Source organism: Rhodoferax sp., assembly GCF_028688795.1.
Classification (GTDB): domain Bacteria; phylum Pseudomonadota; class Gammaproteobacteria; order Burkholderiales; family Burkholderiaceae_C; genus Rhodoferax.
This window is the reverse complement of sequence record NZ_JAQTXM010000033.1, coordinates 1-46,976: the sequence shown is the minus strand read 5'-3', so window position 1 is coordinate 46,976 and position 46,976 is coordinate 1. Positions and strand designations below refer to the sequence as shown.

The 46,976-nt window shown below is 58.8% G+C and carries 44 protein-coding genes and 2 pseudogenes; 34 read left to right on the top strand and 12 right to left on the bottom strand.

Annotation, left to right across the window (positions count from 1 at the left end):
- Positions 1-112, top strand: a pseudogene (locus PHQ58_RS19570) (IS630 family transposase); the annotation flags it as partial.
- Positions 113-145: 33 nt separating this feature from the next.
- On the opposite strand, the pseudogene PHQ58_RS19565 reads toward PHQ58_RS19570, so the two are convergent.
- The 3 genes and pseudogenes from PHQ58_RS19565 to PHQ58_RS19555 all read right to left on the bottom strand — a co-directional run.
- Positions 146-694: pseudogene (locus tag PHQ58_RS19565) on the bottom strand (Cache 3/Cache 2 fusion domain-containing protein); the annotation flags it as partial.
- Positions 695-829: 135 nt separating this feature from the next.
- Complete coding sequence (locus PHQ58_RS19560) at positions 830-2,119, bottom strand: solute carrier family 23 protein (protein WP_300114573.1); 1,290 nt, start codon at positions 2,117-2,119, stop codon at positions 830-832.
- A 229-nt stretch (positions 2,120-2,348) separates the two neighbouring features.
- On the bottom strand, positions 2,349-2,843 hold the full coding sequence (locus PHQ58_RS19555; RefSeq protein WP_300114570.1) for a hemerythrin domain-containing protein: 495 nt from the start codon (positions 2,841-2,843) through the stop codon (positions 2,349-2,351).
- A 230-nt stretch (positions 2,844-3,073) separates the two neighbouring features.
- Between PHQ58_RS19555 and PHQ58_RS19550 the strand changes: the two genes are divergently transcribed.
- The 7 genes from PHQ58_RS19550 (at position 3,074) to PHQ58_RS19520 (ending at position 11,574) form a co-directional block, all read left to right on the top strand.
- Complete coding sequence (locus PHQ58_RS19550) at positions 3,074-4,915, top strand: FAD-dependent oxidoreductase (protein WP_300114567.1); 1,842 nt, start codon at positions 3,074-3,076, stop codon at positions 4,913-4,915.
- The gene (locus PHQ58_RS19545; RefSeq protein ID WP_300114564.1) at positions 4,912-6,732 is read left to right on the top strand and encodes a 2-oxoacid:acceptor oxidoreductase subunit alpha; all 1,821 of its coding nucleotides are present in this window, start codon (positions 4,912-4,914) and stop codon (positions 6,730-6,732) included. Before PHQ58_RS19550 ends, PHQ58_RS19545 begins: the two co-directional genes overlap by 4 nt.
- Positions 6,729-7,784, top strand: coding sequence for a 2-oxoacid:ferredoxin oxidoreductase subunit beta (locus tag PHQ58_RS19540; RefSeq protein ID WP_300114562.1), 1,056 nt, complete (start codon positions 6,729-6,731; stop codon positions 7,782-7,784). The genes PHQ58_RS19545 and PHQ58_RS19540 overlap by 4 nt, the downstream gene beginning before the upstream one ends.
- A gap of 81 nt (positions 7,785-7,865) precedes the next feature.
- Positions 7,866-8,306, top strand: coding sequence for a CBS domain-containing protein (locus PHQ58_RS19535; protein WP_300114559.1), 441 nt, complete (start codon positions 7,866-7,868; stop codon positions 8,304-8,306).
- A gap of 106 nt (positions 8,307-8,412) precedes the next feature.
- The gene (locus PHQ58_RS19530) at positions 8,413-10,164 is read left to right on the top strand and encodes an alpha/beta fold hydrolase (RefSeq protein ID WP_300114556.1); all 1,752 of its coding nucleotides are present in this window, start codon (positions 8,413-8,415) and stop codon (positions 10,162-10,164) included.
- 84 nt (positions 10,165-10,248) lie between these two features.
- Positions 10,249-10,962, top strand: coding sequence for a YebC/PmpR family DNA-binding transcriptional regulator (locus PHQ58_RS19525; RefSeq protein ID WP_300114554.1), 714 nt, complete (start codon positions 10,249-10,251; stop codon positions 10,960-10,962).
- A gap of 33 nt (positions 10,963-10,995) precedes the next feature.
- Entirely contained in the window at positions 10,996-11,574 is a 579-nt protein-coding gene (locus PHQ58_RS19520) for a restriction endonuclease (protein ID WP_300114551.1), read from the top strand.
- A 7-nt stretch (positions 11,575-11,581) separates the two neighbouring features.
- Here PHQ58_RS19520 and PHQ58_RS19515 read toward each other — a convergent pair whose 3' ends face one another.
- The 4 genes from PHQ58_RS19515 to PHQ58_RS19500 form a co-directional block, all read right to left on the bottom strand.
- Entirely contained in the window at positions 11,582-11,959 is a 378-nt protein-coding gene (locus PHQ58_RS19515; RefSeq protein WP_300114548.1) for a thioredoxin family protein, read from the bottom strand.
- Between the two features lie 9 nt (positions 11,960-11,968).
- Positions 11,969-13,078: an ATP-dependent 6-phosphofructokinase gene (locus PHQ58_RS19510; RefSeq protein WP_300114545.1), complete on the bottom strand. Its 1,110-nt coding sequence runs from the start codon at positions 13,076-13,078 to the stop codon at positions 11,969-11,971.
- 133 nt (positions 13,079-13,211) lie between these two features.
- The gene (locus tag PHQ58_RS19505; protein ID WP_300114543.1) at positions 13,212-13,835 is read right to left on the bottom strand and encodes a response regulator; all 624 of its coding nucleotides are present in this window, start codon (positions 13,833-13,835) and stop codon (positions 13,212-13,214) included.
- Positions 13,832-15,868: a nitrogen regulation protein NR(II) gene (locus PHQ58_RS19500; RefSeq protein WP_300114540.1), complete on the bottom strand. Its 2,037-nt coding sequence runs from the start codon at positions 15,866-15,868 to the stop codon at positions 13,832-13,834. The genes PHQ58_RS19505 and PHQ58_RS19500 overlap by 4 nt, the downstream gene beginning before the upstream one ends.
- A gap of 83 nt (positions 15,869-15,951) precedes the next feature.
- Between PHQ58_RS19500 and PHQ58_RS19495 the strand changes: the two genes are divergently transcribed.
- Both PHQ58_RS19495 and PHQ58_RS19490 read left to right on the top strand, forming a co-directional pair.
- A complete protein-coding gene (locus tag PHQ58_RS19495; RefSeq protein WP_300114538.1) occupies positions 15,952-16,446 on the top strand; it encodes a LapA family protein in 495 nt (164 codons plus the stop codon).
- A 45-nt stretch (positions 16,447-16,491) separates the two neighbouring features.
- Complete coding sequence (locus PHQ58_RS19490; RefSeq protein WP_300114535.1) at positions 16,492-17,493, top strand: zinc-binding dehydrogenase; 1,002 nt, start codon at positions 16,492-16,494, stop codon at positions 17,491-17,493.
- Between the two features lie 28 nt (positions 17,494-17,521).
- Here the strand turns inward: PHQ58_RS19490 and PHQ58_RS19485 are convergent, their stop codons facing one another.
- On the bottom strand, positions 17,522-18,781 hold the full coding sequence (locus PHQ58_RS19485; RefSeq protein WP_300114533.1) for an MFS transporter: 1,260 nt from the start codon (positions 18,779-18,781) through the stop codon (positions 17,522-17,524).
- A gap of 470 nt (positions 18,782-19,251) precedes the next feature.
- Here PHQ58_RS19485 and PHQ58_RS19480 point away from each other — a divergent pair, with 470 nt between their 5' ends.
- From PHQ58_RS19480 to PHQ58_RS19405, 16 genes are all read left to right on the top strand, one after another.
- Positions 19,252-20,295 (top strand): ABC transporter substrate-binding protein, encoded by a 1,044-nt coding sequence (locus PHQ58_RS19480; RefSeq protein WP_300114531.1) that lies wholly within the window; start codon positions 19,252-19,254, stop codon positions 20,293-20,295.
- A 5-nt stretch (positions 20,296-20,300) separates the two neighbouring features.
- A complete protein-coding gene (locus tag PHQ58_RS19475) occupies positions 20,301-21,188 on the top strand; it encodes a proline/glycine betaine ABC transporter permease (protein WP_300114528.1) in 888 nt (295 codons plus the stop codon).
- Entirely contained in the window at positions 21,181-22,284 is a 1,104-nt protein-coding gene (locus tag PHQ58_RS19470) for a glycine betaine/L-proline ABC transporter ATP-binding protein (RefSeq protein ID WP_300114524.1), read from the top strand. Before PHQ58_RS19475 ends, PHQ58_RS19470 begins: the two co-directional genes overlap by 8 nt.
- 111 nt (positions 22,285-22,395) lie before the next feature.
- Positions 22,396-23,298 (top strand): DUF3014 domain-containing protein, encoded by a 903-nt coding sequence (locus PHQ58_RS19465; RefSeq protein ID WP_300114522.1) that lies wholly within the window; start codon positions 22,396-22,398, stop codon positions 23,296-23,298.
- Positions 23,299-23,414: 116 nt separating this feature from the next.
- Positions 23,415-25,655, top strand: coding sequence for a glucosylglycerol-phosphate synthase (ggpS, locus tag PHQ58_RS19460; RefSeq protein ID WP_300114519.1), 2,241 nt, complete (start codon positions 23,415-23,417; stop codon positions 25,653-25,655).
- 46 nt (positions 25,656-25,701) lie between these two features.
- Positions 25,702-26,154, top strand: coding sequence for an SH3 domain-containing protein (locus tag PHQ58_RS19455; RefSeq protein ID WP_300114516.1), 453 nt, complete (start codon positions 25,702-25,704; stop codon positions 26,152-26,154).
- Between the two features lie 7 nt (positions 26,155-26,161).
- Entirely contained in the window at positions 26,162-27,040 is an 879-nt protein-coding gene (locus PHQ58_RS19450) for a carbohydrate kinase family protein (protein WP_300114513.1), read from the top strand.
- Positions 27,028-28,302 carry a hypothetical protein gene (locus PHQ58_RS19445; protein ID WP_300114510.1) on the top strand — a complete coding sequence of 425 codons (1,275 nt, stop codon included), beginning with the start codon at positions 27,028-27,030 and terminating at the stop codon, positions 28,300-28,302. Before PHQ58_RS19450 ends, PHQ58_RS19445 begins: the two co-directional genes overlap by 13 nt.
- Complete coding sequence (locus tag PHQ58_RS19440; protein ID WP_300114508.1) at positions 28,299-29,141, top strand: PIG-L deacetylase family protein; 843 nt, start codon at positions 28,299-28,301, stop codon at positions 29,139-29,141. The genes PHQ58_RS19445 and PHQ58_RS19440 overlap by 4 nt, the downstream gene beginning before the upstream one ends.
- 1 nt (position 29,142) lies before the next feature.
- Complete coding sequence (locus PHQ58_RS19435) at positions 29,143-30,156, top strand: SIS domain-containing protein (protein ID WP_300114505.1); 1,014 nt, start codon at positions 29,143-29,145, stop codon at positions 30,154-30,156.
- A 60-nt stretch (positions 30,157-30,216) separates the two neighbouring features.
- A complete protein-coding gene (locus tag PHQ58_RS19430) occupies positions 30,217-31,350 on the top strand; it encodes a mechanosensitive ion channel family protein (RefSeq protein WP_300114503.1) in 1,134 nt (377 codons plus the stop codon).
- 125 nt (positions 31,351-31,475) lie between these two features.
- Entirely contained in the window at positions 31,476-32,507 is a 1,032-nt protein-coding gene (locus PHQ58_RS19425; RefSeq protein ID WP_300114501.1) for a DctP family TRAP transporter solute-binding subunit, read from the top strand.
- A 97-nt stretch (positions 32,508-32,604) separates the two neighbouring features.
- On the top strand, positions 32,605-34,221 hold the full coding sequence (locus PHQ58_RS19420) for a methyl-accepting chemotaxis protein (RefSeq protein ID WP_300114498.1): 1,617 nt from the start codon (positions 32,605-32,607) through the stop codon (positions 34,219-34,221).
- A gap of 117 nt (positions 34,222-34,338) precedes the next feature.
- Entirely contained in the window at positions 34,339-35,322 is a 984-nt protein-coding gene (locus PHQ58_RS19415; RefSeq protein ID WP_300114495.1) for a TRAP transporter substrate-binding protein, read from the top strand.
- Positions 35,323-35,381: 59 nt separating this feature from the next.
- Positions 35,382-35,909, top strand: coding sequence for a TRAP transporter small permease (locus PHQ58_RS19410; protein ID WP_300114492.1), 528 nt, complete (start codon positions 35,382-35,384; stop codon positions 35,907-35,909).
- Positions 35,906-37,189 (top strand): TRAP transporter large permease, encoded by a 1,284-nt coding sequence (locus PHQ58_RS19405; protein ID WP_300114490.1) that lies wholly within the window; start codon positions 35,906-35,908, stop codon positions 37,187-37,189. Before PHQ58_RS19410 ends, PHQ58_RS19405 begins: the two co-directional genes overlap by 4 nt.
- Positions 37,190-37,307: 118 nt before the next feature.
- Here PHQ58_RS19405 and PHQ58_RS19400 read toward each other — a convergent pair whose 3' ends face one another.
- Positions 37,308-37,949, bottom strand: coding sequence for an MBL fold metallo-hydrolase (locus tag PHQ58_RS19400; RefSeq protein WP_300114489.1), 642 nt, complete (start codon positions 37,947-37,949; stop codon positions 37,308-37,310).
- Positions 37,950-38,111: 162 nt separating this feature from the next.
- Here PHQ58_RS19400 and PHQ58_RS19395 point away from each other — a divergent pair, with 162 nt between their 5' ends.
- The 5 genes from PHQ58_RS19395 (at position 38,112) to PHQ58_RS19375 (ending at position 41,755) form a co-directional block, all read left to right on the top strand.
- Complete coding sequence (locus tag PHQ58_RS19395) at positions 38,112-38,528, top strand: hypothetical protein (protein WP_300114487.1); 417 nt, start codon at positions 38,112-38,114, stop codon at positions 38,526-38,528.
- 26 nt (positions 38,529-38,554) lie between these two features.
- Positions 38,555-39,118: a universal stress protein gene (locus PHQ58_RS19390; protein WP_300114484.1), complete on the top strand. Its 564-nt coding sequence runs from the start codon at positions 38,555-38,557 to the stop codon at positions 39,116-39,118.
- A 109-nt stretch (positions 39,119-39,227) separates the two neighbouring features.
- On the top strand, positions 39,228-39,623 hold the full coding sequence (locus PHQ58_RS19385; RefSeq protein ID WP_300114482.1) for a DUF1924 domain-containing protein: 396 nt from the start codon (positions 39,228-39,230) through the stop codon (positions 39,621-39,623).
- A 134-nt stretch (positions 39,624-39,757) separates the two neighbouring features.
- Complete coding sequence (locus tag PHQ58_RS19380; protein ID WP_300114479.1) at positions 39,758-40,363, top strand: OmpA family protein; 606 nt, start codon at positions 39,758-39,760, stop codon at positions 40,361-40,363.
- Between the two features lie 159 nt (positions 40,364-40,522).
- Positions 40,523-41,755, top strand: coding sequence for a putative zinc-binding metallopeptidase (locus PHQ58_RS19375; RefSeq protein WP_300114476.1), 1,233 nt, complete (start codon positions 40,523-40,525; stop codon positions 41,753-41,755).
- 108 nt (positions 41,756-41,863) lie between these two features.
- Here the strand turns inward: PHQ58_RS19375 and PHQ58_RS19370 are convergent, their stop codons facing one another.
- Positions 41,864-42,166 (bottom strand): single-stranded DNA-binding protein, encoded by a 303-nt coding sequence (locus PHQ58_RS19370; RefSeq protein WP_300114473.1) that lies wholly within the window; start codon positions 42,164-42,166, stop codon positions 41,864-41,866.
- Between the two features lie 114 nt (positions 42,167-42,280).
- Between PHQ58_RS19370 and PHQ58_RS19365 the strand changes: the two genes are divergently transcribed.
- On the top strand, positions 42,281-42,703 hold the full coding sequence (locus PHQ58_RS19365) for a hotdog fold thioesterase (protein ID WP_300114470.1): 423 nt from the start codon (positions 42,281-42,283) through the stop codon (positions 42,701-42,703).
- Positions 42,704-42,867: 164 nt separating this feature from the next.
- Positions 42,868-43,086, top strand: coding sequence for a YdcH family protein (locus tag PHQ58_RS19360; protein WP_300114467.1), 219 nt, complete (start codon positions 42,868-42,870; stop codon positions 43,084-43,086).
- 45 nt (positions 43,087-43,131) lie between these two features.
- On the opposite strand, the gene PHQ58_RS19355 is transcribed toward PHQ58_RS19360, so the two are convergent.
- Together PHQ58_RS19355 and PHQ58_RS19350 are read right to left on the bottom strand one after the other, a co-directional pair.
- Positions 43,132-43,710 (bottom strand): cob(I)yrinic acid a,c-diamide adenosyltransferase, encoded by a 579-nt coding sequence (locus tag PHQ58_RS19355; protein WP_300114464.1) that lies wholly within the window; start codon positions 43,708-43,710, stop codon positions 43,132-43,134.
- 26 nt (positions 43,711-43,736) lie between these two features.
- Positions 43,737-45,323 carry a hybrid sensor histidine kinase/response regulator gene (locus PHQ58_RS19350; RefSeq protein ID WP_300114461.1) on the bottom strand — a complete coding sequence of 529 codons (1,587 nt, stop codon included), beginning with the start codon at positions 45,321-45,323 and terminating at the stop codon, positions 43,737-43,739.
- 50 nt (positions 45,324-45,373) lie between these two features.
- On the opposite strand from PHQ58_RS19350, the gene PHQ58_RS19345 reads away from it, so the two are divergent.
- Positions 45,374-46,801, top strand: a complete 1,428-nt coding sequence (locus PHQ58_RS19345; protein ID WP_300114458.1) for an FAD-linked oxidase C-terminal domain-containing protein — start codon at positions 45,374-45,376, stop codon at positions 46,799-46,801.
- Positions 46,802-46,976: the final 175 nt, after the last annotated feature.

Below are 46,976 nucleotides of genomic sequence, written 5' to 3'. Positions count from 1 at the left end.
AACGAAGGCAAAGTTACGCGAAGCGGCCACCGCGCATATGACTATGTTGGAGCAAACTCCTGAGCGCGTTCTTGGCTACTTTCAGGATCGGCGGGTTCGCTATGCCGCTTAATACTTCACTAGGCCGGAGCAATAGGTAGTCAGAAAAATCCAGCCCAATGAAGCTCAGGCCGACGATTTGGCCCTGCCCATTGCGAATCGGGTCGTACTGCGTCATGTATTGGCGACCAAACAAGGTCGCCAGGCCGGTGAAACTGCTGCCCGCCAACGCGGCTTTGTAGCCGGGGTGCTTGCGGTCCAACAGGGTGCCAATGGCGCGCTCGTCTTTGTCGGTCTTGAGCGATGTGGTCACCCGCACAAAATCGTCACCCGACTTGGCAAACACGGTGGCCACCGCGCCCGTCGTGGCGGTGAATCGGTCTACCGGCGCAAAGTCAAGGTTGAGCACCTTGCCGTCAAGCTTGAGGGTGGGCGTGGCGCGGCCTTTGATGTCAATGGTGACCGGCAGCAGCTCAAAATCGCCTTTGAGCGTGCCCTGAAACGCCTTGGCCAGTGCCCCGGTGCGCACGCGCAGGTCGCGGTCAGTGCCTTCAATCAGGTTGGTGAGCATTTTGGTTTTGTCAGTTACCTCGGCAATGGCCCGACTCTCAATGGTGTTGGACACCGAATAACCGATGGCCAACACACAGGCCATGAGCACCACCGCCACCAACACAAAATTACTCAGGGCCAGTTTGGCGCCCAAGCCCATTTGACGCAGATTGAAACCACTATGTTGCATTGCCAAACCTCAATAAATAAAACGAACCGTTCAAGTCAAACCAGCAAATCAGCGTGATTTACGATTCAGCAAAGCATACAAGCCAATTGCGCCAAAGGTGGCGGTACCGATACCGCCCAGGGCAAAATCTCCAAACTTCAAGGTGAAGTCGCCGGTGCCCAAAATCAGGGTGATGGCGGCCACGATCAGGTTTTTGTTGTCAGAAAAATCCACTTTGTTTTCAACCCAGATGCGCGCACCGGCGACGGCAATCAGGCCAAACACCACAATGCTCACACCGCCCATCACCGGCAGCGGAATGGTCTGAATCACCGCGCCAAACTTGGGGCTGAAACCCAGAACCACGGCCAGCAAGGCCGCCACCAGAAACATCGCGGTCGAGTAGATTTTGGTGGCGGCCATGACACCAATGTTCTCGGCATAAGTGGTGACACCCGTGCCGCCGGCGCTGCCGCTCACCATGGTGGCGATGCCATCACCAATGAAGGCACGGCCCATGTAACGGTCCAGGTTTTTGCCGGTCATGGCGGTCACGGCCTTGATGTGGCCCAGGTTTTCAGCCACCAGAATGATCGCAACTGGCGCCATCATCAACATGGCTTTGGAATCAAATACCGGTGCGGCAAAGCCGGGCATGCCGACCCAGGCCGCGTTAAACAGGCCACTCAGGTCCATCGGCTTGCCCAGTCCCAGCCCGTTGGTCAGCAGGGCATAAAGCAAACTGGCCACCAGCAGCCCCACCAGAATCAGCAAGCGCTGCACCATGCCGCGCGTGAACACCGCTACCAGCGCCACGCAAACAAAGGTGGCCGCCTGCATCCAGCTGTCGAAGTTGCTCGCTGCCATGTTCTTGATCGGCACGCTGGCCAGGTTCAGGCCAATCACGGCCACCACCGAGCCAGTCACCACCGGGGGCATCAGCCGCTCCACCCAGCCAGTGCCCACCATCTGCACCAGCAAACCAATGACGGTGTAAAGCGCGCCGCAGGCGATGATGCCACCCAGGGCCACACCAATGTTGGGATTCAGGCCCTTGCCGGCGTAGCCGGTGGCCGCGATCACCACACCGATGAAAGCAAAGCTCGAACCCAGATAGCTTGGCACCTTGCCGCCGGTGATGAAGAAGAAGATCAGCGTGCCAATGCCGCTCATCAAAATGGCCAGGTTGGGGTCGAACCCCATCAGAATCGGCGCCAGCACAGTGGCGCCAAACATGGCAATCACGTGCTGCAGGCCCATCACCGCGGTCTGCGGCCAGGGCAGGCGCTCATCCGGGGCGATCACGCCGCCTTGGCGCAACACATCAGGACTTTTTTCGGTCCAATCAAATAAGCTCATGAGAATCCTTGCAGTTGGTGAATGCGCTTGATTGTCGACGCCTTCAGACTGCAGTTAACGAGGGCTCAAGCGTCGCCCCCATCCCGGACAAAAGCTGCGCACGCCAAGGCCACGCCAGACAGATCAAGTCACGCCAAGTATGCGAATTTTTGCAAGGTTTTTTAGGCTTCAAGCGCTTATTTGAATTGCGCAAGCAGCTATTTATTAGATAGCATTTATTCTGCCAGAACTAATGCGCCAACCGCTTGGCTCGTCCCGCCATTTCTTCTGCCAGGCGCGCCTTGGCCTCCGGGTAAATCAGGGTTTCTTCCAGCACGATGTGGTCGCGGCACAGGTTCAGAAACACCTCGGCGTTGTGTTTAAGCTCCGCCATGTCCGCCCAATCTTCACCCTGCGCAATGGCGCGCAGCATGGGCGCCAGTTCAATCCAGTTTTGCTCGATCCAGCCGTGGTCCTGCTTGAGCATTTGCACGGCTTGGACCACCTCTGGTTTGTCACTCGCCAGCAGGCCAGGAAACACATCTTTTTCTTCTGCTGCATGGTGCGTGCGCGCGGTTTCTGAAAAGAACGCCTCGATGGTTTTGGCCTTTTGCCGGCAATGGGCACTGTCACTGTCGGCGTCGAGTCGGTCCATCAGGTCAGACAGCTCCGTCAGGTGCTCGTGAATTTGCTGGTGGCAGGCATCCAGTGCTTTAAATCGTTCAGTTTGCAGGTCGGCTTTCATCAGTGGTTCTCCTTGATATTGGTTTGTTATTTTGGCGGGCGTTTGTTTTGCCAGTTTGATGTAAATCAAAAACCAGCTTTTTGATCTCAACCCAATTTTTTGACTTAGATCAGTAAAGCAGCAGATTTCGGGAATGCCGCCATAGTCAAGCGCCGGCCAACGGCGTAGGATGATTTTTTCCGCGGCGGTGCGACGCATCGCCAGGCGGAAGAAGACAAGAGGAGACCACTTTGCAAGCGACCAACATCACCAACCCGGCCTATTTTCACAAGGTCGTGGACTGCCAATGGGCCTGCCCGGCCCATACCCCCGTACCCGAATACATTCGCCTGATTGGTCAGGGTCGCTACAGCGATGCCTACATGATCAACTGGGTCAGCAACGTGTTTCCGGGCGTTTTGGGCCGCACCTGCGACCGCCCCTGCGAGCCCGCCTGCCGACGTGGCCGCGTCGAGGAAAACAACGGTGCCAAGCCAGAACCGGTGGCTATTTGCCGCCTGAAACGCGTGGCCGCCGACTTCAAGGATGACGTGTCCGCACGCATGCCCGCCATTGCACCGCCCAATGGCAAGCGTGTGGCCTGCGTGGGTGCCGGGCCTGCTTCACTGACCGTGGCACGAGATTTGGTGCCCTGCGGCTACGCCGTGACGGTGTTTGAAGGCGAGGCGAAAGCCGGGGGATTTGTGCGTACGCAAATTCCCAAATTCAGGTTGCCCGAGTCGGTGCTGGACGAAGAAACCGGCCAGATCTTGAACCTGGGCGTGGACTTTCAACCTGGCAAGCGCATTGAGTCCATGAAAGCACTGCTGGATCAAGGTTATGACGCGATTTTTGTCGGCAGCGGCGCACCACGCGGGCGCGATCTGGAGGCACCCGGGCGCAAGGAAGCCGCCGCACACATCCACATTGGCATCGATTGGCTGATGTCGGTGTCGTTCGGCCACATCACCCAAACTTCTGAGCGCGTGATTGTGCTGGGCGGCGGCAACACCGCCATGGATTGCTGCCGCAGCGCCCGGCGTATGGGCGGCAAAGAGGTGAAGGTGATCGTGCGCAGCGGCTTTGAAGAAATGAAAGCCTCGCCCTGGGAAAAAGAAGACGCGGCCCACGAAGGCATTCCGATCCTGAACTTCCACGTACCCAAAACCTTCGAGCACACCGACGGCAAGCTCACCGGCATGACGTTTGAGTTGGTGCGCGCCGAATACGATGCTAAAGGCAAACGCAGCTTGGTGCCCACCGGCGAGCCTGATGTGTTGGTGCCGTGTGACGAGGTGCTGATTGCAGTGGGCCAGGAAAACTCATTCCACTGGATCGAGCGCGACCTGGGCCTTGAATTTGACAAATGGGGCCTGCCGGTGCTGGGTGAAGGCACCTTCCAATCCACCTTGCCCCAGGTCTTCTTTGGCGGTGATGCCGCCTATGGCCCCAAAAACATCATCACCGCTGTGGCGCACGGGCACGAGGCTGCTGTGTCGATTGACCGCTTGCTCAACGGAGAAGACGTGACGCAGCGCCCGCCGCCCATGGTCAACCTGATGTCACAAAAAATGGGCATCCATGAGTGGAGCTACAAAAACGCCGTGTCGAACGACCATCGCTTCAAAGTGCCATGGACAGCGGCTGAAAAGGCCCTGGCCAGCATCAAGGTCGAGGTGGAGCTGGGCTTTGACGCCGCCACCGCCTTCAAGGAAGCCAGCCGCTGCCTGAACTGTGATGTGCAAACCGTGTTCAACCGCAACACCTGCATTGAATGCGACGCCTGTGTCGACATTTGCCCGATGGACTGCATCAGCTTCACCAGCAATGGCGAAGAGGCAGATTTGCGAGGCCGACTCCAGGCACCTGCCACCCATACCAAGCAGGACCTGTATGTGTCGGCCGAGCTCAAGACCGGGCGCGTCATGGTGAAAGACGAAGACGTGTGCCTACACTGCGGTTTTTGTGCCGAGCGTTGCCCCACGGGCGCCTGGGACATGCAGAAGTTTTTGCTCAACACCACACAGGCCGGGCCGCGTGCGCGCGACACCAAATCTGCGGCTGCTCACTTGAACGCGACGGAGGCCGCATGAAACGCATTGAAGCCATCAACGATTTCGTCATCAAATTTGCCAACATCAACGGCTCGGGTTCGGCCAGCGCCAACGAGTTGTTTGCCAAGGCCGTGATGCGCATGGGTGTGCCAGTGAGCCCGCGCAACATTTTCCCCAGCAACATTCAGGGCATGCCCACCTGGTACGAAGCCCGCGTGTGTGAAAAGGGCTACCACGGCAGGCGCGGCGGGGTGGACATGATGGTCGCCATGAACCCGCAAACCTGGGACGCCGACGTGGCCGAAATCGAGCCCGGCGGCTACCTGTTTTATGACAGCACGCGGCCTATTCCCGAGAACAAATTTCGCAAGGATGTGCATGTCATCGGTGTGCCCCTGACCGAAATCACCAACGCCGTCTACACCGACCCACGGCAGCGCCAGTTGTTCAAGAACATCGTGTATGTGGGTGCGCTGTCGGTGCTGCTGGATGTGGATGCCAGCGTGTTCGAAAAGCTCTTTGCCGAGCAGTTCAAGGGCAAAGAGCGGCTGTTGGCCTCCAATTTGCAGGCCATCAACCTGGGCCGTGACTACGTCAAGCAGCACATCGAAGCGCCGCTGGGCATTCGGGTGCGTCAGTCAGACAAAGTGGGCGACCAGATTTTTACCGACGGCAACAGTGCGCTGGCGCTGGGCTGCGTGTATGGCGGCGCCACGGTGGCGGCTTGGTATCCGATCACACCATCGTCCTCGGTTCCTGAAAACTTTCAAAAATATTGCGACAAGTTCCGGGTCGACCCCAGCACCGGGCAACACCGTTTTGCCATCGTGCAAGCTGAAGACGAGCTGGCGTCGATTGGCATGGCCATTGGCGCCGGCTGGAACGGTGCACGGGCCTTTACCGCCACCTCTGGCGCGGGTATTTCGCTGATGACCGAGTTTCTTGGCCTGGCTTATTTTGCCGAGATACCGGTGACGCTGATCAACGTGCAGCGCGGTGGCCCCAGCACCGGCATGCCCACGCGCACCCAGCAATCTGACCTGCTGTCTTGCGCCTATGCCTCGCACGGTGACACCAAGCATGTGATGCTGTTCCCGCAAGATCCGCATGAGTGTTTTGAGCACGCCGCCGCCGCACTTGACTTGGCTGACCGGCTACAAACCCCGATTTTTGTCATGAGTGACCTCGACATCGGCATGAACCAGCGCCTGTGCAAACCCTTTGTGTGGGACGACGCGCGCACCTACGACACCGGCAAGGTCATGACCGCGGCAGAACTCGAAGCTGGCAAAGACTTTGGCCGCTACAACGATGTGGATGGCGACGGCATCCCGTGGCGCACCCTGCCCGGCACGCACCCCACCAAAGGCAGTTACTTCACCCGTGGCACATCCAAAGATGCTTATGCACGCTACTCGGAGCGCGGACCGGACTACGTCTACAACATGGAGCGCCTGCTGAAAAAGTTCAAAACCGCAGCCGACCTGGTGCCCCAACCCATCATCCACATGGCAGTACAAGACACCCGACTGGGCGTGATTTACTTTGGATCCACCACCCCGGCCATGCGTGAAGCCATTGATGTGCTGGAGGCCGACGGTGTGCATTTGGACGCCCTGCGGTTGCAGGCTTTTCCGTTCCCGGCCTCGGTTGAGAAATTCCTGGCTACCCACGACACAGTGTTTGTGGTGGAGCAAAACCGCGACGCGCAAATGCGCACCCTGCTGGTCAACGAGTTGGATGCCAACCCCAAACAACTGGTCAAAGTGCTGCACTATGACGGCACACCCATTACCGCGCGCTTCATCGTGAGTGCCATTGCCGCCAAGCTGGCGCTTCTGAAGGAAACCGTATGACCTACCTTGCCAAACCCCGGTTGCACCACCCCACCCTGACCAAAAACAAGGTTGGTTACACCCGGCGCGACTACGAAGGCCCAGTGTCTACCCTGTGCGCTGGTTGCGGCCACGACTCGATTTCAGCCGCCATCATCCAGGCTTGCTGGGAGCTTGACATTGAGCCGCACCGTGTGGCCAAGTTGTCGGGCATTGGTTGCAGCAGCAAAACGCCCACTTATTTCTTGGGGGCCTCGCATGGTTTCAACACCGTGCACGGGCGCATGCCCAGCGTGCTCACTGGTGCCAACCTGGCCAACCGCGAGCTGCTGTATTTGGGTGTGTCGGGCGATGGCGACTCAGCGTCCATCGGGCTGGGACAGTTTGCCAACGCCATGCGCCGCGGCGTCAACATGGCCTACATCGTGGAAAACAACGGCGTTTATGGCCTGACCAAAGGCCAGTTTTCTCCCACCGCAGACCGCGGCTCCAAAAGCAAAAAAGGCGTGGTCAACACCGACAGCCCAGTCGACCTGGTGGGCATTGCGCTGCAACTGGGGGCTACTTATGTGGCACGCAGTTTCTCGGGCGACAAAGAGCAGCTGGTGCCGCTCATCAAGGGCGCGCTGGCACATGGCGGGGCCGCGTTCATTGACGTGATCAGCCCCTGCGTCACCTTCAACAACCACAGCGGCAGCACCAAGAGCTACGACTACGTGCGCCAGCACGACGAGGCGGTGAGTGTCATCGACTTCTTCACCCCCGGCACCGAGATCACCACCCAATACGCCCCAGGCGAAGTGGTGGACGTGGAGCAGCACGACGGCTCCATATTGCGGCTGCGCAAACTGCATGACGACTACGACCCCACCGACCGCTACGCCGCCATGAGCTATATGAACGCGCACGCGGCACGCGGCGAAGTGGTCACCGGCTTGCTCTACCTTGACCCGCTGCCGACTGACCTGCACACCTCGCTCAACACCTGCGCGCAACCGCTCAACACGCTGGGCGTACAGCAGCTTTGCCCTGGTGCGCAGGCGCTGGAAAAGATCAACGCTGCGTTGCGTTAATTTATAGAAAATCGGGCTGTAGCCCTTTTAAATAAATCGTAAGCAGCTATTGTTTTTGACTTGAACCCGAAGGAGCCCAGCATGACCGAACGCACTGTATTTCAATCGATGGCGCAGCGCCATGTGGTCAGCGTGGTACCCAGCGCCACGGCCTACACCGCCGCTTGCGTCATGACACGCGCCAACTGTGGCAGCGTGTTGATCATCGACACGTCGGGCAGCCTGCTGGGCATCGTGACCGAGCGTGACTTGATGACCCGCCTACTGGCCAAGGCACTTGACCCGGCCAGCACCACGGTGGCCGACATCATGACGCGCAGCCCCTTGTGCGTGGTGCCCGAAACCAAGGTAGCCGATGCGGTGCTGATCATGATCGAGCGTGGTTTTCGGCACCTGCCTGTCGTCACCGAAGCCAACAAGATCATGGGGGTGTTTTCCATCCGCGATGCCATGCCACGCGAAGTGCAGGCAGCCGAGAGCCTGGCTGAATTCAACGAGCAGGTGAACGACGCGCTGGGCTGACCGCATGATGCGTTGCATCAATATACGACGCCATTTCTTGTGCTCAACTTGACTTGTCTGCGCACCCCGCCCAGGCTTCTCGCTACTTGATGGACTGGAGAACTTGATGCACTACAAGATGATGAACAAAGACAAAAGCGCAGCCGCAGAAGTGCCGCATCTCAGTCCGGTGGCCGCCTTGGCTGCGTCGCTGCAGCAAAGCCTGGACCCCTACGGCATGATGACCTCGGTGGCCAATGCTCAGGCCGCCTGGTTGATGCATCCGCAAGAGTTGTCACAGGCCGCCAACAGCCTGTTTGTCGATTCCATGGCTTTTCAGGCCCACCTGACACGCCTGGCCATGGGCTGGCCCACTGAGGACGTGATCAAGCCCAAGGTGGATGACGTGCGTTTTGCCGATGCCGACTGGGACGAAAACCCGGTCTGGGACACCATCAAGGAGTTTTACCTGGGCGTCACCCACCGCACCGAAGACATGTTATTTGACACGCCGGGGCTCTCTGACATGCAACGCCGGCGCGCCGCGTTCTGGGCGCGGCAGTGGCTCAACGCGATGTCTCCAACCAATTTTTTCTTCAGCAACCCGGTCGCCATGCGCCGGTTTATTGAAACCCGTGGCGACAGCCTGAAGCATGGCCTGATGCACCTGATGCGTGATGCCAAGGCCAAAAACATCCGCATGGTGGAAGCCGACGCCTTCAAGGTCGGTACTGACCTGGCCACCACGCCTGGGCGCGTGGTGCTGCGCAACCGCCTGGTGGAGCTGATTCACTACACACCCACCACGGCGCAGGTGCACCAGACACCGATCTTGATCGTCACCCCGTGGATCAATAAATACTATGTGCTTGACTTGACGCCACAAAAGAGCCTGGTCAAGTTCCTGACTGACCAAGGCTACAGTGTCTTCATCACCAGTTGGAAAAATCCCACCGCCGACATGGCCAGCATCACCTATGACGATTATTTGCGCGAAGGGGTCGACCAGTCGGTGCAAGCCGTGTGCAAGATTTGCCAGGTGCCGCAGGTGCACCTGACCGGTTATTGCATTGGCGGCACGCTGGTGGCCACCTACCTGGCCTGGGCCAGTCGCCATTACACCGAAAAGACCAATCCGGTGGCGCACTGGACGCTGCTGACCACACTGACCAATTTTGCCAAGCCCGGCGACATCGACGTGTTCATCGACGAAGGCGCCATTACCGAGCTGGAGAAAAAGATGGCGCAATCCGGCTACCTGGATGGTGGCGACATGGCCAGCAGTTTCCGCCTGCTGCGCTCCAACAGCTTGATCTGGCACTATCTGGAGCACAGCTATTTGCTGGGCGAAGAGCTGCCCGCGTTTGACGTGCTGTTCTGGAACATGGACACCACGCGCATGCCCGCCGCCATGCACTCGTTTTACCTGCGCCAGATGTACCTGCACAACAACCTGGTCAAGCCCGACGCCCTGACCATTGGTGGCGAAAAAATTGACCTGACGCGTATCACCCAGCCCCTGTATGCCGTGGGCGCTGAAGACGATCACATCGTGCCGTGGCACCAGTCGTACCGCATTCGCCAACACATCAACGTGGCAGCACCCGTGCGCTTTGTGCTGACCACCTCGGGCCACATTTTTGGCGTGGTTAACCCGGTGGTCACCCCCCCGAAGCGCAGTTTCTGGGTGGCTGAGCCGGCCAGCAACGAGCACAGCGCGCATTGGCTTGAGCACGCCAGCAAAAAACCAGGCAGCTGGTGGCCAGACTGGTTGGCCTGGCTGGCGCCCAAGTGCGGGCCGATGGTGGACGCCCCTAATGTCAAAGCCAAGTCTTACCCTGACCTGGGGGCCGCGCCCGGCACCTACGTCTTCGAATAGACCAGTTGTCATGCCGGGTGTTAACCTTGCCCCCCTCAAGATTCACCAGCGCACCAGCGCTACAACTGCAAGGAACTCCCCAAAATGGGCGCACAGTGGAAAGCAAAACACAAGGATTTGGCGGCAAACGTTCGGGGCCGCATCTTCGGCAAACTGGCAAAAGACATCATGCTGGCGGCCCGCAGCGGGGCTGACCCTGCCGCCAACTCGCACCTGCGGCTGGTGATGGAGCAGGCCCGCAAAGCCTCCATGCCCAAAGAAACCCTCGAGCGCGCCATCAAGAAAGGCGCCGGCCTGACTGGCGAGGTGGTCAATTTTGAGCGTGTGATTTACGAAGGTTTTGCGCCGCACCAAGTGCCCGTGATGGTTGAATGCCTGACCGACAACGTGAACCGCACCGCGCCTGAAATGCGCGTGTTGTTTCGCAAAGGCCAGTTGGGCACCTCTGGCTCCGTGGCTTGGGACTTTGACCATGTCGGCATGATCGAAGCCGAGCCCAAAGCCCCCGGCGCAGACGCCGAAGTGGCCGCCATCGAAGCCGGTGCGCAAGATTTTGAGGCCGGTGAAGAAGAAGGCAACACGCTGTTTCTGACCGACCCCGCCGACCTTGACCTGGTCAGCCGCGCGCTGCCCAACCACGGCTTTACCGTGTTGTCGGCCAAGTTGGGCTACAAGCCCAAAAACCCGGTGAACCCGGCCAGCCTGAGCGCCGAACATCTGGAAGAAGTCGAGGCCTTCTTGGCCGCCATCGATGCCAATGACGACGTGCAGAACGTGTATGTGGGCTTGGCAGGTTAACGGCCAAGGCGTTCGGATCAGCGAGGGGTTCCCATGAAACTGAAAATGTCAGAGAACTCGCTGTTTGCGATTTTGCTACGCTCGTCGTGGTGGATCAGCTTCTGCGTCGTTGCCGTGATCACGCTGGCGTCCGTCGCCTTGTTGCCCAAGGATTACGTGGCTTTTGGCGTGATGGGGAGTTTCCCCTTTTTGGTGATTGGCCTGATGGCGGCGCGCAAACAGTGGCACGCTCCCAACCCAGCCCGCGTGGCTGAGGCACTGACGCAATCCGGCGCCATGTCGTGGCGTGATTTCTCGGCGCAGATGCAAGCCATTTACACCAGCCAAGGTTATGCCGTGACGCGCTTGAACAGCTCGGCGGCAGATTTCGCGCTGCTTAAGAATGGTCAAACCACCTTGGTGAGTTGCAAGCGCTGGAAAGCCGCCAGCCAGGGCGTGGACGGGCTGCGGGACTTGTTGGCGGCCAAAGCGGCACAAGGCGCGCAACAGTGCACTTACGTTAGCTTGGTGCCCGTCAGCGACACCGCCAGACGCTTCGCGGTAGCGCAACAGGTCACGCTGCTGTGTGACCAGGATTTGGGCCGTTTTCTAATTAAAAAATCACGGCCCTGAGGCTGGCTCACTGACCAGCCAACTTATTCGCCCGTATTCGCCCCACCACGGACAGCACATCGGGGTCCTTCAAGCCTTGGGCTGACGCATCCGCTGCGGCATTGCGCACCATGCGCTCCAGCGTTTGCGCCTGTGGTGTCAGTGGGCCAAAAAAGTGCGGCACAGCACCCACGGCAATCAGCAAGGTGGGGAAGTCTTCAACATCCAACGGGTGCAACAGATCAGCTTCGTCTTCGATGTCAAGCCAGACAAACTGTGCCTGCGGGTAGTCGGCTGTGACGGCGGCCTGCACTTGCTCAAAGCGGCTGCGGTACTCACCACACACGTTGCACCACTCGGCGCACAGACACACCACCAGCAAGGGCGGCAGGGTTTCAAGGGTCACGGCGCGACCTCAATCCCCAAAACTGATGCCAAGATCGCGGCCGGTTTGCAGGGTGTCACTGTCCATGGGCACATTGCGAATGTGGCCAGCCACCTCCTCCAGGGCCACGTGATCCACGCCGTGCAAACCCAGCGCCACCATGATGCCGGTCTGGCCTTCGTCGAGCGCACGCACGGCGGCGGCGCCAAAGCGCAAAGCTGCCAAGCGGTCAAACGCGGTGGGGCTGCCACCGCGCAGCAAGTGTCCCAGTACCACCACCCGGGTGTCCTTGCCAGTGCTGTTGGCCAAGGCGTGGGCAATGTTCTCGCCAATACCACCCAGGCGTTCCGCATGGCCCACCTCAGCCTGAGCCACCAGCTCGCGGTGGCCGTCCTTGGCCTGGGCACCTTCAGCCACCACGACGATCGAGTACAGGTGGCCATTGGCCTCACGCTCACGGATCTTGGCGCTGACCTGGTCCAGGTCAAAAGGGATCTCAGGAATCAGGATGGCATGGGCATTGCCCGCAATGCCAGCGTGCAACGCAATCCAGCCGGCGTAACGGCCCATCACCTCCACCACCATGACGCGCTGGTGACTTTCGGCCGTGCTGTGCAGCCGATCCAGGCACTCGGTGGCAAAACCCACGGCGGTATCAAAGCCAAAGGTTGTGTAGGTTTTATCCAAGTCGTTGTCAATGGTTTTGGGCACGCCCACCACGCGCAGGCCCTTGCGGTGCAGCGCGTCGGCAATGGTCAGCGAGCCGTCACCGCCAATGGACACCAGGGCATCAATCTCGTGCGTGCCAAAGTAGGTCAGAATCTCGTCCGAGCGGTCAATCTCACGCACCGAGCCGTCTGGCATGTTCACCGGGAAATGCAAGGGGTTGCCCTTGTTGGTGGTGCCCAGAATGGTGCCGCCCAGGTGGCCGATACCGCGCACCTTGTCCCGCGTCAGCCGGTACACACCGCCTTCGGGGTAGCGCTCGGGAAACATGATGCCGTTGAAACCATCGCGAATGCCATAACACTGCCAGCCCAGGTTGTCGGCGGCAATCACGACCGACTGAATCACCGCGTTCAGCCCTGGTGCGTCGCCACCACCGGTATTGATTGCAATGCGTTTGATGGGCTTACTCATGAAAATATCCTTGAAAAAAGCGCTGCGAACCCGCGCATCTGCTGATTTTGCCGCGAAATTGCGGGCCGCCATTAGCTATATTTAACATAGCCATCCGCGCTCATTAAATAAGGGCTGCAGGCCAATTTTATGTTCAACTTGTCGACTGCAATCGCCCCAGTTTGTGGGCCAGTTCAATGGCCGAGCTGACACCCATTTTCTCAAAAATATTGGACCGGTGAAATTCCACCGTGCGCGGCGTGATGCCCAGATGGTCGGCGATGTTTTTGTTGTAGTGCCCGCGCACCAGCTCATCAAGCACCTCGCGCTCACGCGGGCTCAAGGACAACAGCGCCTGGCGCAGTCGCTGCGTCTCGCTGTCGTCCTGCTGCGCGGCACTGGCGGCCGCCAGCGCTTGCTGTACGCGGTCCACCAGCTCATTGTCCTGAAACGGCTTTTCCAGAAAGTCCCAGGCGCCCTGTTTGACGGCGGCCACTGCTGTGCCGACATCACCGTGGCCAGTCAAAAACAGGACGGGCCACGGGCAGCTCAGGGCTTTCAGGCGCTCAAAGGTCATGCTGCCCGACAGCGGGGCCATGCGCATGTCGAGCAGCACCACGGCGCAACCCCAGTCGCCGTTGAGGGCTCTTGCGCCGTCCAGAAACGATGGGCCACCGTCCCAGGTGGCGCACTGAAAACCGCGCGAGTCAAACAGCCAGGCCAGGCCATCGCGGATGTCGGGGTCGTCATCGACGATGTGCACGCGGGGACGGGTCATGGTTTTTCCTTGGGTTGACTTTGATTGGCCAGCGGCAACAACACGGTAAAACAGGCACCACCCAGCAGTGGATCGCGCGCCACCTCGATGCGACCATGGTGGGCTTCGACAATCGAGCGGCAAATGGCCAGGCCCATGCCCATGCCGCCTTCTTTTCGGCTGACAAAGGCATTGAAGATGGTGGCCTGCGCGTCTTCGCTGACACCCGGGCCGGTATCAGTTACCGACAACACCGCCATGCCCTGCGCCGCATCCAGCCGCAAACTGACCCAGACCTGGGGCAACTGGCCCCCGTGGGGCGCCCAGTCTTGCGCATTGCCAACCAGATTGGTCACCAAATGCTCCAGCAGCAACTCGTCAGCATCCACCCAGATCGGGTGATCCGGCAGCGCCCAGGCCGGAGGCACCGCCTGCTCGTCATCCAACAACACCAGCACACGTTGCAACAAGGCCACCAGATCGAGCCGCTGACGCGATAACTCACGCCGGCGCGCAAAGGCGTTCACGCGTTTGATGATGCCACCCGCCCGCTCGGCCAGGCCTGCCATGCGCGTCACCACCGGTAACAGCTCAGGCAAGCTGATGCTGCTGTCGTTCAACCGGTTGAGCAGGCCATTGGCAAAACTGCTCAAAGCACCCAAGGGTTGGTTCAATTCGTGCGCCAAGGTCGACGCGACTTCACCCACTGCCACCAAACGGCCAGAGGCTTCGAGCTTTTCCTGCTGCTGGGCGGCCATGCGCTGGGCGCGTTTGCGCTCGCTGATGTCTAGCACCGAGCTCATCCAGCCCATTTGCTCGCCCCGGGCCGTGTTCAGGGGCGCTTCGTGAATCAATACATCCACCAGATGGCCATCGCGGTGCTGAAACTGCACCTCGACGCCTTCACCGCTGGTGCCTTGCGCCATGATGCTGTGGTGCACGCGCTGCAACGGTTCCATCTGGTCTGGTGGCCAATAGGGGAAAGGCGTTGAGCGGCCAATGAGCTCAGCCGCGCTGTAGCCCACCATTCGGCAAAAAGCCTCGTTGACGTACAAAATCCTGCCGTTCATGTCCCACGCACGCAAACCAATGGTGACTGAGTTTTCCATGGCCGTGCGTAAAGCGACCTGGGCCTGCAACAAGGCTTCCACTTGCTGGCGCTTGGCAAAATCCCGCCGCAAAGCATACAGGCTCACGAGCATGCCCGACAAGAACAGCAAGGCCACCAAGAAGAAAATGCGCGGCACGGTAGTGGGTTGCGTCTGGGTCAGGGCCACCTGCACAAACAAATCGGTGCCCGGCAGGTTAAGCCCCACCCGGTACGCGGTGTCAGGTTGCCCCGTGGCCTCATCGGTGAGCAGCTGCACGCTGTGGTCCTGCGTGAACCAGCCCGGCACCAGGGCTGCCAGCGCCCGCTCCACCGACACCGCCGCCAGGTAGTTGCCGGCAAACTGGCCCCGGTCAAAGAAGGGCACGGCCAGCCAGATGACATCGGTGGGCTGGCCATCGGCCTGCAGCATCAGGCCCGCATAGGCGGCGCGGCGCAGCCCCTGGCTGGTGCTTTGCATGAGCGCCAGGGCCTGTGTGTTGTCAGGGTGGGCGCGCCAGTCCAGCTGCCAGCGCTCAGGGCCTACCCGCAAGTCATTGACCTGCCCGGCAGCAATCCAGCCGCGGGAGAGGATGATCCCCGGTTCGCGCCACAACAGGCCAGCCTTCAGGTCATGTGGGTCCGCAAGCAAACGACTGTCTGCCGCCGTGCGGTTTTGCACCGCCTGACGCGCCAGCACCAGCAAATCATCTTCAAGCCGACGGAAGTGAAACTGCACGCTTTGCTCCAGCCACTGGGCGTCAGCCGCACGGCGGCGCGCGGCTTCCTCAAGCTCAAAATTGTTCAGGTACAGCATCAGTGTGACCACTGATCCCAGCAGCAGCGTCAGCAAGCCCAGCAGCCACCAAAGCGCGCGGCGGTTGCGCCCGCCATGGCGTGCAGCCGACTCCTGCAACAGGGCAAAGTCAAGCGTGTGGTCAGCAGCAGGTGTAGTGGTTTGGGGCATAACAAGCCAGGGTGGTGAGTTGCATGATAGCCAAGTGGTGTACCCTGAAGGTCAAGTCTTCAACTTCATTCAAGGAGCTCACCATGCGCATACGCAGCCTGTTTTTAATTTTGATTCTCACGCTCATTGGTGCATTTACAGCGCTGAACTGGAGCGTTTTTCTGACCAACAGCACGTTGTCGTTTGGTGTCGCCACCCTGCAGGCGCCCATTGGCATGATCATGCTGGGGCTGCTGGTGTTTGTGGTGGCCTACTTCATGGTGTATGTGCTGTACCTTCAGTCCACCGTGCTGTTTGATACGCGCCGCAACGCCAAAGAGCTGCAACTTAACCGCGAGCTGGCCGACAAAGCCGAGGCCTCACGCTTTACCGAACTGCGCACTTTTCTGGAGGCCGGCCTGAAACAACGCGCCGAGCAAGACAGTGCCGGGCAGCAGGCTGTGCTGGTGCGTCTGGATGCGCTGGAAAAAACCCTGCGCACCTCGGTCGAGCAAAGCGGGAACTCGCTCAGTGCCTACATTGGCGAGTTGGAAGACCGACTGAATACGCAAGGCACGGGTGCTGCCCGTAACCAATAGGCTCAAGCATTCGCCAACGCTACCCGAACCATCAAGGATCGCGCGATGAAGGCCGTTGTCACCACTGGTCAGGGTGGCTATGAAAAGCTGGTTTATACCGACGTACCGCTGCCAAGCCTGGCTGCAGGCGATGTCCTGTTACAGGTGCTGGCCTCCAGCGTCAACCCCACCGACATCAACACCCGGATTGGCTGGTATGGTGACGGTGGCTGGCAGCAGACCACCCCGTTTCCCCTCATTCAAGGCACAGACTGCTGTGGCCGAGTGGTGGCTGTGACCAACCCCGAGCACCAACCCTTAATGGGGCTGCGCGTGCTAGTGCGGCCATGTATGCGACCGCGGGGATTTCCCTCGATGGACAACGTCTGGCTGGGGTCTGACTTTGACGGCGCATTTGCCCAATTTGTCACAGCGCCGGCCTCAGAGGTCTTCCCGGTGAACAGCGCGTGGAGCGATGCGGAACTTGGCACCATGCCTTGCACTTTTGGCACCGCAGAAAATATGTTGCACCGCGCCAATCTGGTGGCGGGTGAACACGTGGTGGTCACAGGCGCCTCCGGCGGGGTGGGCTCGGCCGTGGTTCAACTCGCGAAGCGCCGCGGGGCCTTTGTCACCGCCATTTGCGGGCGCGCCAAGATGGCGCAGGTTGCAGCCCTGGGCGCCGACCGCGTGCTGGCTAGAGACGGCGATGATTTGGCAGGTTTACCCGCACACATGGCCGATCTTGTGGTCGACAACGTGGCCGGACCAAGTTTTGCACTGATGCTCAAGTTGATCAAAAGTGGTGGGCGCTATGTCACCTCTGGGGCCATTGCCGGCCCACAAGTCAGCCTGGATTTGCGCACCCTTTACCTCAACAACATCAGCCTGCTGGGCTGTACCACTTGGGCTGAGCCAGTCTTTGCCAACCTGATCACCTACATTGAACGCGGTGAGATTCGGCCCATGCTGGTCAAGACCTTTGCGCTGCAAGACATGGCGCAAGCTCAACGCGAATTTCTCAATAAAACCCACGTTGGCAAATTTGCGCTGGTGCCACCCCAGTGACGCGTGGGTCAGTTTGTGGGAGATAGCCTCAGGCAGAAGGTTCGCGCACAGTGTCGGCCGACTCACCCCGTGGGTCAAGTTGCAACAACGCGGGTGAGCTGCTGCCCATGGCCACGAAGCCGTCTTTTTGACCGGGCTCACCCCGGTTTTTCGGTATGGCCCGGATGAAATACACAATCAACACGGCCAATGACACCAGCACGCCGGTGAAATAAAGCAGCAGGCTGCCCGGGCCCAACCAGTCCATCAGGCCGCCTGCCAGCGTTGGCCCCACGGTGGCACCCACACCGTGCAACAACAGCAAACCGCTTGTCACCTGCAGCACCCTGCTGCGGTCAATCAGGTCATTAACGTGTGCCACGCACAGCCCATACACCGTGAAGGTCAGGCCGCCGTAAACCACACCCAAGACGATCAAGGCCGCTTCGGACTTCAGTGCAAAATAAAACCCGGCCATGGCCACTGCCGCGCCTGCCGCGCACACCCAGAACAGCACCCAACGCCGGTCGTTTCTGTCAGACAGGTGCCCCACCGGCCACTGAAACGCCGCCCCACCCAGAATGGTGGCGGCCATGAAGGTGGCAATACCCAGCTCGCTAAACCCCACCCGCTGGCCAAACACATGGCCCAGGCTGTAAAAAGCACCCGTCAACAAGCCCGACGCAACGGCGCCCAGCACACCAATGGGCGAGGTGGCAAACAACGCCATCAAGGCCAGCTTGGGCGCGGCTGTGGGCTCGGGCTCGGCCACCGGTGTCAGGGTGATCGGCAGCAGGGCAAAAGAAAACATGATGGAAACCATCACAAAAGGAACAAAGCCCAGCCGGTCACCCACCAGAATCAGCCAATTGCCCAGCGCCATGGCGACACCGCTGATGGCCATGTAGGCAGCAAACACCTTGCCGCGCTGGTGGCTTTGCGCCAGCACGTTCAACCAACTCTCCACCACAATGTAAAGGCCAACCAGACAGACCCCCGTCACAAAACGCAAACCGCCCCAAAACCACGGGTTCAGCCACAGGGCATGCAAAAGCGGCACGGTTGAGGCGATGGACGCCATGGCGGCAAAGGCGCGAATGTGCCCCACGCGCCGGATCACCGCGGGGCACCAGTAGGTGCCAAAAATGAAACCGCCAAAATAAGCCGACATGATCAGCCCCGTGACCAGCACCGGAAAATTGGCGGACCCAGCCTGGGCGCCAATCACGGAAAACAACAAACCGGTGCCCACCACCAGCAGACCAACGCCGCTCAGAAGCGACATCAGCGGCAGCAACAAATTTCGCAAAAGGACTCCTTAGCTTTTAGGGTTGCGCGGAGCGCGTCAACTGCCCGTGATGAAACTTGACTTCTTTTGTCCTCGTTCGTGAACTGCAATTGACCGCGCGCATGCAGGACAACTGGTGTTTTGGTGATGCCTGCGGGGCATCAATGCGACATAAATCACCAAAAATGAATATCGACTGAGTTTTATATTCTTGACTGAGTATTAAAAGACAGCGACAATTACATTTGATCAAATATAATTGTTTGTCGTTACAAGACACAGTAGGGATCGTTTTAATCCCTTTTCCTACGCTTTTCTGAGTGCCTGGATTCTGTGTTTTGCCTCTTTGCCCTGCCGCAAGTTCCGCAGTTGTCGCCTTGAGTGTGCGCTAACAGACTGACTGTTGGTTTCAAAACCGATTAAATCGTCGTCCACGCACTTGGTGGCATTTTTTGCTGCAGCACACGTTTTTAACCTTATTAAGAGATGCCATGAAAAAATCCCCACAACTCGCGTTGACAGTCCTCGCTGCAGTCATTGCCTTATCAGCTTGTAGCAAAAAGGAAGAGGCAGCAGCGCCTATCGCGGCGATGCAACCCGCAGCGACGGCCTGTGGCAAGGTCACCGTGGCCAACATGAACTGGCAGTCGGCAGAAGTACTGGCACACATCGACAAGATTATTCTGAGCAAGGGTTACGGCTGTGATGTGGAACTCGTCCCTGGCGACACCATGCCCACACTGACCGCCATGATGGAAAAGGGCAAGCCCGATGTGGCGCCCGAAGCCTGGATCAATGCCGTGCGTGAGCCGCTGGATGCTGCCGTAAAAGCGGGCCGCTTGCATTACGCTGCCGAGGCCCTGACAGACGGCGGCATTGAAGGCTGGTGGATTCCCAAGTACCTGGCCGAAGCCCACCCCGAGATCAAAACCATTGACGACGCCCTGAAGCAACCCAAACTGTTCCCGGCCCCTGAAGTCAAAGACAAAGGCGGCATTTACAACTGTCCGGCCGGCTGGAACTGCCAGCTCACCACCGGGGCCGCGTTCAAGGCCTGGGATGCCGCCAAAAAAGGGTTTGTTTTGGTCAACACTGGCTCCGCTGCGGGCCTGGATGGCTCCATCGCCAAAGCCTATGAGCGTAAGCAAGGCTGGCTGGGCTACTACTGGGCACCCACATCAATTCTGGGCAAGTACGAAATGGTCAAGTTGGACGCCGGGGTGCCGCTCGACAAAAAAGGCTTTGAGGGCTGTAACACCAAGGTGGACTGTGAAAAACCCGTCAAGAGCGACTGGCCTAAAGCAGTGGTCTTTACCGTGATCACAGACAGCTTCAAGAAGGCAGGTGGTCCGGCTGTTGGCTACCTGGAAACGCGCAGCTGGCGCAATGACACCGTGAACCAGTTGCTGGCCTGGATGACCGACAACCAGGCCACCGGCGAAGACGGTGCCAAATACTTCTTGAAGTCGCACCCAGAAATCTGGACCACCTGGGTAGCCCCTGACGTAGCCGAAAAAATCAAGGCCGGGCTTTGACCGTCATGAGTTCGCTGGTTGACTTCCCCGCCATGGGCGCCGAGCAGCTCAGCAGCTTGCGGCGCTTCATCGACGGCGGCTTCAGAAGCTTCTCACGCGAATACGGTGAAACGCTGGAACGCCTATTTGACCCGCTGCGTGAGTTTTTGATCTTCTCCGAGCGGCTGCTGACGCAGTCGCCCTGGCCGGTGGTGATTGGCGTCATTGCCCTGATCGCCTGGCTGGCCTCGCGTTCCCTGAAGATCACGGTGGGCACCGTGCTGACCTTGCTGGCCATTGGCTACTTTGGCATGTGGATTGACACCATGAAGACGGTGTCGATGATCTTCGTCTGCACCGTGGTGGCGCTGGCGGTGGGCCTGCCCATTGGCATTGCCATGAGTCGCTGGGACCGCTTGCAACGCGCCGTCAACCCGGCGTTGGATGTGATGCAAACCATGCCCAGTTTTGTCTACCTGATTCCGGTCGTGATGCTGCTGGGCATTGGCCGGGTAGCGGGCATGATTGCAGTGGTGGTGTACGCCATACCGCCGGTCATTCGCTTCACCAACCTGGGCATTCGCCTGGTCAGCACGGACTTGCTGGAGGCCGCCGACGCCTTTGGCTCGTCGATTTGGCAAAAAATGTTCAAGGTGCAACTGCCACTGGCGCTGCCAACCATCATGGCCGGCATCAACCAGACCATCATGCTGTCACTGGCCATGGTGGTAATTGCCTCAATGATTGGCGTGCAGGGCCTGGGTCAACCAGTGCTCAAGGCCATTGCCAACCAGTACTTCACCATGGGCATGTTCAACGGCCTGGCGATTGTGGGCATCGCCATTATTTTTGACCGGGTGTCGCAAACCTACGGCAAGCGTCTGCAAAAACACCTGGAGGTGGTCCATGGTTGAGCAACTGAACCCCACGCCAGTGGTGACCACCACGCCAGATGCAACGCCTAGCACTGCGGTGGGCATCTCCATCAAGCACCTGTACAAGATTTTTGGCCCGAATCCGGCGCAACACCTGGACGCCGTGCAGCAAGGCATGAGCAAGCAAGAACTGCGCGATGTGCATGGCCATGTGCTGGGCCTGCGAGACATCAACATCGACATGCCAGGTGGCGGTATCCAGGTGGTGATGGGTTTGTCAGGCTCGGGCAAGAGCACCTTGATCCGGCACATCAACCGCCTGATTGAGCCCACGGCAGGCGAACTTTGGGCCGGTGACCAGAATGTGATGGCCATGAGCCCTGGCGAGCTGCGCCGCTTCAGGCGTGAACGCACCGCCATGGTGTTCCAGAACTTTGCATTGTTCCCACACCTGACAGTGCAAGAGAACACTGAATACGGCCTGCAAGTCCAGCATGTGAAACAGAAAGTGCGCCGCGAGGCATCGGCGCGCTGGATTGAGCGTGTCGGTCTGAAAGGCTACGAAGACAGCTACCCCAACCAGCTGTCAGGCGGTATGCAACAGCGCGTAGGGCTGGCCCGAGCCCTGACCAATGACGCACCGATTTTATTGATGGACGAGGCGTTTTCAGCGCTCGACCCGATGATCCGCGGCGACATGCAATCGGTGCTGCTGGATTTGCAGCAAGAGCTGGGGAAAACCATCGTCTTCATCACGCACGACCTGGAAGAAGCGTTGCGCCTGGGCGACCGAATTGCAATCCTGCGCGACGGTGAGGTGATCCAGCAAGGCACCGGGCAACAAATTGTGCTCAAGCCGGCTGACGACTACATCAGCAGCTTCACCAAAGACGTGAACCGTGGCCGCGTCATCCGCTGCCGCACATTGATGACTCCCGGTATTAGCGTCGAAGGCCCCAGCGTGGATGCCAGCCTGGTGATTGAAGAAGTGGCGCGCGTGCTCAGCGCCGAGGGTTTTGACGCTGCCAACGTGACCAACAGCCGTGGCAAGCTGCTGGGCAACATCAGCATGGGAGACATCATCGCGGCCATGGTCCCGCCGAAATCCTCGGATGCGGCAGCGGAGCCGGGCTGACAGATCCTTGACCGAGTTTGAATAGCCTGCGACAGCTGTCGCAGCCGGTCAAGGGAGCGCACAGTCGTCAGCAAAATGGTCTGAATGAATGGCTCCCAATTTGAGGACACCATGAAAAAATTCACTAAAGTTTTGTTGGCGGGTTTTGGCCTTGTTGTACTGGCTGGTGCGGCCATGGTCTGGTGGCCATCGGGCGAACAGGCCAGCCCATTGCAAAGCCCTTCGGTCAGCACGCCGTTGCCGCCGCCATTGGCACCGCAAACCCCGGCCGCCGCACCGGTGATCCCACCGACCATCAAGCATCCCATCGAGGCCATACCAACGCAGGCCGTGCCAACACGGCTGCCGTTACCAGCGCTGGATGCGGCCGAAACCCATGTGCGCCGCGCGCTGGCCGAATTCATCTCAGACAAAGACGTATTGCGCTATTTGCAGCTTGACCAATTTGTGCGCCACGTGGTCGCCACCGTGGACAATTTGCCACGCGAACACGCCGCTGCGGCGTTATGGCCTGTCGCGCCAATGCCTGGGCGCTTCAGCGCGGGCGCAGGTGATGGCAGCGATCCTTTGGGGCCGACCAGAATTCATGCCAATAACAGCACGCGCTACACCCCGTTTGTCAACTTCATTGCGTCCATTGACACGACCAAGGCAGTGTCACTCTATGTGCAACTCTACCCGTTGTTCCAACAGGCCTATGTCGAATTGGGCTACCCAAAAGGCTATTTCAACGACCGGCTGGTCACGGTGATTGACCACCTGTTGGCCGCACCCGTGCACATCGCTTCCCTTGAAGTCAGCCGCATCCAAGTCAACGGACCGTACCAGCCCGTCAGACCCTGGGTCACCTACGAATTCACCAAACCGGAAATGCGCGCGATGTCGTCAGGGCAAAAGATGCTGCTTCGCACAGGCGCCATCAACCACCAGCGTCTGCGCACCAAGCTGATGAGCATCAGGGCGCAGCTGACCCAACCAGGGCTGGCCGCGCAAGCCCATGCCGACCCAAAGTAGCTCGGCTTGAACCCGGCGTTTACCGACGCCACAAGCCGCCAATTTTCTGGGCACCGCAGTGCCCTACTTGAAGGAAATCCCCTCAGATGTTTTTAACCCATCAACAAGCAGTACCCATGCTGACCCACCAATTGGTTCTGGCCACCGATCTTGACGGCACCCTGCTGGCTGGCACACAGGAAGCCCGACGCCGTGTGCGCGACCTGTTCAGCGGTGGCCTGGCCGGTGCCAAACTGGTCTATGTCACGGGCCGTGGGCTGGAGTCGATCATCCCACTGCTAAGCGACCCAACCCTGCCACAACCCGACTACATCATTGCAGACGTGGGTGCCACGGTCGTACATGGCGACCTGCGCCCGGTCGACCCGTTGCACCACGACATCGCAGCGCGCTGGCCCGGCTCGCAAGCCGTTTTGCAACAGTTGGCCGCCTTCCCTTCGCTGCAGCGACAAACTGTGCCGCAGGAACGGCGCTGCTCATTTTTTATGAGCGAGGGCAGCATCAGCGCAGAACTGCGGGCGGCGGTTGAGGCCCTTGACTGCGACCTGCTGTTCTCCGCCGGGCGCTATCTGGATGTGTTGCCGCGCGGCATCAACAAGGGAGCCACGCTGCGCCAACTGGCCATTGCCGAGGGCTTTAACCTGGAAGGCGTCGTGGTGGCTGGCGACACCTTGAATGACCTGTCGATGTATGCGGCCGGATTCAAAGGCATTGTGGTGGGTGGGGCCGAACCTGCATTGATCCAGCATGTGCGCAAAATGCAACGTGTCTACATTGCCTCGGAGGAAGGCTGCGGTGGCATTCTGTCCGGATTGGCGCACCACGGCACAAAGACTGAAAGCAGCTCAAAAGCCCAAAGCCGCCTGGACGAACGGGGCGATGCCGAGCTGGTGATGGTTTATCACCGTCCACCGTTTGACGAGGTGGTCGAAGACGGTGTCCTCAAGCGCAAACGCCCCAAGAGCCCTAACGGCATTATTCCAACGCTGCTGGGATTTTTTGCGGGCGAACGAAAGGGCTCGTGGGTCGCCTGGTCAATGCAGGAAAGCCGCGCACCTGAGGGCTTTGTCCGCCATGTGCCTGTGGACGCAAAACGATTTCCCAACTTGAAAGTGGCGCGCATTGCGCTGACCCCGGATGACGTGGACATCTTCTACAAAAAATTCTCCAAGGAGGCATTCTGGCCGATCATTTTTTCGTTCCCTGACAAGGCCGAATTCAACGATGCCCATTGGCAGCGTTTTCTGGAAGTTAACCGCATTTTTGCCGTACAGACTGCATTTGAAGCCGCCGAAGGTGCGGTGGTATGGATTCATGACTACAACCTGTGGATGGTGCCGGCGTTTTTACGTCCGCTTCGCCCTGACTTGCGCATTGCGTTTTTTCACCACACCGCATTTCCGTCAAGCGATATCTTCAACATCTTGCCTTGGTACCGCGAGATCATTGGCAGCCTGCTGCAGTGTGACTACATTGGCTTTCACATTCCACGCTACGTGGAAAACTTTGTCGATGCCGTACGGTCTTACACGCCAGTGGAGGTGTTGGAATCGATACCGTGCGCGCCCCGTTTCATCACCTATGGCTGTGCGTTAGGTGTGGACACCGTCACCTCGGCAATTGATGTCGGCGGCCGACGTGTCGCCCTGGGGGCGCACCCAGTGGGTATTGATGTGGCGTTGATTGAGCAAATCGTCAACAAGCCGGTGGTGCAAAAGAAAATCGCCCTGATCAACGAACTTCTGCACGGTGTCAAAGGCATCGTCTCGATTGAGCGACTGGACTACGTCAAGGGCTCGCTGGAAAAGCTGCAGGCGTTTGAGCGCTTATTGGAAGAACACCCCGAGCTGATCGGCGGCGTGACCCTGCTCAACATCATCACCCCCGCTGCACCGGGGATGGAAATCTATGAAACGCTGCGAACCGAGGTAGATCGCCTTGTGGGCCGCATCAACGGACGGTTTTCAACGCTGGAGTGGACCCCCGTGCGCTACTTCTACCGTTCCCTTGCATTTGAAGATGTGGTGGCCCATTACGCCGCGTGCGATGTGGCCTGGATCACACCACTGCGCGACGGGCTCAACCTGGTCGCCAAGGAATTTGTTGCCACAAAAAAAGCCACGGGCACATCAGGCGTGTTGATTCTTTCTGAATTTGCCGGCGCTGCGGTGGAGTTACATGGTGCGTTATTGACCAATCCCTACGATGCCAACTCCATGTCAAAAGTGCTGCACCAGGGGCTCACCATGGGGGCGGATGAGATGACCTACCGCTGCCAGCGCATGGCCGCCATCGTTGCGGACAACAACGTGGCGCGCTGGGGCGACGAGTTCATGCGTGCCGTGTACGCAGCATAGTTTTGCTGTTCCTTTCATGTTTGTATATTTTTTGATCTGGAGTCACATGTTTAAGCTGAAAAACCTGTTCGGTTTGTCGTTGGTATGGATATCTTTGGCATTTGCGCCAGTGCTGCAAGCCAAAGAGATGGTGAGTGTGAATCGACCGCAAATCTACTTGCGTTCAGGCGCAGGCACACAACATGATGCGCTATGGGCACTGTCCAAAGGTTTCCCTCTGGAGGTCACTGGCCACCGCGGCAACTGGGTGAAAGTGCGTGACTTTGAGAATGATGTTGGGTGGGTCTACCGCCCACTGGTGAGCAAAACGCCCCACATGATCGTCAAGTCAGCTACGGCAAACGTGCGCAGCTCACCAAGCACCCACGGCCGCCTTCTCGGCAAGGTTACGCACGGCGAAGTGTTGCGCACACTTGAACACCGTAACAAATGGGTCAACATCCAGAGCGAAGGCGGGCTCAAGGGCTGGATTGCGCGCCGCCTGCTCTGGGGCTGGTGAGCGCGCCATGACTGACCTCGTTGTTATCGGCTTGGCCTACTTTGAAGTGTTCGTGCCACCGCACGTGCGCCCACCAGCAGGTGAAGAAGTGTTTGTGGACGGTATCCAGTTGGCGCTCGGCGGAGCGCTCAACACGGCCAGCGTTGCCGCCGCGCTGGGCTTGAAAGTCACCCTGTGCCTGCCAATGGGCCAGGGCCTGGTGGATCAGGCCGTGACCTTGCTGGCGCAGCGCCTGGGCATCACGCTGGTGCCGTTGGCTGCACGGGACAACCCTGCGATTTCACTGGTTTTCTCAGATGCCCATGACCGTGCGTTTGTCAGCACCGCCGAGCTCGATGTGCTCAGCAGCGTCAAGCACCTGCCTGCCAGCACATGGGTGCATGTGCCCGGGCTGGAGGAAGCGGCCCGCCTTGTATTGCCGCTGGCCCTAGCGCGACAGAACGGCGCAAATATATCAGTCAGTGGCAGTTGGAGTCCACTCCAGCTGAGCCAACTGGCCAGCCGCCAGGATCGCGCCTGGGATTTGTTGGTGCTCAACGAAAAAGAAGCTTTGGCAGCGTGTGGCACGGTTGACGCCGCGCCACAGCGCCTGGCACACACGGCATCCTCGGTGCTGGTCACGCAAGGCTCACAAGGTATTTTTGGCATGCTCAATGGCACTCCACTGCGGTTGCCCGCAGTGCCTACAGCCGTGCTTGACGCCACAGGTGCCGGCGATGCTTTTTGTGCGGGGGTGATCACTGGCTTGGTGCGTGGTGCCCTCCCCAAGGCCGCAGTGCAATTAGGTGCGCGAACCGCCGGGAAAATTTTGAAACAAGCTGGCGGACTGGTCACCGATTCCAGGCTGATGGCCGATTTAACCTGCGACAACTTATGCAAACCTTGACCATCTTGGGGGGCGGCAGCGCCTACACCCCCGGCCTGTTGCAAGCCTTGATTGCGCATAGCGCCGAGCTGCCACTGAAAACCGTACGACTTTATGACACCAATGCCCTGCACTTGGCCATCGTGGCCCGCCTGGGCACTGCCATGGCGCAGCACGCTGGCGCGTTCAAAGTTGAAATAGCCGACACACTGGAGGCGGCCATTGAAGGCGCTGACCTGGTGCTCAATTCGACTCGGCCGGGCGGACTTGCCGCACGCCGTCTTGATGAGACCCTGCCGCTTGAATTTGACATTCCGGGCCAGGAAACGGTCGGCCCGGGTGGCTTCTTTTTTGCGCTGCGCTCGGTGCCCGAGGCCCTACGGGTGGCGAACACGATGCAAGCCTTGGCACCACTTGCCATTCTGCTCAACTACACCAACCCCAGCAACATCGTCACGCAAGCGCTGGTGGACCACGGTGGTGTGCGTGTGATTGGGCTATGTGACCAGTCAGACGAAGACCTGCTGGCCATTTGCCATGCTTTAGGTCGACCGGGGCGCTATGCATTTCGCTGTAACGGGCTCAACCACGCCACCTGGTACAGCCGCATCGTCATTGATGGCGTGCCACTTGCCAAACACACCGCCGCCCTGCTGACGCCTGACGACTGTGACGAAGAGCACAAATTGCGCTTTGAGTTGTCACTGGTTTTGGCCCGTGACAACCCCGGTTTTTGGCCCAACTCCTACCTTCCGTATTATCTTTTCCCCGAGGCTTTTGTGGCGCAGGCGCGCCGACTGGGCCCACGCAGTGACGTGGTCATGGCATCGTTGGACAGGTTTTACGCACACTTTGAGGCCGAAGGCCAAAAAGCCAACCCGCAACTTCGCTTTTACCGTGGCTCAGCCGGCTTTGGCGACTTGGCGGTGAAGGTCATCCGCGCACTCGCCTCAAACACGCCCCAAGAGCTGGTGTTGAACCTGCCCAACCACGGTGCCACATTGGCTTTTGCGCACGACACCGTGATCGAAACCCGCGTACGAATCTCACGCTCTGGCATCGAACGGCTGGCTGCGCCGAAACTGCCCACTTCTTTTTACGGACTGGCGGCAAAGCTTGAGCGCTACCAACGACTCACAGCCAATGCAGCCCATGCCGGCGATGGCCAATCGCGGGTGGCTGCCCTGGCTGCACATCCGATGGTTCGGCAGCCCCTGCTTGCCGCACGCATGCTCAGGCGCGCCCAGGAAAGCTACGGCGCATTGATTACGACCGCGCCATGAAAACGATGCCCCTTTTGGCGCGCTTTGACTGGGATGAATTTGAGCGCGTGGTGATTTTGTCGCCACATCTTGACGATGCGGCCTTGAGCTGCGGTGCCTTGCTGCATGCGCTCAAAGATCGCATCTCCACCCTGGTAGTAAGCATCAGTTGCGGCACCTCACGCAGGCTGAGCAGCGACGGCAGCAACAAAATTGAACACCGCCACGGCCACGTGAGCTCGCGCCTGCGTCGCGCGGAGGACATCGCCGCCATGCACTCGGTCAATGCTGATTTTGTACATCTGAGCTTTGCCGATGGCATCTACCGAAGAAGCCCACTGACGGGTAGGCTGATTTACCGCAGCGCCCGTGAGCGCTGGGTATCGCCCCGCATTGACGACATGGCACACATTGAGGAGTTGTACCTGGTGCTGCGTCGTCTCTGCCTTGACCTGGGTCGGATTTTGCTGGTCAGCCCAATGGGGGTGGGACACCACGTGGACCACCAAATCGCCGCACAGGTAGCGGTGCGCCTGGCAGCAACGGCGACGGGTGCCGAATTGCTCTTTTATGAAGATTTCCCTTACGTGGCCGATCCCAGCATCGGAAAGGGCGACCAGGACGGCCCACTGCAAGCGCTCAACCGCCTGCACCAGGCTGCCAGTAAACGCTTTGCGCTGCCGGTGGATGTGGATGCAAAGGTGGCCTTGCTGCGGCACTACGCCAGCCAAGTGCCCGCTCTGTTCGGCGACGAGGACGGCATGCGTACGCGCATGGCCAACCACCGTCATCTCACACAACCCAGCGAGTTTTACTGGCAAACCCAGCCTGTGCCCGCCTACACCCACAAGGAGAATTGACATGCTGAATAGTCTGATGGCCAGTGAGGCCCGCTTTGCCCCTCAAGTGCTTGTCAGCCAGGCAACACGCTGGCAACAAGAGGCTGTGGCCATTCGCCGCCATGTCGCCAATCGCCCCACCACCGTGCTGCTCGGGCGAGGCAGCTCAGGCAATGTGTGCTCATTTGCCACGTATTTGTTTGCGCTTCAAAGCGGGCGCCATCCGATTGAGTTTCGACCCTGGTTAGCCACCCAGCCCCTACCTGAAGCGGATTGGAGCGATGCGGTGGTCTATGCTTTTTCGTATTCCGGCAAATCCACCGACATTGCAGCCAGTGCCGAATGGCTGCGCGCACGCGGTGCCCTGGTGGTGGCCGTCACACAGGCCAACACACCCGATGCCCACCTGCTAAAGCACGCACACCACAACATCCATTTGGGATGCGGCGAAGAATTCGCGGTGCCCGCCACCAAAAGCGTGATTGCAGAACTGTTTGTGGCCGCCGCGTTGGCCGGGTTCGATATCGAATTGGCCGCCAAACAAACGGCCGACTGCATGTTGCACATCGATGCAGCAGGCGTCCCGGCCCAGTTAGCGACGTTTCTGGCAGGCGCGCGCACTGTTACCTGGCTGGCGCGTGGTCCTTCCTTTGGCGGCGCGCTTGATGCCGCGCTCAAGCTACAGGAAAGTGCCGGTATTCCGGCTTTCGGATTTTCTACAGCCGAGTACCTGCACGGGCCAATTGCTGCTGCTAGCCCAGCAGACCGTGTGGTGCTGTTCACGGCATCCGATGAGCCCATGGAAACCAAACAAGCCGTCGCTGCAGCCTTGCTGGCGCGCGGCGTGCCGTTCATCTGCATGGGTTGCAATCAGAGCCAGGACGCTCAAATCCCGTTGCCATTCCCAACTGCACGCTGGGCCCGCACTGCGCTGTTGGCCTACATCGCGCAACTGACGTGCGCCACCCTGGCTGAGCGCAGCGGGATCGATCCTGACACCCACCCCGCACTGCGTAAAGTCACACAAACGCAGTGACATCACGGGTCACCCAAAAGCACCAGTCCATCCTTTCTCCGATTTCTGCATTTCATCTACATGTTTAGACAACTGATCACCCAAAATTCCCTGCAAGACTGGACCTACGCACTGCTGGTGGCAGCCGCCTTCATTTTGGTGCTGCACCTGCTACGGCGACTGGCATTGCATCACTTGGAACGGGTTGCCCAAAATACCAAAACCGTCATAGACGACTTTTTGGTTGACGTACTGTCAGCCACCCGAGTCTTGCTGACCACGGCGATCGGCCTCTATCTAGGCACCCATTTTTTGACGCTGCCCGATGCGCTGGAAAAATGGGTCGGCCGTATTTTTGTCACCGTGATGATTCTGCAGGCTGGATTTTGGTGCATTCGTGGGCTCATTTTCTGGCTGCGGCACCATTTCGCTCAGGGCGGACCAGAAGACGAGGGCGCGCGTAGCATGAGCCTTTCACTGCTGTCCTTTCTGGGCCAAGTGGTGATTTGGGTGCTGGTGCTCCTGCTGATGCTGGACAACCTGGGCATCAACGTCACGGCGCTGGTGGCTAGTCTGGGCATTGGCGGCATCGCTGTGGCACTGGCCATGCAGAACATATTGGGCGACCTGTTTGCATCGTTGTCGATTGCCATCGACAAGCCGTTTGTGATCGGCGACTTCATCATTGTGGATGACATGATGGGCAACGTGGAACATGTTGGTCTGAAGACCACGCGCATACGAAGTCTCAGCGGCGAGCAAATCATTTTGTCCAATAACGACCTGCTCAAAAGCCGCATCCGAAACTACAAGCGTATGCAGGAACGCCGGGTGGCGTTTGCCATTGGTGTCACTTACGACACCCCGGCAGAACAACTCGCGCACATTCCCAGCCTGATTGAGCAGGCCGTTGCGGCACAGTCTGATGTGCGCTTTGACCGTGCCCACCTCAAAGGTTTTGGCGCATTTTCTTTGGACTATGAGGCGGTTTACTATGTGCTCAGCGCCGATTACAACATGTTCATGAACGTACAGCAGGGCATCAACCTGCAATTGGTGCGCAGCTTCGCGGAGGAAAAGATCGAGTTTGCTTTCCCGACCCAAACCTTGAACCTGAACCACAGCGCCATCCCCGGACTGGCCAACGCAGCAGAACCCATCGCAAAAACAGCACCCACATCAGCCTCAGCACCAGCGGCGGTGAACCCTGCTTAATTTATAAGCTTTTTAGGCCTCTGGCCCTTATGATAAAAGCGTAAGCAGCTATTAATTAAATAGCAATTTAAGCCTACATTTTGGTCTGAACTGCACGGCTTGCCAGCGTGCGCATAATCGCGGGCATGACTCTGCCCGGCCCCTATGCCATCCAACGCCGCCATTGGCTGGCAGCGTGCGCCAGCGCTGCCCTGCTGCCAGCGTCCGCCCATGCCAGCCTGCGGACCGACATCACGCTACGTTTCTCGCACGTGGTGGCCGAAGAAACACCAAAAGGCCTGGCAGCCAACCGCTTCAAGGTGTTGGTGGAACAGCGCTCTGGCGGGCGTATTGGCGTGCAGGTGTACCCCAACGCCCAACTGTACGGTGACCATGATGAGATGCAGGCGCTGCAACTGGGCGCAGTCGACCTGGTGGCGCCTTCACTGTCCAAATTTGGTCGAATCGGCCTACCTGAGTTTGAGCTGTTTGACCTGCCGTTTCTGTTTGACGACTTGGCGGCTGTGCGGCGCATCACGCTGGGGCCACTGGGCCAAAAACTACTGGACGGATTGCAGCACCAGGGGCTGGTGGGCCTGGGATTTTTTGACAACGGCTTCAAGCAGATGAGCGCAAATAGGCCACTGCTGGAGCCCCGGGACTTTGTCGATTTGCGCATGCGCGTACAGGCATCAAAGGTGATTGCAGCGCAAATGCGGGCCTTGGGCGCACGGCCCGTCACACTGGCCTTCAGCGAGACCCGCCGCGCCTTGGCCGCTGGCGTGGTCGATGGCACAGAAAACCCGGTGTCCAACTTCTGGACACAAGCCATGCACCAGGTGCAAAGTGATTTGAGCCTGACCGAGCATGGCTACCTGGGCTACGCCGTGGTCACCAACCAGCGCTTTTGGCAAAGCCTGGCCAGGCCTGACCGGGCGCTGATCAACCAGGCGCTGCAAGAATCGCTGGCCTTTGCCAACCAGATTGCCGACACGCAAAACGACCAGGCCCTGCAAGCCTTACGTCTGACCGGCACCACCCGCATACACGTTCTCAGTGATACCCAACGTACACGGTTGCGGCTGGTGGTTAAACCAGTGCAACAGGCTTTGGCACAACGCATTGGCCCGAGCTGGACGCGTGCCCTGCAAGAAGCCATGCGCCAAACCAGCGCCTGACGCACAGGCCTCATGGTTAACCCTAGCTGAGGAAGGCCACAGTTCGCAAAAGGTCCGCCAAGGTTTATGCTGTTTTCTTTTATTCAGGATGTTTTGCATGAAGCCTTTTTCGCACATGAACATGGCGGCACGCCTGACCTTTGGCTTTGGCGTGATCCTGGCAATGATGCTGGGCATGGCCACCCTGTCACTGCTGCGCATGCAGGCTTTGACTTCAGCCCTGGAAGTCATCACCGTCACCAACGCTGAGCGCGCCCAAACCATCAATGTCATGAAACGCCAACTGGCCACCTACGTGCAAACCCTGGGTGACTTGGGCAGCACCGACCTGGCGGGTGGACCAGCCGTACTCAAGCGGATTCGCGCCGCACAGAACGACTACAACGCGGCCCAAACCAAAGTAGCCGGCTTGTTGCCAGCCGATACCACTGTGCAAGCGGTATTGACCGAAGTGCAAAATGCCGCGCTTGCGGCCACCGAGTTACAAACTATCGGCGACAAGCTCGCTGAAGGCCGTGGCGAGGCAGCACAAGCGTTTCAGGTGCGCAACGAGTACGGCAAAGACACCGCCACCTGGAGTGCCAGGCAACAAGCCTGGAGCAAGGCCGTCTACCAGTTGAGCGACTGGCATGACCAAACCAACGCAACACACTCCGCCCAAGCCACGGCCACCGCGAAAACCGCCCGCCAGACCATCATGGCCGGGGCCTTGTTAGCTTGGCTGCTGGGTAGCCTGATTGCCGTGTGGCTGGTGCATGACACGCGCAAAGCCATTCACGCGGCGGTGGCAGCTACCGCGCGCATGGCCCAGCACGACCTGTCCCAGGCGATTGACACCGGTCGCCAAGACGAAATTGGCGCACTGCTGGTCGCACTGGAGACCATGCGGGTGAACCTGCACAAGCTAGCCACTGGCGTGGGCACCGCTTCGGAAGATGTCAACAACTCCAGCGGCGAAATCGCCCAGGGCAGCATGGACTTGAGTGACCGCACCGAAGAGGCCGCCAACACCTTACAAACCGCCATGGCCGCCATCTCGCAGCTCAACGCCTCGGTCAATGAAACCACCACTGCGTCGCGCTCGGCAGAGTCCCTGACCCAGCATGCGGTGGAAGTAGCCAAGCGCAGTGGTAACGAAATGACGCTGGTGGTCGCCACCATGGGTGAGATTGACACCGCTGCACACAAGATTGCGGACATCATTTCACTCATTGACGGCATTGCGTTTCAAACCAACATCCTGGCACTTAACGCTGCGGTGGAGGCGGCCCGTGCGGGCGAGCAGGGCCGTGGTTTTGCCGTGGTGGCCAGCGAGGTGCGCTCGTTGGCCGGGCGCACGACAGAAGCGGCCAAAGAAATCAAGATGCTGATTGAAGCCTCGCTGAACAAGGTGCAGTCTGGCACCGCGCAGGTCAACAAAGCCGGCAACACCACGCATGAGGTCACGGCCTCGGTGCAACGCGTGAGTGACACGGTCAACGGCATCACCGCACAAGCCAGTGATCAACTCCTGCACATTGAACAAGCCAATCAACTCATTGGCCAGTTGGATGTGGTGGCGCATCAAAACGCGGCCCTGGCCGAAGAATCTGCCGCCGCCGCCGCCTCGCTGCGTCAGCAGGCCAGCCACCTCAGTGGCTTGGTGCACCAGTTCCAGCTTGGCAGCCCAAGTGCACAAGACGTTGCTGCGGCAAAAACGGCGCAGCTGGCCTAGGGCGGCATCATCCCCAGGGTAAACCCTAGCTGTTGAACGCCACAGTTGCAAGCACTTGCGCAGGCTTCTACATTCGCCCTGTCGTTTGAGACATTTATTCAACTGAGGAGACACACAATGAAATTGAAATTGAAACTGGTTGCTGCTGGCATGTTGTTGGCATTTGGCATGGCGGCACACGCCGCCCCTATCGTTATCAAATACAGCCACGTGGTGGCAGACGTGACACCCAAGGGCCAAGCCGCCCTGAAGTTCAAGGAACTGGCTGAAAAGAAGTTGCCCGGCAAGGTGGATATTCAGATCTTCCCAAACAGCCAGCTGTTTGGCGACGGCAAGGAAATGGAGGCCCTGCTGCTGGGAGACGTGCAAATCCTGGCACCCTCATTGGCCAAGTTTGGTAAATACACCAAGCAAATCCAGATTTTCGATTTGCCTTTCCTGTTTGACGACATCCAGGCTGTGGACCGCTTCCAGGCCAGCAAAGAAGGCCAGGGCTTGCTGAACTCCATGGAGAAAAAGGGCATCAAGGGCTTTGGCTTTTTGCACAATGGCATGAAGCAGTTGTCGGCCAACAAGCCACTGGGTTACCCGACCGATGCCAAAGGTTTGAAGTTCCGCATCCAGGCCTCTGATGTGCTTGAAGAGCAGTTCAAGGCCGTCGGGGGCAACCCGCAAAAGCTGGCGTTTGCCGAGGTTTACCAAGCCCTGCAAACCGGCGTGGTTGACGGCACCGAAAACCCCTGGTCGAACATTTACAGCAAGAAATTCCACGAAGTGCAAAAGTACATCATGGACAGCAACCACGGCGTTTTGGACTACATGGTGATTGGCAACGCCAAGTGGTGGGCTGGCCTGCCACCCGATGTGCAAAAGGGGTTGTCTGAAGCCATGGCGGAATCCATCAAGTTTGGCAACAAGGTCGCATTTGACGAAGACATGGCTTTCCGCAAAAAAGTGATCGACGAAAACAAGGCCAAGGTGCTGCCTATGAACAAGGAGCAAACCGCCGCCTGGCGCTCCGCCATGCAGCCGGTGTGGAAAAAGTTTGAAGGCGAGATCGGCAAACCGCTGATCGATGCTGCCCTCAAAGCCAACAAGTAAGCCCGGTTCATACCGATCCCAACTCCCCGGCTTTGCCCGGGGTTTTTTTGGAGTATTCCATGAAGATTCTTGACCACCTGGAAGAGTGGATCATTGGGCTGATGCTGGCCGCAATGACCGGCCTGACCTTTTTGCAGGTCGTGATGCGCTACGTGTTCAACAGCGGTTTTTCCTGGGCGCTTGAGCTCACCACCGTTTTTTTTGCCTTCATGATCTTCGTGGGCATTTCGTACGGCGTGCGGGTGGGCTCGCACATTGGCGTGGATGCGCTGGTGAAAATGATGCGCCCCACGCTGCGGCGCAATGTGTCTATCCTGGCCGTTTTGCTCAGTCTGCTGTATGTAGGCTTCGTGCTCACCGGCTCCATGACCTATGTGCTGAAGATGAAAGATGTCGGCATTGAGTTTGACGACATGCCGATCCAGCGCTGGCAAGTACTGGCCGTGATGCCGCTGGGCTTTGCGCTCACTGGCTGGCGTTTTCTGCAAATCCTGATTGGCCTGGTAACAGGTAAAACCGACAGCCTGCACCTGGCAGACGAAGCCGCTGAAGCCCTGAAACTCAAGTCTGACGAGGCTCAATCATGAACACCCTGGTACTTTTTGCCGTCCTGTTTTTCTGCATGGCCATCGGCATGCCGATTGCCGTGAGCCTAGGGCTCTCCAGCCTGCTGACGATCTTTTTCTTCTCGCAAGACTCGCTGGCGTCGATGTCGATCAAGATCTTCGAGACCAGCGAACACTACACGCTGATGAGCATTCCGTTCTTCGTGCTGGCCGGGGCCCTGATGAGCACCGGTGGTGTGGCCAAGCGCATGGTGGTGTTTGCCATTGCCGCAGTGGGCCACTTGCGTGGTGGTCTGGCCATTGCGTCCATTCTGGCGTGCATGCTGTTTGCTGCGGTGTCAGGTTCCAGCCCGGCAACGGTGGTGGCGATTGGCTCGATCGTGATTGCTGGCATGGTCAAGAACGGCTACCCGAAAGAGTTTGCTGCAGGCGTGATCTGCAACGCCGGCACGCTGGGCATCTTGATTCCGCCTTCCATCGTGATGGTGGTTTATGCGGCCGTGACCGAAGTGTCGGTGGGGCGCATCTTCATGGCCGGTGTCATTCCTGGCTTGCTGCTGGGCTTGATGCTGATGGTGGCAGTGTGGTGGCGGGCCGGCAAGCTCAAGATCAAGCCGCCGCCCAAGGCCAGCGTGCCTGAAGTGTTGCGCGCGTTCAAGGACTCCATGTGGGGGCTGGCGCTGCTGGTCATCATCATGGGCGGTATTTACGGCGGCATATTCACACCCACTGAGGCGGCTGCCGTGTCGGCGGTGTATGCGCTGGTGGTGGCGGTTTTCATTTACAAGGACCTGAGCACTAAACAGTTGCCGCATGTGTTTCTGGATGCGGCGCGCACCACGGTGATGCTGATGTTCATTGTGGCCAACGCCCTGCTGTTTGCCCACGTGCTGACCACCGAGCGCATTCCGCAAACCATTGCCGAGCATATCGTCAGCATGGGCATGACACCGTGGATGTTCCTGCTGGTGGTCAACATCATCTTGCTGATTGCCGGCAACTTCATGGAGCCGACCGGCATCATTTTGATTCTGGCCCCGATCTTTTTCCCGATTGCCACCAAGCTCGGCATTGACCCGATTCACCTCGGTGTGATCATGGTGGTGAACATGGAGATTGGCATGGTGACGCCGCCGGTGGGGCTGAACCTGTTTGTCACCAACGGGGTCACCGGCATGAGCCTGGTGCAGGTGACCAAGGCGGCGCTGCCGTGGCTGTCGGTGTTGCTGGTGTTTTTGGTCATGATCACCTACATCCCGCAAATCACGTTGTTCCTGCCTGACATGATTTTTGGCAAATAGCAGGCGGTTTCGATTGTTATAAGCTTTTTAGGGCTCTAGCCCTTATTTGGTGGGCGCAGGCAGCTATTACAAAAATAGCAGTTTGCGCCCATTTTTTGCCTGGTGTGTGGGTGCAGACTTAGGCGCCGTCCGCCACATAGGGGTTCGTGCGCCGCTCGCGTCCAAACGTACTCTCAGGCCCGTGACCGGGGATGAACACCGTGTCGTCGCCCATCGGCCACAGGCGATTTTTGATGCTGGCTATTAACGTGTCGTGGTCCCCTTGCGGAAAGTCCGTGCGGCCAATGGAGCCAGCAAACAACACATCACCGACAAAGGCACGCTTGGCCTCACTCGAGTAAAACACCACATGGCCCGGCGTGTGGCCCGGGCAGTGCCGCACCGTGAGCGTGCATTCACCCACTGTGACGGTGTCGCCATCATGCAGCCAACGCGTCGGCTTGAAGGGTTTGGCAGGTGGAAAGCCAAACATCTTGCTTTGCTCAGGCAGGCCATCTATCCAGAACTGGTCGGCCTCCTGCGGGCCGATGATGGGCAAATGCAGCCGCTCGGCCAGCTCGCCCGTGCCACCCGCGTGGTCAATGTGGGCATGGGTCAGCCAGATTTGTTCCAGCGTCAAGCCCAGGCGCTTGACCTCAGCCAAGATCACATCCAGGTCGCCACCGGGGTCAATCACGGCGGCCTGCAAGGTCTGGTCACACCAGACCAGTGAACAATTTTGGGCAAAAGGGGTAACGGGAATGGTGAGATATCGAAACATGGTCGCTGAGAAGTTTGCTGGCAATTTGGATGTTTCAAGTATGCATTGAAGTTGCCTCCAGCCTCAAACGCCAAATTCCGCACAAAAATCTTTCCTTCCCATCGCCATTTTGGGACACCGCCGGCTTGACAAACTACATTTGCACAAATATAGTAGCAGCCTATGAACAAGGCCTGCATGTCACCATCCAATCCAAGCAGCGGAATTCGAGCAGCTCAGCACCACACCAGCAAGATGATGTTGGTCTTCGGACAGGGCGAGGTTCAACTTTCCATGACAGAGATCGAGGCGTTGAAAAATTGGGTTGTGACTTGGTCGGCGATGCGCAAGCGCAACACGGTTGCCATGAGCGGCGCCAGTGAAGCTTCCCGCACTGGTCGGTTGCGGCGCGTCTATTCCTTGGTCCAGGCGCTGATACACCTTGGAGTAAGAGCCAAAAGCATCCGCCAGGAGGAAGACTTGGCCAAACCCACAAGAATGGGGCTCATGGATGATCTGCCCGCCGATGTGGTCTGGCTAGAGTTTGTCGAACCGCGGGGCGACATACGCCCCAGCGGGCAGCAAGCACCGACATCCTAAATGCCACCTTCAACCAAGATGAGCCCATGTACAAACGAATATTGATTGTGTTAGACGATCAGGCAGCGGCCCAGACTGCACTCAGACAAGGTGTTGAGGTGGCGCGAGCCCACCACGCCAGCGTTATCTTTTTGTACGTTTTGCCTGCCGACCCTCACTATGCATTCCCCATGGTGAGTGGCATGCCCGTTGTACCCATGCTGTCTGCTGAAGAGTTCAAGGCGCAGGCGCACAACATGGCTTCTCGTGTGCTTATGGCAGCGTCAGCTCATGCAGAATCTTGGGGTGTTCTTAGTACGCGGAGCATGGGCTCAGGTGCAGACGCCGCAGAGTACGTGGCGCTGGCAGCCGTCAACCGCCGATGCGGGCTCATCGTGGTCGCTTCAGAGCGGAAGAATGCAGTGATGCGTTTGCTAAACGGCAGCATCGTTCCTGGGCTGATCACCAAATCTTCAGTTCCGGTCATGGTTTGCCCGCATGATGATCCTGCCCCGGCGGGCGCTCTTTTGGGCAGCAATATGGCTAAAAGAACTCGGCGCATCAGAGCTGTCGCCAGTGTCGGCGCAGCCGATGGTCCAGGCAGCGACTGATCACAGTCGCCACAGAATCAAGCCAGTAAATCAAACTGCTCTCTACATCAACACCGCGCCAGCGCCCGACCTGGCCGCGTTTTGATGCGCTCACATAAAAAAATTGCTCATGAAAAAAACAATCAAGAAAATGACCTGGCTGGCCAGTTTGATGCTGTCGCTTGGCGCTGTGGCCAACCCTGCCTATGACAGTTATCGCATCGCAGCCAAGCAGGAAAATCCGGCATTCAAAGACTTTTCTGTCGAGGCCGGACGCAGGCTCTACACGACCAGAGTGAGCGAGTTGATGTGTACCTCCTGTCATACCGACTCCCCGATGCTGCAAGGCCAACATGTCAAGACAAACAAGATCATTTCCCCAATGGCACCGGCTGCCAACCCGAAGCGTTTAACTGACGCGGCGAAAGTAGAAAAGTGGTTTAAGCGCGATTGCAATGACGTTTTGAACCGCGACTGCAGCGCGCAAGAAAAGGGAAACTTCATGGCTTACCTGTTTTCCCAATAGGGTGCGCTGCGTGAAATTTCACACCTGTGGGGTCTCGCAGCCCTTGCGTTTGTGAAGCGTCAAGCCAACTATTCAACGTGTCGTGAGAACGCCGCCTGAGGCGTGCTTAACAGGCGTGGCGCCAGCAAAGCGCGATGCGGCATGGTGATGTGTTCCTGGAGTTTTGGATTTTTTTAACCTGGAGATTTGATATGCATATTCATAGGCAAGCGACACTCAGCATCGCGATGGCAACCACTGTTTTCTTGGCAGCTTGCAGCAGTACCCCCATTGCAACGCCTGTAGCTGCGACGCCCAGCCCAGCCCCTGCCGCGGCTGGTGGCCAGGCTGCAAATCAACCTGCATTGCCCGCTGTGGTGGTTGCCGCTCCGCTGGCTCCTTACCTCGATCCAAAAAATCCACTGTACAAAGAACGCAGCGTTTATTTCGATTTTGATCAGTCGACTGTCCAACCCGGCGCTGCGCCGCTGTTAGAACTGCACGGCAAGTACCTAGCCAGCCATCCGCAGGTCGTCATCAAGATAGAGGGCAATACCGACCAACAGGGTGGCGCCGAGTACAACCTTGCACTGGGGCAAAAGCGGTCTGAAGCCGTGTTGAAAGCACTCAAAATCTTTGGTGCAAAAGAAGGACAAATGGAAGCCGTCAGTCTGGGCGCGGAAAAACCAAAAGCCTTGGGCCGCGACGAGACTGCCTATGCTCAAAATCGGCGTGCTGATCTCTCCTACCCGCAGAAGTAGTTCACGCGCGTAAATGTGAAGGCGGCGAGCCAAGAGTCGATCTTCTGACCGCATCGACCCCTCGGTGGTTTTACCAATATGCTCAGACGTGGCACACTGCACCGCCCGTGCCGGTGGCCAACCCCAACGGCCACCCGTTGCCTGTTTTGAGAGTCTATCTTGCCAACTTCCGATACCTTTGCGCCCACCGTTTCCCAAGTCCTGGGCCAGGCCGTGCGCGTCTATCACTGCCAGTGCGGACGCCCAACATTCTTCCGAAACAGCACCTGCCTGGCTTGCAATACACCACTTGGCTATCACCCGGAGCAGGCGACACTGTTGCCGCTAAAACCTGGGGTCGAGCCAGGTACCTGGGTCGACTGGCAAACGGATGGGCCCGCCTACGATCGATGTGCCAACCTTCACACCGCAGCCGCCTGCAACTGGCTGCTACCGGTGGGTGAGCGCCAGGTACATGAGCAATTGTGCCGAGCCTGCAGACTCAATCGCACTATTCCCGATCTGGCCGACCCCAAGCACCCGGACAACGGTGAATTGTGGGGACGCATTGAATTAGCAAAACGGCGGTTGGTGTCGGCACTGCTGGTGATGGGGCTTCCGGTCGCATCGCGCGAGACGGAAGACACTGAGAGTGGCCTGATGTTTGACTTTCTGCGCGCAACTGACGATGCATCGCCTGTGATGACTGGGCATCACAAGGGATTGATCACCCTCAACATCACAGAGGCCGATCACGCCAAACGCGAATTCACCCGACAAGCCTTGAACGAGCCCTACCGCACATTGCTAGGGCATTTCCGCCATGAGGTAGGTCACTATTATTGGGACCGACTGGTAGCTGGCACTGAATGGGTGAACCCTTGCCGGACCTTGTTCGGAGATGAGCGGCGAGACTATGCCGCCAGCCTGAAGGCGCATTACAAAAAGGGGCCGCGCCAGGACTGGCAACAGCACTTTGTAAGTTCTTATGCCAGCGTACACCCCTTTGAGGATTGGGCCGAATGCTGGGCGCACTACATGCATATGCGCGACACGGTCGATACGGCAATGAGTTTCGGTCTCAGCGTCGACGCCGATCAACTTGAATTCACCCCATTTACGCTGGACGCTTTGTACCAGGCGGATCATCCTGAAGCGGTGCTTTTTCTGGCGTTTCTGAACCATTGGAGGCAATTGACCATGCTGCTTAACGGCATGTCGCGCGCCATGGGACAAGCTGATTTTTACCCCTTTGTGCTGGCAAATGACGTTGTAGCCAAACTCCACTTTATTCACTTGGTTGTGAGTGCAGCCGGGCAACACAACGCCGCGCCGACCCATCTCGCGCAAGGAAACGGCCCACGCAGGCATCAAAGTCAGGCAAAAACGCCGTCCACAGACCATCCCTACTAGTTGGGCGAACAGTGTCACGACGATAAGTCTGCGCGACATGCCTGCAAAAAAATTTCAGGGCCTGGATGAACATTTGAGACAAACTGCCTCAGCTGCATTGGGCCGCAGCTATGCCCCGGTTTCGCTGCTCACCACGCGGTGCGCCACCAGGTCAAGCGCCGGCTTGGTGTTGCCCTGCTTGTCGGTCCACACCTTGGGGTTAAGGTGGCCGGCGGCGGCTACGGAGTCGCCGTCGCGCAGCGCCAGCAAGGCGACACAGGGGGCGTCATCAAAGGCAATCACATTGACCATCAGGCTCTCGCCCTCATTGCTTTGCGCCTTGACCCTGGCCACCACAAAGGTACTTTCACCCTTGCCCTGGCGGCGCTCTGGGTCACCCATCAACCTGCCCGCAATCAGCCCGTCAATCATCTCAGCACCCCTTCAGCCATTTGGCCTTAGAAAACAAAGCTGCATGGTAGCTGCACAGCCGGGACGCAGCCGTGCTGGCTATAGTCTGGCCATCCTTCTTTTTTGGAACTTCTCATGCGCATTTGGCAGCAAGACATCTCAGTGGCAGAACTCACCCGCACCAGCCTCAACACGGCTGTGAGCCACTTGGGCATTGAGTTTTTGGAGGTGGGTGACGACTTCATCACCGCCCGCGTACCGGTAGACGCGCGCACCCGCCAACCGTTTGGTCTGTTGCATGGCGGCGTGAGCGTGGTGCTGGCCGAAACACTGGGCTCGGTGGCGGCCAACTATGCCTGCCCGAGCGGGCACCAAGCGGTGGGGCTGGACATCAATGCCAACCATTTGCGCAGCGCAAAAAGCGGCTGGGTAACTGGCACCACCCGGCCCGTGCACATTGGCCGTACCACCCAGGTCTGGCAGATTGACATGGTCAATGAAGCCGGCGAGCCCACCTGTGTGTCGCGCATCACCATGGCAGTGCTGGCCCCTAAGTAAATGATTATTTTAATAAAAATTAGGCTCTAGCCCTTTATATATAAGCGTAAGCAGCTATATAAAAGATAGTGAAAAAATGACGCAAAGTGCCCACTGGTGTGGAGTAAAGTCGGGGTTTGGCGCGAGCCAAAACCACCCCAACCGGTTTAACTTGAGGATATTGCATGTTTCCTGAATACCGCGAACTCATCACCCAGCTGAAAACCAGCGACGCCCACTTTGTCAGCCTTTTCCAGCAACACAACGCGTTGGACCAGCAGGTCAAACGCATGGTGTCGCGCACCGACCCCAGCTCGCCTGAACAAATTGAAACGCTCAAGAAAGAGAAGCTGCGCTTGAAAGACGAGATATTCGCTTTGCTTAAAAAGGCGGCGCAGGCCTGAACCCTAGGTCTCGTCAACCTGGCCCGACTTGCGCCAGGCCGGTGGCTACTGCGCTTGGTCGCGCGCCAGTTTCTCGCTGTGCCAATACACATCGTCCCCGGTGCTGCCGTCAGTGCGGTATCGGTTGAGCACGCGGGCCAGCACAAACATCAGGTCTGACAGGCGGTTAAGGTACTGGCGGGGCGTGTCTTTCAGGGCGTCTTGCGCACCCAGCGCCACCACCGCGCGCTCAGCCCGGCGCGCCACTGTGCGACACACATGGGCCAGCGAGGCGGCCCGGGTGCCGGCTGGCAAGATGAATTCCTGCAGCTTCGGCAGCGCCGCGTTGTGCACTTCAAGCGCTTCGTCGAGCGCCAGCACCGCGTCTGCTTTCAATAATTCAAACCCCGGAATCGACAACTCACCGCCCAGGTTGAACAGCTGGTGCTGGATTTCAACCAGCAGGCTACGCACCGATTCAGGCATGGCTTCGCACAGCAACACGCCCAGGTTGGAATTGAGCTCGTCCACATCGCCCATGGCGTGCACGCGCAAGCTGTTTTTGGAGACCCGGGTGTTGTCACCCAGGCCGGTGGTGCCGTTGTCACCCGTTCGGGTGGCGATTTGTGTCAGTCGGTTGCCCATGATGGCCTCGTTAAAAATTGATTGGGTCAGGTGCCGGGTTGAGCGGCGTCAAAGGTGTGGCGCGGCAAGGTCACGGTCAGCGCCGTGAGATGGTCCTTGTCGCTGGTGACCATGCTGATGTCGCCCTGCTGCGCGCGGGCCAACATCAGGGCCGAATAGGTGCCAATGCCAATGCCACCTTGCTTGCCGCTGGTGGCGAACTTGTCAAAAAACCGCTCGCGCAGCTCTGGCGGCACCACGCCGGCGTTGCTGATCAGCACGCGCAGCGGGTTTTCATCACGCAGGGCCACCACCACGCGGCTACCCGGTGGGGCAGCTTCGCATGCGTTTTTGATCAAGTTTTGAAACAGCGAATAACACAGCGTGGTCTCGCCAGACGCGTGTGGCAGCTCATTGCCCACCGGCGTGTCGGTGTCGACCTCAAGGGTGAGCTGCTTGTGCGCAAACCCAGCCCGTGACAGGTCCACGATACGGTGCAAGATGTCACCCACGTCCACCGCAGTAGCCTTGGGTTTGTAGCGGCCCATCTCGATCTTGTAAAGCTCACCGGCCAGGTTAACCATGTCCATGACCTGCTGGGCCGTTTGCTGCACCAAGCGCAATTGGGCGGCGTGTTTGGGCGCCATGTCTTCGTCATCGGCCAATGTCTGCACCATGCCGACAATGCCCGCCAACGAGCCCTTGAGGTCGTGCCGAGTCATGTGTTCGGCGTCTTCGCGCATGCGGGCTTCGTCCAGCATGGTGTCGTAATCCGCTTGCAGCTTGCGACGCATGTCGACAAACTGAATGAAGTTGCGCACCCGCGCCCGCAGCGCCTTGGGGTTGTCGGTTTTGGAGACAAAGTCCACCGCACCCAGCTCCATGCCCTTAAGGCGGGCCGCGTCGTCGCTCAGGCCGGTAACAAAAATCACAGGCAGTTGGGCCGTGGCGGGTACCTCGCGCAGGCGGCGTACCACCTCGAAGCCGTCCATGCCGGGCATCATCACGTCCATCAGCACCAAGTCTGGCAAAGTTTCGCCCTGGCACAGCGCCAGCGCTTGCGGGCCGTCGGTGGCGGTGAGCACCTGGTACTCGTCGGCAAACAATTTTTCAAGCAATTTAAGGCTGACCGGGTAATCGTCCACCACCAGAATGCGCGACGGTGGCAGTGCGCCTGGCGTCAACCCGGCGTCGGCACGGTCTGCTGTACCGGGCAAGGGCGTGTTTGATGCGGACTTGGGCGGCAGACGGCCTTGCGGCGTCAGCATGCGATCAAGCCGGTTTTTGAGGCTACCCGCGGTGTACGGCTTGACCAGCAGACCGCTGACGCCGGCAGAAATCACATCTTCGATGCGCTGGCGCTCAGCCTCAGCGGTGATCATCAGAAACGGCATCTTGGCCAGCCGGGCATCGGCGCGAATGGTTTTGAGCAGCTCCAGGCCAGACATCACCGGCATGTTCCAGTCTGACAGCACCGCGTCAAACTTGGCGTGACGCAGCATGTCCAGCGCCTCGGCGCCGTTGCGGGCCGACTTGATTTTCTCGAAACCCATGCTGCGCAGCTGGTTGATGGTGACCGCCCGCATCAGCTCCAGATCGTCCACCACCAGGTAGGTCAGTTCGTGCAGCTTCATACGGTTGTACAGTGGCGTTTCATATTGAATCATTATCACGGAGTCACGCCATGAACGCACCCACCCCCGCGCCCCAATTGCTACCTGAAATCAAGGCCCGCGCCGTGCCACCCGCCCTGCTTGACGCGCTGCTAGCCCGCTTTGGCACCCAGTTTTCGACCGCGCTGGTGGTGCGCGAGCAGCATGGCCGCGACGAATCGGCCTTTTCCGTGCCGCCACCTGCGGCCGTGGTGTTTGTCCAAAACACGCAGGATGTGGCGGATGCGGTCAAACTGGCCGCCCAATTCAAGGTGCCGGTGATACCGTTTGGCGTGGGCTCGTCACTCGAAGGGCACCTGCTGGCCGTGCAAGGCGGCATCAGCCTGGATGTGAGCCGCATGAACGAGGTGTTGCGCATCGACGCCAATGACTTGACCGTGACGGTGCAGCCCGGTGTGACGCGCAAGCAGCTCAACGAAGCCGTCAAGTCGACCGGCCTGTTCTTTCCGATAGACCCCGGCGCCGACGCCACGCTGGGCGGCATGTCGGCCACCCGCGCCAGCGGCACCAACGCCGTGCGCTACGGCACCATGCGCGAAAACGTGCTGGCGCTGGAGGTGGTGACTGCGCAGGGCGAGGTGATTCGCACCGGGACGCGCGCCAAAAAATCCTCAGCGGGCTACGACCTGACGCGCCTGATGGTGGGCAGTGAAGGCACGCTGGGCGTGATCACCGAGGTGACCGTCAAGCTCTACCCGCTGCCCGAGGCGGTGATGGCCGCCACCTGCAGCTTTGACAGTCTGGCCGATGCGGTCAACACCACCATCCAGATCATTCAACTAGGCATACCGATTGCCCGCTGCGAGCTGCTGGACGCCAACACCATCCGCATGGTGAATGCGCACTCCAAACTCAGCTTGCGCGAAGGTGCCATGCTGTTGATGGAGTTTCATGGCTCGCCAGCCAGCGTGCAAGAGCAGGTTGAGATCGTGCAAGAGCTTGCCGCCGACCAAGGTGGCCAGACCTTTGAATGGGCCGCCACCCCCGAGGAGCGCACCCGCCTGTGGACGGCGCGGCACAACGCCTACTTTGCCGGCATCCAGTCCCGCCCGGGCTGCAAGGCCATTACCACCGACACCTGCGTGCCGATCTCGCACCTGGCCGACGCACTGCTGGACTCCGTGACCGAGGCTGAGCAAAGTGGCCTGACCTACTTTCTGGTCGGCCACGTGGGCGATGGCAACTTTCACATGGGTTATTTGATTGACCCCGACATTCCCCAGGAGCGTGACACGGCCGAGCAGCTTAACCACCAATTGGTGCAGCGCGCGCTCAAGCTGGGTGGCACCTGCACCGGCGAACACGGCGTGGGCCTGCACAAAATGGGCTTTTTGGTGGAAGAAACTGGCAGCGGCGCCGTGGCCATGATGCGCAGCATCAAACAAGCGCTGGACCCCGACAACATCATGAATCCGGGAAAGATATTTACTATTATTTAAGTAGCTATCTACGCTTGTTTCATAAGGGCTACAAGCAAAAATAACCACATATTTTGTAACTACTCAGCTTAACGAGCAAAGCTGGGCTGAATTATCTGGCGGTTAAACACGCTGACCAAACAGTCAAACAGATTGTTTTTCTGCTTGGTCATGGTTGCCAAGTAGGAGCGGATGG

What these genes read in the sequence shown, in the direction of transcription:
- PHQ58_RS19390 (WP_300114484.1), top strand. Translation starts at nt 38,555, where the DNA reads ATGTACAAACGAATATTGATTGTGTTAGACGATCAGGCAGCGGCCCAG.
- PHQ58_RS19430 (WP_300114503.1), top strand. Translation starts at nt 30,217, where the DNA reads ATGTTTAGACAACTGATCACCCAAAATTCCCTGCAAGACTGGACCTAC.
- PHQ58_RS19530 (WP_300114556.1), top strand. Translation starts at nt 8,413, where the DNA reads ATGCACTACAAGATGATGAACAAAGACAAAAGCGCAGCCGCAGAAGTG.
- PHQ58_RS19365 (WP_300114470.1), top strand. Translation starts at nt 42,281, where the DNA reads ATGCGCATTTGGCAGCAAGACATCTCAGTGGCAGAACTCACCCGCACC.
- PHQ58_RS19350 (WP_300114461.1), bottom strand. Translation starts at nt 45,323, where the DNA reads ATGAAGCTGCACGAACTGACCTACCTGGTGGTGGACGATCTGGAGCTG.
- PHQ58_RS19420 (WP_300114498.1), top strand. Translation starts at nt 32,605, where the DNA reads ATGAAGCCTTTTTCGCACATGAACATGGCGGCACGCCTGACCTTTGGC.
- PHQ58_RS19360 (WP_300114467.1), top strand. Translation starts at nt 42,868, where the DNA reads ATGTTTCCTGAATACCGCGAACTCATCACCCAGCTGAAAACCAGCGAC.
- PHQ58_RS19370 (WP_300114473.1), bottom strand. Translation starts at nt 42,166, where the DNA reads ATGATTGACGGGCTGATTGCGGGCAGGTTGATGGGTGACCCAGAGCGC.
- PHQ58_RS19445 (WP_300114510.1), top strand. Translation starts at nt 27,028, where the DNA reads ATGCAAACCTTGACCATCTTGGGGGGCGGCAGCGCCTACACCCCCGGC.
- PHQ58_RS19395 (WP_300114487.1), top strand. Translation starts at nt 38,112, where the DNA reads ATGAACAAGGCCTGCATGTCACCATCCAATCCAAGCAGCGGAATTCGA.
- PHQ58_RS19535 (WP_300114559.1), top strand. Translation starts at nt 7,866, where the DNA reads ATGACCGAACGCACTGTATTTCAATCGATGGCGCAGCGCCATGTGGTC.
- PHQ58_RS19480 (WP_300114531.1), top strand. Translation starts at nt 19,252, where the DNA reads ATGAAAAAATCCCCACAACTCGCGTTGACAGTCCTCGCTGCAGTCATT.
- PHQ58_RS19555 (WP_300114570.1), bottom strand. Translation starts at nt 2,843, where the DNA reads ATGAAAGCCGACCTGCAAACTGAACGATTTAAAGCACTGGATGCCTGC.
- PHQ58_RS19385 (WP_300114482.1), top strand. Translation starts at nt 39,228, where the DNA reads ATGAAAAAAACAATCAAGAAAATGACCTGGCTGGCCAGTTTGATGCTG.
- PHQ58_RS19540 (WP_300114562.1), top strand. Translation starts at nt 6,729, where the DNA reads ATGACCTACCTTGCCAAACCCCGGTTGCACCACCCCACCCTGACCAAA.
- PHQ58_RS19490 (WP_300114535.1), top strand. Translation starts at nt 16,492, where the DNA reads ATGAAGGCCGTTGTCACCACTGGTCAGGGTGGCTATGAAAAGCTGGTT.
- PHQ58_RS19425 (WP_300114501.1), top strand. Translation starts at nt 31,476, where the DNA reads ATGACTCTGCCCGGCCCCTATGCCATCCAACGCCGCCATTGGCTGGCA.
- PHQ58_RS19415 (WP_300114495.1), top strand. Translation starts at nt 34,339, where the DNA reads ATGAAATTGAAATTGAAACTGGTTGCTGCTGGCATGTTGTTGGCATTT.
- PHQ58_RS19495 (WP_300114538.1), top strand. Translation starts at nt 15,952, where the DNA reads ATGCGCATACGCAGCCTGTTTTTAATTTTGATTCTCACGCTCATTGGT.
- PHQ58_RS19455 (WP_300114516.1), top strand. Translation starts at nt 25,702, where the DNA reads ATGTTTAAGCTGAAAAACCTGTTCGGTTTGTCGTTGGTATGGATATCT.
- PHQ58_RS19405 (WP_300114490.1), top strand. Translation starts at nt 35,906, where the DNA reads ATGAACACCCTGGTACTTTTTGCCGTCCTGTTTTTCTGCATGGCCATC.
- PHQ58_RS19470 (WP_300114524.1), top strand. Translation starts at nt 21,181, where the DNA reads ATGGTTGAGCAACTGAACCCCACGCCAGTGGTGACCACCACGCCAGAT.
- ggpS (WP_300114519.1), top strand. Translation starts at nt 23,415, where the DNA reads ATGCTGACCCACCAATTGGTTCTGGCCACCGATCTTGACGGCACCCTG.
- PHQ58_RS19345 (WP_300114458.1), top strand. Translation starts at nt 45,374, where the DNA reads ATGAACGCACCCACCCCCGCGCCCCAATTGCTACCTGAAATCAAGGCC.
- PHQ58_RS19545 (WP_300114564.1), top strand. Translation starts at nt 4,912, where the DNA reads ATGAAACGCATTGAAGCCATCAACGATTTCGTCATCAAATTTGCCAAC.
- PHQ58_RS19400 (WP_300114489.1), bottom strand. Translation starts at nt 37,949, where the DNA reads ATGTTTCGATATCTCACCATTCCCGTTACCCCTTTTGCCCAAAATTGT.
- PHQ58_RS19520 (WP_300114551.1), top strand. Translation starts at nt 10,996, where the DNA reads ATGAAACTGAAAATGTCAGAGAACTCGCTGTTTGCGATTTTGCTACGC.
- PHQ58_RS19510 (WP_300114545.1), bottom strand. Translation starts at nt 13,078, where the DNA reads ATGAGTAAGCCCATCAAACGCATTGCAATCAATACCGGTGGTGGCGAC.
- PHQ58_RS19475 (WP_300114528.1), top strand. Translation starts at nt 20,301, where the DNA reads ATGAGTTCGCTGGTTGACTTCCCCGCCATGGGCGCCGAGCAGCTCAGC.
- PHQ58_RS19465 (WP_300114522.1), top strand. Translation starts at nt 22,396, where the DNA reads ATGAAAAAATTCACTAAAGTTTTGTTGGCGGGTTTTGGCCTTGTTGTA.
- PHQ58_RS19440 (WP_300114508.1), top strand. Translation starts at nt 28,299, where the DNA reads ATGAAAACGATGCCCCTTTTGGCGCGCTTTGACTGGGATGAATTTGAG.
- PHQ58_RS19525 (WP_300114554.1), top strand. Translation starts at nt 10,249, where the DNA reads ATGGGCGCACAGTGGAAAGCAAAACACAAGGATTTGGCGGCAAACGTT.
- PHQ58_RS19500 (WP_300114540.1), bottom strand. Translation starts at nt 15,868, where the DNA reads ATGCCCCAAACCACTACACCTGCTGCTGACCACACGCTTGACTTTGCC.
- PHQ58_RS19410 (WP_300114492.1), top strand. Translation starts at nt 35,382, where the DNA reads ATGAAGATTCTTGACCACCTGGAAGAGTGGATCATTGGGCTGATGCTG.
- PHQ58_RS19450 (WP_300114513.1), top strand. Translation starts at nt 26,162, where the DNA reads ATGACTGACCTCGTTGTTATCGGCTTGGCCTACTTTGAAGTGTTCGTG.
- PHQ58_RS19505 (WP_300114543.1), bottom strand. Translation starts at nt 13,835, where the DNA reads ATGACCCGTCCCCGCGTGCACATCGTCGATGACGACCCCGACATCCGC.
- PHQ58_RS19355 (WP_300114464.1), bottom strand. Translation starts at nt 43,710, where the DNA reads ATGGGCAACCGACTGACACAAATCGCCACCCGAACGGGTGACAACGGC.
- PHQ58_RS19560 (WP_300114573.1), bottom strand. Translation starts at nt 2,119, where the DNA reads ATGAGCTTATTTGATTGGACCGAAAAAAGTCCTGATGTGTTGCGCCAA.
- PHQ58_RS19435 (WP_300114505.1), top strand. Translation starts at nt 29,143, where the DNA reads ATGCTGAATAGTCTGATGGCCAGTGAGGCCCGCTTTGCCCCTCAAGTG.
- PHQ58_RS19380 (WP_300114479.1), top strand. Translation starts at nt 39,758, where the DNA reads ATGCGGCATGGTGATGTGTTCCTGGAGTTTTGGATTTTTTTAACCTGG.